The sequence below is a fragment of the Streptomyces sp. NPDC051738 genome, assembly GCF_044453205.1.
Classification (GTDB): domain Bacteria; phylum Actinomycetota; class Actinomycetes; order Streptomycetales; family Streptomycetaceae; genus Streptomyces.
In genome coordinates, this window is sequence record NZ_JBITCM010000004.1 from 1 (window position 1) to 47,797 (window position 47,797).

Consider the following 47,797-nt stretch of genomic DNA (forward strand, 5'->3'; position numbering starts at 1 on the left):
TCCGGCGTTTGAGGACGAGGCCCCTTAAGGGCCGAAACGGGGGTCTGGGGGCGGAGCCCCCAGGGACGGGACGGGTAGGGGCGGCGGGGGCGAAATCAGCTTCAGGCGGTGGTCAGCGCCTTCGGCAACCGCCCCGTGTGCAGCACCCCCAACCGCTGCGTCGCCCGAGTCAACGCCACGTACAAATCGCTCGTGCCGTACAACCCCGGCTCCACCACCAGCACCGAGTCGAACTCAAGCCCCTTCGACTGACGCGGGTCGAGGAGCACGACGCTGCGCGTCAGGTCGGGCTCCGCCCCCGCCGTCACCCCCTCCATCTGCGCCGCCAGCCTCCGGTGCAGATGACGCGGCGCGATGACTGCGAGCCGCCCCTCGGCCGGCGTGAGCTCCTCGACCGCCTTCGCCACCGCACCCGGCAGATCGTCGGTCGTGCGCACCCAGGGACGTACACCTGTGGACCGTACGGAACTCGGCGGTTCGAAGTCCGGGTTCTCCGTCCGGACGACCGCCGCCGCCAGCTCCATGATCTCGGCGGGCGTGCGGTAGTTGACGCCGAGGCGGGTGTGCTCCCACCGGTCCTCGACATACGGCTCCAGGATCCCGGCCCACGACCCGACACCCGCCGCCTCCGCCGTCTGGGCGGGGTCGCCCACCAGCGTCATCGAGCGGGTCGGGCTGCGCCGCATGAGCAGCCGCCAGGCCATCGGCGACAGCTCCTGCGCCTCGTCGACGATGATGTGCCCGAACGCCCAGGTCCGGTCGGCCGCCGCGCGCTCGGCGGCGCTGCGGTGGTCGTCCTCCTCCTGGCGTTCGGCGAAGCGCTCGGCGTCGATGATGTCGTGCGCCGACAGCACCTCCGCGTCCTCGTCCTCCTTGTCGTCGAACTCGTACGTCCGGGACGCGTACGACACGTCCAGCACGCCCTGCGCGTACGCGACCTGCGTCTCCCGCTCCCGCTCGGCCAGCGCCCGCGCCACCCGGTCGTCCTCGCCGAGCAGTTCGGCCGCCTCGTCCAGCAGCGGTACGTCCGCCACGGTCCACGCCCGCGTCACGGGCCGGCGGATGGCGGCCACGTCCTCGTCGGGGAGGTAGCCGACGGGGTCGGCGAGGAAGTCGGCGACCAGGCGCTGCGGGGTCAGGCGCGGCCACAGCTGGTCGACGGCGGCCCACACTTCGGGGTTCTCGGCGAGGTCGTCGCGGATCTGGGTGATGTCGCTCGCGTCGAGGAGACTGCCGCCGTCGTACGGGTCGGTGCCGACCCGCTCGGCGTACAGCTCGGTGAGCGTGTTGAGGATGTGCCCCTCGAAGTGCTCCCGCGCCGCGTTGTGCTGGAGCTTCGCGGCCCGGGTGCGCTCGCGGGCGACCCGCACCAGGTCGTCGTCGAGCATCAGGACCTCGCGGTCGTGCTCGATCGCGATCACCGGGTCGGGCAGCGCCTGCCAGTCGCGTACGACCTCGGCGAGCACGTCCGCCATGTCGGCCCGCCCCTTCACGGCGGCCGCCTCGCGCGTGTCGGTCGCCGTCGCCCGTACGCCGGGGAACAGCTCGCCGACCGTGGCCAGCAGCACGCCGGTCTCGCCGAGCGAGGGCAGGACCTCGCCGATGTAGCCGAGGAAGGCGGGGTTGGGGCCGACGATCAGGACCGCGCGCTTGGCGAGCAGTTCCCGGTGTTCGTAGAGGAGATACGCGGCGCGGTGCAGGGCGACCGCCGTCTTGCCGGTGCCCGGACCGCCCTCCACCACCAGCACCCCGCGGTGTGGCGCCCGGATGATCTCGTCCTGCTCGGCCTGGATGGTCTGCACGATGTCGCCCATCCGGCCGGTGCGCGCGGAGTTGAGGGCCGCGAGCAGCACGGCGTCGCCGGTCGGGTCCTCGTGGCCGGTCCGCTGCTCGTCCCCGAGGTCGAGGATCTCGTCGTGCAGCGCGGTGACGGTACGGTCGCTGGTGCTGATGTGCCGCCTGCGCCTGAGCCCCATGGGGGTGTGGCCGGTGGCCAGGTAGAAGGGGCGGGCGACGTCGGCGCGCCAGTCGACGAGGATCGGTGTGTGCTCGGCGTCGTCGGTGCGCAGTCCGATCCGGCCGATGTGGTGGGTGATGCCGGAGGCGAAGTCGATCCGCCCGAAGCACAGCGATCCGTCCACGGCGTTCAGCGCGGCCAGCAGCCCCGAGCGCTCGGCGACCAGGATGTCCCGCTCCAGGCGGGCCTGCATTGGCGTGTTGCCCTGGGCGAGCGCGTCCGTAACGGAGGCCTCGGTGTTCCCGCGCAGCGCGTCCACGCGCGCGTACAGGTCGTCGATGAATTCCTGCTCGCGGCGCATTTCACCGTCTTGCAATTCGGTGTTTGACAATTCTGCTCCCGCCCGGATATACTGTGCTCACTGAACTTCTCCGCGACCAATCCCAATTGAAGTCGCGAATCATTGAATATACCCAAAGAAATCCCCCGAGCGCAATTGCTCGGGGGATTTCTTGTGTTCCGGACAGAGTCACGGATGGAATCACAGCACGTCGGCCAGCTCCTCCAGCAGCCGCCGCTTGGCCCGCGCCCCCACCATCGACCGCACAGGCTCGCCGCCCCGGAAGACCATGAACGTCGGCATGGAGAGCACCTTGTAGGCGTTCGTGGTCAGCGGATTGGTGTCGACATCCAACTGCACCACCTTCAGCCGCTCCCCCTCCTCCGCCGCGAGAGCGCTCAGCACCGGACCCATCTGCCGGCACGGCGGGCACCAGTCGGCGGTGAACTCCACCAGCACCGGCAGTTCGGAGTCGATCACCTCCGCCTCGAAGTCCGCGTCCGACACCTCTGCCACACCCGCCGCCTTGATCACAGCTCCTGCCCTCCCAGTTCGCACAACGGTGGTTCCCCTTCGGCCATCGCCAGCCGCAGGCCGATCGTGGCTCGCACAGCCCGCAACTCGCCGATCAACGCGTCGAGCTCGTCCAGCTTGCGCCGGTAGACCGCGAGCGAGGCGGGACACGTGTCGCCCTCCGGGTGCCCGGCCCGCAGACACTCCACGAACGGCCGGGTCTCCTCCAGGTCGAACCCGAAGTCCTGCAGTGTCCTGATCTGCCGCAGCAGCTTCAGGTCGCTCTCGTCGTACGTCCGATACCCGTTGCCGCCTCGCCGCGCGGGCAGCAGCCCTCGCGACTCGTAGTAGCGCAAGGTGCGCGTCGTGGTCCCGGCCCGCGCTGCCAGCTCGCCGATTCGCATGCGTACGAACGTAATCCTTGACGCCGACGTCAGGGCAACCGTGGCAGCAGGGGCTTGGTGCGCACCGGCGAGGACAGCACGATCGACGTCGTCGTACGGCCCAGCGCCGAGGTCGCTTCGAGGATCTCCTCCAGGTGGACCGTGTCCTCGACGGCGACCTTGAGGATCCAGCAGTCCTCGCCGACGACGTGATGGACCTCGACGATCTCCGGGCGGTCGATCAGCTCCAGGGTGCGGGGGTGGCGGAGGGTGTAGCCGCCGTGCGGGTTGACCCGGATGAAGGCCTGGATGCCGTAGCCGAGCCGGGCGGGGGCGACCCGGGCGCCGTACCCGGTGATCACGCCCGCCGACTCCAGCCGCCGTACCCGCTCGGTGACGGCCGCCGGGCTGAGCCGTACCCTGCGCCCCAGCTCACTCAGCTTGATCCGGCCGTCGGTCTGGAGGAGCTCCAGGATCTGCCGGTCCAGGGCGTCGAAGGCCACCGATGTTTCGACGGCGGCCGGGCGCAGATGCCGTGGTTCTTTCGGCGCGGTGCCCGGATCTCCCATGTCTCCCCCTTCAGAGCGTGGTGCGAGGCCGGGAGAATTATGGTCATGGGAAAGGGACGAGAGGTACTGGTCATCGGCGGGAACCGCTATTTCGGCAAGCGGCTGATCGCGCGGCTGCTGGCCGCCGGGGACCGGGTGACGGTTCTCAACCGGGGTTCGGCCGCCCCTCCGCCGGGTGTGGTCCATCTTGTCGCGGACCGCGACGACGAGAAGTCCCTTACAGCGGCTCTGGGTTCACGGACGTTCGACGCCGTCGTCGACCAGGTCTGCTACACGCCGCGGCAGGCGGAGATCGCCCGCCGGGTCTTCACCGGCCGCACCCGCCGCTACGTACTGACGTCGACAGTCGAGGTGTACGAGTACGAGGACTCGATCGCCCCCGTGCGCGAGACGGACGTGGATCCGCTGGGCGTGCCCGTGGATCTCGAACTCCCTTGGCGAGATCCGGAGTTCCTCGAAGCCCACTACGGCGAGGGCAAGCGGCAGGCGGAGGCCGTGTTCGCCGCCGACCCGGACTTCCCGTACGCCGCGGTGCGCGTCGCCCATGTGCTGGGCGGGGACGACGACTTCACGGGCCGTATGGCCCATTACGCCGGCCGCATCCGGGCCGGTGAGCCGATCGCCGTTCCGGTCGTGAACCACCCGGCGACGTACATCCACGTCGAGGAGATCGCCGACTTCCTGTTCTGGGCGGTGGGCGAGGACTTCACGGGCCCGGTCAACGCCGCCTCCCACGGCCTGCTGACCACCGAGGAGCTGTGCGACGCGATCGCCGCGCACCTGCCGGACGGCCGGACCGTGTTCCGCCGCGTCGAGGTCGGCGAGGTCTCCCCGTTCGCCTTCACCCGCGCCTACGGCATGGACAACTCCCGCGCCACACGGCTCGGTTTCCGCTTCACACGCGCCCGGGAGTGGCTCCCGAAGGCCGTCGCCGAGACCCTCGGCAACGTAGTCACCCGGTAATGCCGTCAGGCGTACGGCAGATGCCGTACGCCTGAGACGGGACCAGCGAGGTCGACCGGGCGGCTGAGCGACGGGGGATCATCCCAGCCGCCCGGAGCATGTGTGACCGGACGCCCGGCCCCGGTTCAGGCGGGGCCGGGCGTCCGGAGCAGTTGGCTGCGGTGCGGGCCGGAGGTCAGGTCTTGGCGAGTTCCTTCTCGCCGCCCTGTTCCGGCGCGTCCGCGGCCGGGGCGGTGCCGTGGCCGTCGTCCAGGAGGGTCTTCTCGTCGAACGGGAGCTGCCCGGCGAGCACCTGGTCGACCCGGCCCTTGTCGATCTCCTTGGTCCAGGTTCCGATCAGGACCGTGGCGACGGCGTTGCCCGCGAAGTTCGTCAGGGCGCGGGCCTCGCTCATGAAGCGGTCGATGCCGACGATGAGGCCCATGCCGTCCACCAGGGCGGGCTTGTGCGACTGCAGACCACCGGCCAGCGTGGCCAGACCCGCGCCGGTGACACCGGCGGCGCCCTTGGAGGCGACCAGCAGGAACAGCAGCAGCGGGATCTGCTCGGCGATCGCCATCGGCGTACCCATGGCGTCGGCGATGAACAGGGACGCCATGGTCATGTAGATCATGGTGCCGTCGAGGTTGAAGGAGTAGCCGGTCGGGACGGTGATGCCGACGACCGGCTTGCTGACACCCAGGTGCTCCATCTTCGCGATGAGGCGCGGCAGCGCGGACTCGGAGGAGGAGGTCGACAGGATCAGCAGGAACTCACGGCCCAGGTACTTGAAGAGCGTGAGGATGTTGAGGCCGGCGACGAGCCGCAGCAGCACACCGAGCACGATGAAGACGAAGAGGAAACAGGTGAGGTAGAAGCCCAGCATCAGGATGGCGAGCTTCTTCAGCGCGTCGACACCCGCGGACCCGGTGACGGCGGCGATGGCACCGAAGGCACCGATCGGAGCGGCCCACATCACCATGGCAAGGATGCGGAAGACGAGCTTCTGGAGGTGCCCCACACCCCGCAGGATCGGCTCTCCGGCAGCGCCCATGCCCTGCAGCGCGAAGCCGGCGAGCAGCGCGATCAGGAGGGTCTGGAGCACCTCCTGGACGGTGAAGGCGGAGATCATCGTGGTCGGGATGATGCCGAGCAGGAACTCGGTGGTGCTCTTGGCCTCCGAGTCGACCTGTGCCTGACCCGCGTCCTTGACGGCGTCGGTGATGGCGAGGCCGGTGCCCGGCTCCAGGATGTTGCCGACGATCAGGCCGATACCGAGGGCGACCAGCGACATCGCGAGGAAATAGACCAGCGCGATACCGCCGACCTTGCCGACCTTGGCGGCCTTCCGTACCGAACCGATGCCCAGCACGATCGTGCAGAAGATGATCGGCGAGATCATCATCTTGATCAGGCTCACGAAGCCCGTCCCGATGGGCTTCAGCTCCACCGCGAAGTCGGGCGCGATGAGACCCACGGCGATACCGAGGGCGACGGCGATGATCACCGCGATGTAGAGGTAGTGCGTGCGGTCCCGTTTGGCGACGGGTGCGGCAGGTGCCGTATCGGGGGAACTGGCGGCGGCCACGGCTGCCCTCCTTGACGTCTTCGTCGGCATCACCGGCGTGCGGCTCACGTCCGGGGTGGGGGTCTCGCTGATCAGGTGCCGCGCCCCGGGGAGGGGGTCACGCCGCCTTGGGGACGGGGGATGTCTTATTCAGCGATGCGGTGACTATCTCTTGCTGTGTGAGGGCGGTCACCCTTCCGTTCATTTAGTTCACAATCAGCCATGGAGGCAGACTGACGACATGCGCATCCTCGTCCCGAGACCCCGCAGCCTGGCCGCTCAGCTCTTCGCCATGCAGGCCGTGCTGATAGCGGTGCTCGTCGCCGGGTACGCGGTGTTCACCTACGTCAGCGACACCGGCCAGGCGGAGGACGCCGCAGGGCGCCAGGCCAAGGCGGTGGCCCAGTCGATCGCCGACGCCCCGTCCGTGCGGGAGGCGATCCGCACGGCCGACCCGACGGCCGAGCTCCAGCCGTACGCACTCCGTGTCCAGCGCGACGCCGAGGTCGACTTCGTCACGATCATGAACCGTGAGGGCATTCGCTGGACGCACCCCGACGAGAAGCAGATCGGCCAGCATTTCCGCGGCCACACGGAGCGCGCCCTGCGCGGGGAGCCCTTCACCGAGACGTACACCGGCACGCTGGGCCCGTCCGTCCGTGCGGTCGTGCCGATCTACGACGGGGGCCGGGAGCCGGCCGACATCGTCGGGATGGTCAGCGCGGGGATCCGTGTCGAGGCGATCAGCAAGCGGGTGCAGGACCAGCTGACGGCGCTGATCGGGGTGGCGGCGGGCGCGCTGGCGCTGGGCGCGATCGGTACGTACGTCATCAACGCCCGGCTGCGTCGGCACACCCACGGTATGAACGCGGCCGAGTTGAGCCGGATGCACGACTACCACCAGGCCGCGTTGCACGCGGTGCGTGAGGGGCTGCTGATGCTGGACGGGCAGTTCAGGGTGGCACTGATCAACGACGGCGGTCGGGAGCTGCTCGGGGTGGCCGGCGATGTGGTCGGGCAGTCGGTCGCCGACCTCGGCCTGCCCGCGCCGCTGACCGGAGCGCTGCTGGCCTCCGAGTCGAGGGTCGACGAGGTGTATCTGACGGCGGAGCGCGTGCTGGTGGTGAACACCTCGCCGGTGTCGGGCGGCGAGCGGCGCGGCACGGTGGTGACGCTCCGGGACGTCACCGAACTCCAGTCCCTGATGGGCGAGCTGGACTCCGAGCGGGGCTTCACCCAGGCGCTGCGCTCACAGGCGCACGAGGCGGCGAACCGCCTGCACACGGTGGTCTCGCTGATCGAACTCGAACGCGCCGAGGAGGCCGTGGAGTTCGCGACGGCCGAGCTGGAACTGGCACAGGCCCTGACGGACCAGGTCGTCGCGGCGGTCAGCGAGCCGGTGCTCGCGGCGCTCCTGCTGGGCAAGACGGCGCAGGCCAACGAGCGGGGCGTGGAGCTCGTCGTATCCGACGACAGCCGGCTGGACGACAGCCTGCTCCCGGACACCCTGCCCGCCCGGGACCTCGTGACGATACTGGGCAACTTGATCGACAACGCGGTGGACGCCGCGCAGGGAAGCGTGGGGGCACGGGTGACGGTGACGGCGTACGCCGAGGACGGTGAGCTGGTACTGCGGGTGTCGGACACGGGGGCCGGGGTGGACCCGGCGCATGCCGAGGCGGTGTTCCAGCGCGGGTTCTCGACGAAGCCGGCCGGGCCGGGGGGTCGTGGGCTGGGGTTGGCGCTGGTACGGCAGGCCGTGAGCCGGCATCAGGGGGTGCTGTCGGTGACGGAGGCCGACGGGGGTGGGGCGGTGTTCGAGGTGCGGTTGCCGTTGGGGGAAGGGGCGGCGGGTTCGGGGGTGGGGGCCCGTTCAGAGGTGGGGGCCGCTTCGGGGGCGGGGACGGACGCCGAAGATGAGGGCGGCTCGGCGGTGAGGGCCGGTTCCGGGGATGAGGGCGACTCGGCGGACGGGGCCGTCTCCGAGGGCTCGGTGGCTTCGAGAGGTGACGTATGACGGCGGCGGACGAACACGCGATTCGCGTCCTGGTCGTGGAGGACGACCCGGTGGCGGCGGACGCGCACGTGATGTACGTCGGCCGGGTGCCGGGGTTCGTCGCGGTCGGCAAGGCGCACACGGGGGCGGAGGCGCGGCGCGCGCTGGAGCGGACGCCCGTGGATCTGCTGTTGCTGGACCTGCATCTGCCGGATGTGCACGGGCTGCAGCTGGCGCGGTCGTTGCGGGCGGCCGGGCATCACGCGGATGTGATCGCGGTGACGTCGGCGCGGGATCTGGCCGTGGTGCGCGAGGGGGTGTCGCTGGGCGTCGTGCAGTACGTGCTGAAGCCTTTTACGTTCGCCACGCTCCGGGATCGCCTGGTGCGGTACGCCGAGTTCCACGCGGCGGTGGGCGAGGCGAGCGGGCAGGACGAGGTGGACCGGGCGCTGGCGGCGCTGCGGGCGCCCTCGCCCGCGGCGCTGCCCAAGGGGTTGAGTGCGCCGACGCTGGAGCGGGTGACGGGGGTGCTGCGGGACGCGGACGAAGGGCTTACCGCGGCGGGGGTTGCCGAGGCGGTGGGGATTTCCCGGATCACGGCCCGGCGGTATCTGGAGCATCTGGTGGAGGCGGGGCGGGCCGAGCGGAAGCCGGTGTATGGGCAGGTGGGGAGGCCGGAGTTGGTTTATCGGTGGGTGAGAGGGGTGGAGAAGGCGCGTTAGGTGGGGTGTTGGTGAGGACGGTACGGCCGCCGGCGGTCTCGCCGGCCGACGAGTCGACTCCGCCCGCCGCCCGCCGTACCGGATCCTGTGCCGCCACGGTGAGTTCCGCAGCCGACGCACAGGCGGCCAATGCCGACAAGCACAACGCCGAGGCCTCGGGCGCGCAGCGACGCGCTGCCGCGCAGGCGGCTCCTGGTCCCGAGTTCGGTCACGTCCACATACCGGCGTGGGCCGTCGACGCCCACGCCTGCACCCGCACCCAGGTACTCGGCGAACCCTTGTGCGAACCCGGCTCGGCCTCGTCACCGGCAAGCTGTCCCGGGCCAACTGGGAGGACCTGAAGTACCACGGCCATGCCAGGCAGGACGTGAAGCTTCAGTTCAAGAAGGCCGGTACCGCCCACTACGGCACGGTCAAGACAGTGAAGACGGGCGATACGGGGCAGCTGAGCACCAAGGTCACCGCGACCTCGGCGGGAAGCTGGCGCTGGTACTTCCCCGGTACGACGACGACCGCGCGGGTCGTGTCGGTCGGTGACGCCGTGACCCTGAAGTAGAGCCCGCTCAGCCGAAGTTCTGCGCCCAGGTCACGTCGCCCTCCGACGTGACCTGCGGCCGCCCCCCCAACCCCAATCCTCCGCACACGCATTGACCTGACTAGACCACTCAACCTAGGTTCACCAGGCAGCCATCCCCGCGCCACAACGAAGTGCGTCCGCAGGAGGTCATGCCCGTGCGCCCCACCGCCTCCCTCCCCACCCGCTCCCTCCCCTCGCTCCTCGCCCTCACCCTCGCCGCCGCAGGCACACTCACCGCTTGCGGTGGCGGCTCCGGCAGCGACCCGGACACCATCAAGGTCTCCTTCAAACAGTCCACGGACAACTCCATCAAGGTGATGGACACCTACCTCGCGGACATCAAGAAGCAGTTCGAGAAGGCGAACCCCGGCAAGAAGGTCGAGTTCGTCCCCATCAAGGCCCCGGACTCGGAGTACTACACCAAGCTCCAGCAGATGCTCCGCTCCCCCAAGACCGCCCCCGACCTGGTCTACGAGGACACGTTCCTCATCAACTCGGATATCACCAGCGGGTACTTGAAACCCCTCGACCCGTACCTGGCCAAGTGGCAGGACTGGAACCAGTTCATCGACACCGCGAAGGCCGCGGCCAAGGGCGAGGACGGCAAGACGTACGGCGTCCCGGACGGCACCGACACCCGGGGCCTGTGGTTCAACAAGGACATCTTCAAGAAGGCCGGCCTGCCCACCGACTGGCAGCCGAAGACCTGGGACGACGTCCTCGACGCGGCCCGCACCATCAAGCAGAAGGCCCCCGACGCCATCCCGCTGAACGTCTACACGGGCAAACCCGTCGGCGAGGCCGCCACCATGCAGACCTTCGAGATGCTGCTCTACGGCACGAACGACGGCGCGAGCGACCCCCTCTACGACAAGTCGACCAAGAAGTGGGTCGCCGGCGGCCAGGGCTTCAAGGACTCCCTCGCCTTCGTCGAGACCGTCTACAAGGAGAAGCTCGGCCCGGACGTCTCCGACGCCCTCGACCCCAACGTCATGACCCGCGTGCGCGGCGAGTGGCTGCCGCAGGGCAAGCTCGCCATCGCCCTCGACGGTTCCTGGCTCCCGCAGGACTGGCTCCCGGGCAGCGGCCACGCATGGCCCGAGTGGTCCGACGAACTCGGCCTCGCCGCCATGCCCACGCAGCACGGCCAGGCCCCCGGCAAGGTGAGCATGTCCGGCGGCTGGACCTGGTCCATCCCGGCCAAGGCGGGCAACCCCGACCTGGCCTTCGAGTTCATCAAGACGATGCAGACGAAGGCGAACGCCCAGAAGTGGTACGTCGCCAACTCCGGCATCGCGGTACGGCAGGACGTCGCGGACGACCCCGCCTACACCGACGCCCAACCCGGCATCAAGTTCTTCACGGACCTCGTGGCCAGCACCCACTACCGCCCCGCCTACCCGGCGTACCCGAAGGTCTCCACCGCCGTGCAGGAGGCGATGGAGGGCGTGACGACGGGCGACATGTCGGTGGACGAGGCGGCGAAGGGCTACGACGAGGAGCTGAAGTCTGCGACGGACGACCAGGTGATCGAGAAGTGAGGGACGGCCAGGTGATCCAGAAGTGAAGGACGGCGAGGACGACCGCCCATGACCGCCGACCAGCCGGCCCGCCCCTCCACCCCACTCCACCGCACCCTCGCCCGAGCCCTCCCCGTCTCCCCCGCCGTCGTCCTCCTGCTCCTCTTCCTCGCCGGCCCCATCGCCTACTGCGCCTGGATCGCCTTCACCGACCTCCAACTGACCGGCCAGGCCGAGGAGTCGTTCGTCGGCTTCGACAACTTCCGTACGGCGTTCGGCGACGAGGCGTTCCTCAACGCGGTCTGGCTCACCCTCGTCTTCACCGTCATCTCGGCCCTGATCGGCCAGAACACCCTGGGCCTCGGTCTGGCCATGCTGATGCGGCGCGCCTCGAAGCCGGTCCGCACCGTCACCGGCGGCATCGTCATCGCGGCCTGGGTGCTGCCGGAGGTCGTCGCCGGGTTCCTCCTCTACGCCTTCTTCCGCCGCGAGGGCACCCTGAACGCCATCCTGGACTGGCTCCATCTCCCCGCCCAGAACTGGCTGTTCACGCTCCCGATCCTGGCGGTGTCGTTCGCGAACGTATGGCGGGGTACGGCCTTCTCGATGCTGGTCTACTCGGCCGCCCTGGGCGAGATCCCGAAGGAGGTCACCGAGGCGGCCGAGGTCGACGGCGCCGGCGGCTGGCGCCGTATGTGGCACATCACGCTCCCGATGATCCGCCGCTCCATCAGCACGAACCTCATGCTCATCACCCTCCAGACCCTGTCCGTCTTCGGACTGATCTGGGTGATGACGAGGGGCGGCCCGGGCGGCAAGAGCCAGACGCTGCCCCTGTTCATGTACGAGGAGGCGTTCCAGAAGAGCATGATCGGCTACGGCACGGCGGTCGCCCTGCTGCTCCTGGTGGTGGGCTCGTTGTTCTCGTTGGTCTATCTGCGCATGCTGCGAACGGAGGTCTGACGCCGATGCCCCGCCCTCTGACGTCCCGCAGAACGACCCACCGCCTGGCCGCCGACGCCGGCCTCCTCGTGGTGGCCGCCACGTTCGTGCTGCCGCTGGCGTGGGTGGTCCTGTCCTCACTGGACACGCAGGCGAACCTCCAGGTGAAGCTCCCGGACGGCGTCACCCTGGACAACTTCGACGCCGTCCTGACCCCGGACATCACCTTCACGCCGCTGCTCAACAGCCTGCTCCTGTGCGGCGGCGGGACGGCCCTGACGGTCGTGTGCGCGGCCCTCGCCGCCTACCCGCTGTCCCGCTTCCGCTCGCGCTTCAACCGCCCGTTCCTGCTCACGGTCCTCTTCGCGACGAGCCTGCCGATCACCGCGATCATGGTGCCGGTGTACGCCCTGTTCGTGCAGGTGAACCTGATCGACACCATGCAGGGCACGATCTTCTTCTTCGCCGCCTCTCAACTGCCGTTCGCCGTCTGGCTGATGAAGAACTTCATGGACGGCGTACCGAAGGAGCTGGAGGAGGCGGCCTGGACGGACGGGGCGTCGTCACTCCAGTCGCTGGTGCGGATCGTGCTGCCCCTCATGGGTCCCGGAGTCGCCGTCGTCACGGTCTTCTCCTTCGTGATGATGTGGGGGAACTTCTTCGTCCCGTTCATGCTGCTGCTCACGCCGGATCAGATGCCGGCGGCGGTGAGCATCAACGAGTTCTTCGGGAATCGGGGGATGGTGGCGTACGGGCAGCTGGCCGCGTTCTCGATCATCTACTCGACGCCGGTGGTGCTGCTCTATGTGCTGGTGGCTCGGCGGTTGGGTGGGGGGTTCGCTCTGGGTGGGGCGGTCAAGGGGTGACGACGGCGCCTCCGACGTCGGGATTGAGCCGCCGCTCACCCGCGCCTCGGCGGCCGGCAACCGAGGCGCCCTCCTGCGGTCAGCCAAGAGAGCGACGCCAGAACACGTCCGCGAATATGCCTCCTGACCTTGCCGTCTACCGACCGCGAACGACCAGTCGGGCCGTCCTCGCCGCCCGGCGTCGCCCCGCAGACGATCTCCCCCGCCGCCGAACCCGCCAGTAGCCGTAGCTTCCTACAATCCGTAATCCTGGCCGAACAGACCGTAGTCACCCCACTCCGTCCGTCCTACGTTGTGCCCCGTGCGCCGACCCCCAGCTCAGCCGAACCAGCCCAACCCGCCCAACCGCTCCAGCCGCCGCAACCCAGCCACTCCCCCTTTCAACGCCTCCGCCGCCCGCAGACTCCGGGCCGCCCTCAACATGGGGCCCGAGCATGTCGCCTACGGCATGCGGGCCTCGTACGGACTGCCCTATGTCACCGAGGACATGGTCATCGCCTGGGAGCGCGAGCTCACCTCCCCCAGCGGCAGCGAGCTGACCGCCCTCGCGGGCGTGTTGTGGTGCTCGCCCGGGGAGCTGCTCGGCAAGCCGCGGACGCTGCGCGAGCACCGCATCGCCCGTGGTCTGGCACCCGAGGACGTGGCCCGTACCGTCGGGCACGAGCTGCTCACGTATCGCCGTATGGAGGAGAACGACGACTGGCACGGCACCGACCGCCAGTGCGCCGCCCTCGCCGAGGTGCTCGGCCTGTCGCTGCCGGACTTCATCACCGTCACGGGCCGCGACACGAAACTCGCCGAGCTGCTGCGCAGCGCCGTGACGACGCGCTGGCAGGCGTATGTGCGCCCGGTCGGCAAGGTGGCACCCCTGGACCGGCGCATCCTGGAGGACACCCTCCAGGGGCTGCACCAGAGCTACCAGGGGCAGATGACCGCCACCCTCAGCTGGGGCGGCGGCAGCGGTGACTCCAGCGCGGCCGGCCGCGAGTTCCTTGACCGGATCGTGGAGCACTTCTGGGCGACGGTGCAGGGGAGCGGCCCCTGAGTCTGTGAGCCCACGCCTCCCGGCCCGCCGGAACCGGGAACCCGGCGTCCTAGAACACCGACTCCGCCTCGTCCATCCGGTCCTTCGGCACCGTCTTCAGCTCGGTGACGGCCTCGGCCAGCGGCACCATCACCACGTCGGTCCCCCGCAGCGCGGTCATCCTGCCGAACTCGCCCCGGTGCGCGGCCTCCACCGCGTGCCAGCCGAAGCGGGTGGCGAGGACACGGTCGTACGCCGTGGGTACGCCGCCGCGCTGGACGTGGCCGAGGATGACCGGCTTGGCCTCCTTGCCGAGGCGGCGCTCCAGCTCGAACGCCAGGGCCGTGCCGATGCCCTGGAAGCGCTCGTGGCCGAACTTGTCGATGTCGCCCTTGCCGTAGTCCATGGTGCCGTCGGCGGGGTGGGCGCCCTCGGCGACGCAGATCACCGCGAACTTCTTGCCGCGCGCGAAGCGCTCCTCGACCATCTTCACCAGGTCGGCGGGGTCGAACGGGCGCTCCGGGAGGCAGATGCCGTGCGCACCGGCCGCCATGCCGGACTCCAGCGCGATCCAGCCCGCGTGGCGGCCCATGACCTCCACGACCATCACGCGCTGGTGGGACTCCGCCGTCGTCTTCAGGCGGTCCATGGCCTCGGTGGCGACGCCGACCGCGGTGTCGAAGCCGAACGTGCGGTCCGTCGACGAGATGTCGTTGTCGATCGTCTTCGGGACGCCCACGACCGGCAGGCCCGCGTCCGACAGCATCCGCGCCGCCGTGAGGGTGCCCTCGCCGCCGATCGGGATCAGCGCGTCGATGCCGAAGTCCTCGACCATGTCGCCGGCCCGGTCGCAGGCCTCGCGCAGGCGGTCGCGCTCCAGCCGGGAGGAGCCGAGGATGGTGCCGCCGCGGGCCAGGATGCCGCTCACGCTCTCCAGGTCGAGGGCACGGTAGCGACGGTCCAGCAGGCCCGAGTACCCGTCCTCGAAGCCGATGACCTCGTCGCCGTAATTGTCGACCGCCCGGTGCACGACCGACCGGATCACGGCGTTCAGGCCGGGGCAGTCGCCGCCTGCGGTGAGAACTCCGATACGCATCGTGCTGTGTCTCCTGCTCGCTGTTGATACCGGTGAGCCAGTCCGATTGTTTCACGTCCCCGAAGGCGGTGTCGGCCCTCGATCCTGACGGGCGCCTTAACCACCGGCAAGGGTATTGTCAAGAGGGTTTCGCTCACCCCACTGGGCGATTTTGCGACCCCGACGACGGACGCCAGACGAAACGGAGAGCACGCGTGACGCGCAGCGTGTACGTGACCGGCATCGACCGCGGAGACGGCCGCCAGGTCGTCGAACTGGGGGTGATGGAGCTTCTGACCCGGCAGGTCGACCGGGTGGGGGTGTTCCGGCCGCTGGTCCACCACAGCCCCGACCGGCTGTTCGAGCTGCTGCGCGCCCGCTACCGCCTGTCCCAGGACCCGGCGACGGTCTACGGCATGGACTACCACGAGGCGTCCGCCCTCCAGGCCGAGCGCGGGACGGACGAGCTGGTGTCCACGCTCGTCGACCGGTTCCACGCCGTCGCCCGGAACTACGACGTCGTCCTCGTCCTCGGCACCGACTACGCCGACACCCAGCTCCCGGACGAGCTGTCCCTCAACGCCCGGCTCGCCAACGAGTTCGGCGCCTCCGTGATACCGGTCGTGGGCGGGCGGGGGCAGACCGCCGAGTCCGTGCTCGCCGAGACGCGCAACGCGTACCGGGCGTACGAGGGCCTCGGCTGCGATGTGCTCGCCATGGTCACCAACCGGGTCGCCCGGGAGGACCGGGACGAGATCGTCGAGCGGCTCGACTCGCGGCTGCCCGTGCCCTGTTACGTCGTCCCGGACGAGCCCGCCCTGTCCGCGCCGACCGTCGTGCAGATCGCCCAGTCCCTGGACGCCAAGGTCCTGCTCGGCGACGACTCGGGGCTCGCTCGCGACGCCCTCGGCTTCGTCTTCGGCGGCGCGATGCTGCCGAACTTCCTCAGCGCCCTGACCCCGGGCTGCCTGGTGGTCACCCCGGGCGACCGCGCCGACCTGGTCGTCGGTTCGCTGGCCGCGCACAGCGCCGGCACGCCTCCGATCGCCGGTGTGCTGCTCACCCTGAACGAGCGCCCCGGCGACGAGATCCTCACCCTGGCCGCCCGCCTCGCCCCGGGCACGCCGGTCCTGTCGGTGCCGGGCTACAGCTTCCCCACCGCCGAGCAACTCTTCTCCCTGGAGGGGAAGTTGAGCGCGGCCACCCCGCGCAAGGCGGAGACCGCGCTGGGCCTGTTCGAGCGGTACGTCGACACCGGCGACCTGCTGAAGCGGGTCTCGGCGCCGAACAGCGACCGGGTCACGCCGATGATGTTCGAGCACAAGCTGCTGGAGCGGGCCCGCTCGAACATGCGCCGCATCGTGCTGCCCGAGGGCAGTGAGCCGCGCGTGCTGCACGCCGCCGAGGTGCTGCTGCGGCGCAACGTCTGCGACCTCACGCTCCTGGGGCCGGTGGACCGGATCCGCAAGCAGGCCGCCGACCTCGGTATCGACCTGGGCGACACCCAGCTGATCGACCCGGCGACCAGCGAGCTGCGCGACGCCTTCGCCGAGCAGTACGCCCAGCTGAGGGCCCACAAGGGGGTCACGGTGGAGCTGGCGTACGACGTCGTCAGCGATGTGAACTACTTCGGGACCCTGATGGTGCAGGAGGGGCTGGCCGACGGCATGGTGTCGGGGTCCGTCCACTCCACGGCCGCGACGATCCGGCCCGCCTTCGAGATCATCAAGACGAAGCCGGACGCCGGCATCGTGTCGTCCGTCTTCTTCATGTGCCTCGCCGACAAGGTCCTGGTCTACGGCGACTGCGCCGTGAACCCCGACCCGAACGCCGAGCAGCTGGCCGACATCGCCATCCAGTCGGCGGCCACCGCCGAGCAGTTCGGCGTGGAGCCGCGGATCGCGATGCTGTCGTACTCGACGGGTACGTCGGGTTCGGGCGCCGATGTCGACAAGGTGCGCGAGGCGACGGAACTGGTGCGTGAGCGGCGGCCCGATCTGAAGATCGAGGGGCCGATCCAGTACGACGCCGCCGTGGAGCCGTCGGTCGCCCAGACCAAGTTGCCGGGTTCGGAAGTCGCCGGGCAGGCAACGGTTTTGATCTTCCCTGACCTCAATACAGGTAACAACACCTACAAGGCCGTGCAGCGTTCGGCCGGCGCGATCGCCGTCGGCCCGGTGCTGCAGGGTCTGCGCAAGCCCGTCAACGACCTGTCCCGGGGTGCCCTCGTCCAGGACATCGTCAACACGGTCGCCATCACGGCGATCCAGGCCCAGTCCCCCGCCCTGTCTCCCGCCCTGTCCCCGAGTGAGAAGGCCACCGCCCAGTGAGCTCGTCCCGCGTCCTCGTCCTCAACTCCGGCTCCTCGTCGGTGAAGTACCAGCTGCTGGACATGCGCGACAGCAGCCGGCTGGCCGTGGGCCTCGTCGAGCGCATCGGCGAGGAGTCCTCCCGGCTCAAGCACACGCCTCTCGCCGGCGGCGGCGCGAGTCGCGAGTGGACCGGGCCGATAGCCGACCACGGGGCCGCGCTGAAGGCCGTGTCGGCGGAGCTCGCCAAGGACGGGCTCGGGCTCGACTCGCCCGAGCTGGCCGCGATCGGCCACCGCGTGGTGCACGGCGGCAAGCACTTCACCGAGCCGACCGTCATCGACGACGCCGTCCTCGCCGAGATCGAGCGGCTGATCCCGGTGGCCCCGCTGCACAACCCGGCCAACCTCACCGGCATCCGTACGGCCATGGGGCTGCGCCCTGACCTGCCCCAGGTCGCCGTCTTCGACACCGCGTTCCACACCACGATGCCGGAGTCCGCCGCCCGCTACGCGATCGACGTGGAGACCGCCGACCGGCACCGGATACGCCGGTACGGCTTCCACGGCACCTCGCACGCGTACGTCTCCCGGGCCACCGCGAAGCTGCTGGGCAAGGCGCCCGAGGACGTGAACGTCATCGTGCTGCACCTCGGCAACGGCGCGTCCGCGTCGGCTGTGCGGGGCGGGAAGTGCGTGGACACCTCCATGGGGCTGACGCCTTTGGAGGGGCTCGTGATGGGTACGCGCTCCGGGGACATGGATCCGGCCGTCATCTTCCATTTGATGCGAGTTGGCGAAATGTCCACGGACGAGATCGACACTCTTCTCAACAAGAAGAGCGGCCTGATCGGACTGTGCGGTGACAACGACATGCGGGAGATCCGCCGCCGGATCGACGAGGGTGATCAGCGGGCCGCTCTCGCGTTCGACATCTACATTCACCGTCTGAAGAAGTACATCGGCGCTTATTACGCGGTGCTCGGCAAGGTGGACGCGATCGCCTTCACCGCCGGGGTCGGCGAGAACGCGGCGCCGGTGCGGGCGGCGGCCGTCGCGGGCCTGGAGGAGCTGGGCGTGGTGGTGGACGGCGAGCTGAACGCCGTACGGAGTGACGAGCCGCGGCTGATCTCGCCCGAGCACGCCCGCGTGGCCGTGGCCGTGGTCCCCACGGATGAAGAACTGGAAATCGCGACACAGACGTACGCACTGGTCGGACGCATCGAAAATGCGGCCCCCCGCGCGGGAACGCTTGAGTAACACGGCTGAGCAAAGCACAGCTCATTTGTATCTTCCACCAGACGGAATATTCCGCGGCGAAACAAACCGATAGGATCGTCCCATGCGCCGTTCGAAAATCGTTTGTACTCTCGGCCCCGCGGTCGACTCCCACGAACAGCTTGTCGCGCTGATCGAGGCCGGCATGAATGTGGCCCGCTTCAACTTCAGCCATGGCACGCACGAAGACCACCAGGGGCGCTACGAGCGCCTGAGGGCCGCCGCCGCGGAGACCGGGCGGGCCATCGGTGTGCTCGCCGACCTCCAGGGCCCGAAGATCCGTCTGGAGACCTTCGCCGAGGGCCCGGTCGAGCTGGAGCGCGGTGACGAGTTCGTCATCACGACCGAGGACGTCCCGGGCGACAAGGCCATCTGCGGGACCACGTACAAGGGCCTGCCCGGCGATGTCGCGCGCGGCGACCAGATCCTGATCAACGACGGCAACGTCGAGCTGAAGGTCCTGGACGTCGAGGGCTCGCGGGTCAGGACGATCGTCATCGAGGGCGGCGTCGTCTCCGACCACAAGGGCATCAACCTGCCGGGCGCGGCCGTGAACGTGCCGGCGCTGTCCGAGAAGGACATCGAGGACCTGCGGTTCGCGCTGCGCATGGGCTGCGACCTGGTCGCCCTGTCCTTCGTGCGGGACGCCAACGACGTGCAGGACGTGCACAAGGTCATGGACGAGGTCGGCCGCCGCGTCCCGGTCATCGCCAAGGTGGAGAAGCCGCAGGCGGTGGCGAACATGGAGGACGTCGTGATGGCGTTCGACGGCGTGATGGTCGCCCGTGGCGACCTGGCCGTCGAGTACCCGCTCGAAAAGGTCCCCATGGTGCAGAAGCGCCTCATCGAACTGTGCCGGCGCAACGCCAAGCCGGTGATCGTGGCGACCCAGATGATGGAGTCGATGATCACCAACTCCCGCCCGACCCGCGCCGAGGCCTCCGACGTGGCCAACGCGATCCTGGACGGCGCCGACGCGGTCATGCTGTCGGCGGAGTCCTCGGTCGGCGCCTACCCGATCGAGACCGTCAAGACGATGTCGAAGATCGTCACCGCCGCCGAGCAGGAGCTGCTCGCCAAGGGCCTGCAGCCGCTCGTGCCGGGCAAGAAGCCGCGCACGCAGGGTGGTTCGGTGGCCCGCGCGGCCTGCGAGATCGCCGACTTCCTCGGCGGCAAGGGCCTGGTCGCCTTCACCCAGTCCGGCGACACCGCCCGCCGCCTGAGCCGCTACCGCGCCGCCCAGCAGATCATCGCGTTCACCACGGACGAGGGCACCCGCAACCAGATGACGCTCAGCTGGGGCGTCGAGCCGCACGTGGTGCCGTTCGTCAACAGCACGGACGAGATGGTCGATCTGGTGGACCAGGAGATCGTCAAGCTCGGCCTGTTCAACGAGGGCGACATCGTGGTCATCACGGCCGGCTCGCCGCCCGGCGTTCCCGGGACGACGAACATGGTCCGGGTGCACCACCTCGGTGGCGGGGCGCGGGACTGACCGCCGGGCCGCCGCAAGGCTCTTGTACGCGCTGAGGGCGCCCCCTGCTGTACACGGCAGGGGGCGCCCTCGGTGCTTGCGGGGCCTGGGGCAGGCTGCCGGACAGCCGCTCCCACGCCTCGTACTCGCTCCACCTCGGGTGATCCCCGAGGAGCGGAGCCAAGGAACGCACGGGCGCCAGCAGCCTGGCCGTTCGCAGCGAGAGGATCTGCGGCCGCTCCAGCTCACGCCACCGCGGAGCGAGCACGGCGGCCTCCTCCGGGCTCATGGGCATGGTGTCTTCGACCTCGAAGTTGAACGGGGGCCGAACCGCGCTCTTCTCGACCGGCTCGACCCGGGCGCCCTTGCCGTCCACCCAGAAGGGTGCTCGAGGGTGGCCCGAACCGTCTCCTCGCCCATGTCCACGGACACCAGCGCGTCCGTGGTGCGCTGCATCACCCCGGCGACCGTGCGCAGCCGGCGTTCTCCCGTCTCCGGGTCCTGCGCCCAGGCCTGGTCGCCGGGGCCTTGATCGCTTCCCCGGTACTTCCCGCGCGCCGCGGCCATTCACGCTCACGGCGCGTGAGACCCGTGAAAGGGCTGTGGCCCGGCCCTCGCATGCGGAGGACCGGGCCACAGCCGGGTGTGCGGCTCCCGAACGGGCTTTGTGGGGCCCTCAGTCGGTGACGTACTGATGCAGCCCCGGAACGGTCAGCGTGCCGCCGAACTGACCGGCCTGCGTGACCTTCACGTTGGTGAAGTAGATCCACGGGATATTCAGCGGCGGCGGGTGCTCCGGGTCGAACGTGACCGGGATCAGACCGAGCAGGTTCCCGGAGATGCTCTCGGTGTACATCACCGTCTTGCCGTCGGTGATCGTGGACTTGGAGCCCTCGCGCGCCTGCACATGGTGCGTCTTACCGGACTGCTTGTCCTTGACGATCTGGTGCAGGTCGCCGATGTCGGTGCCGTCGGAAATGACGTACTTCAGCACCTTCTTGGTCTTCCCGCTGGCGGTCTTCACCTCGACGATGCCCTGGTAGTCCGCGCCCTTCAGGGTCAGCGAACTGGCCTCCAGGTACCACGGGTCGTCGGGCACGAGGATCTTGTTGTCGACCCCGCCCTCGTCCTCCGTGGCGGCCTCGCAGTCCTCGGGGAGCTTCGTGGCGCTCGCGGACGGGCTCGGGGAGGCGGTGGCCTCCTCGGCCGCTTCCTCGGCCGCCTCGGTGGCGTCCTCGGCCGCCTTGGACGCGGTGTCGGTCGCGTCCTTCGCGGTGTCCTCCACCGTGTCGGTGACCTTGTCGGTGGTCTCCTTGACGGGGTCGGACGTGTCCTCGGCGTCGCTGTCGGACGACGCCTCCTCGCTCGCGCCGGCCGACGCGGACGGCGTCGGACTCGGGCTCGCCGTGTCCTTGTCGCCGGTGAAGATCCCGCCGATCGCGTCGCCGATGTCCTCCAGCAGGTTGCCGCCGCTCTCGGACGCCGACGGCGACGGGGTGGCGGTGTCGCCCGACTGGGCCTCGCTCGACTTGCTCGCGGAGGGGCTGGGCGTGGGCTCTGCCGCGTCGTCGGAACCTGAATCCGACGACGAGGAATCGCCCGAAGAGCCGGAAGAATCCGAGGAGTTCTCGGAAGGCGACGCCGAAGGAGTCGGCTTCGCCTCGTTCTCGTCGCCGGAGTCGGCGGAGTCGGTGGACTTATCGGCGTCCGGCGTCGGCGACGCGGACGCACCGTCCGCGTCCTCGGCCAGAGCCGCCACGCACTCCTTGTACTCGTCGGCCGTCAAGCTGTTCGACGTCGACGGCGCCCCGTCGTCGGCCAGGGCCAGCGTCGGCGTGAACCCCATGCCCATCAGGACCGCCGTCGGCATCGCCGCCATGGCTATGGCCTTGCCGGCCGGCATCTGCAGCCTGGTGAACAGCGGCTTCTTGGGCGCCGCATGGCGCGGGCCCGTTCTTTCCCGTGCCGGGGCCGCAAAGCTCTTGTCGCGGGCCTCGTCAGCCGACACGGTCACCCCCGACACGGTCCTCTGCACGGAAGCCCTGCTGCCCGCCGCCATGGGTGGAGCCGCCGCCCGAGGTCCCGTACGGCGGGAACGACTGTCCGGCCTCGAAGCCGCCCTGGGCACCTGGCTGCGCGACGTCCTGGCCTGCGGGCCCGTCCTCGACGCCCTGCGGCTTGCTCTCCTCGGGCCGGTCCTTGCCCGGCATCCAGGAGATGGCGAGCGCGCCTCCGATCATGGCGAGCAGGAAGCCGATGATGAAGCCACCGATGTTGGAGACCACCAGGGACACCAGCGCGAGGATGATCGACGCTACGCCGGCGAACACCCGCGTAGCCTGCTGGAACCACATGGTCAGCCCCAGGGTGACCAGGAGCACGCCGATGATGAGGGAGCCGGCACCCGCGGTGGTCGCCATGGTGAGCGACATGGTGCCCAGCTTGAGGGTGGCGTACGGGAAGTAGGCGATCGGCACCCCGCCGAGCAGGGTGAACACGCCCGCCCAGAACGGCCGGCTGCCCCGCCAGTCACGGAATCGCAGACGCAACCGGGTGAACGTCCCGGCGCTCTGGACGGGAGTCTCGGCACTCATGGAAAACAGCTCCCTGGGTCCGGTGGAAGTACGTACCGGCTCGGCCGTAGGCGTGAAGAAGCCGGAAGTCTGAGTCTGTTGGAATGCCCGGCGCCCCGAAGGGCCGGGCCGACGGGGCGGAGAAGCGACTGCCCCTCCGCCCCCTGGGGCAGCTCAGCTACCCCAGAACGCCCCGGTGACGGAAGCCGTCAGTAGCACTCCATCTTGGGGTCCGTGCCGAGCTTCATCGACAGGCCGCTGAGCTTGAACGTGCCGGCCGTGGTTGCCCACGCCGTCTGCTTCACGCCGTAGAGGTCGGCCGACTCAGCCTGCTGGGCGAAGCCGCCCGGCAGCGTGGTCTTCGTGTCCTTCACCGCAGGACCACGGGTCTTGTCCTGAACGGCAACACCGATGTCGATGTTCGTGAACTTCGCATCGGCGTCGAGCTGGGCGACGTCGATGTAAAGCTTCTCGGCCGAGACAGGCGTGCCCTTGCCGCCCGCGTCAAGACGGAGGTAGAAGGTCTTCCCTATGAGGGGAATCTCCGTCTTGACCGACTGGCACATCTTGGTGATGGTCGCGTCGTCGAACGACGAGATCGCCACCGGAACCTGAGTCTTTTCCTTGCCATCGGTCTTGGTGTAGACGGTGTCGATACCGCCGTACTGGGCGAAGCCTTCACCGTGCAGGTGTTCGGCACTCACCTTGAACTGCTGACCGGAGACGCTGAACGACGCGGCCAGCGCACCCTGCGCAAGCCCGACACCCACCGCCGCGGCCGCGGCGACGCTGGGCACCATGACCACAGCGAACCGCTTCCATCTCGTCCCGCCACGCACCTGGGACTCCATATTTCCTCCTTCTCGGACGTACATCGCCTGGACCGACCCACCCCCAAAAAGGGGTCTCAGCCGGGCAGGGATGGGAGAAGTGCTACGTCCTCGGGAAGGAGAGCGCCCGTACTCGAAAGGCGCGAACCGCGCCCGAGTAACCGGCGATCACCCCCGAGCGACACCACTGGTCGCGCCTGACACGCATCACGCACAACCTTGCTGGACAGGCTTCGCCGGGTGGGCGAAGACCCCCCTGTCCAAGAGCCGGCTCCACTGCCGCCGGCTCTGCTCGGTGGGGACCCAGGAACTCCCGTGACCCGACCGGCTGTCGGGGTGCGGAAATGGACCGAGCGTGGCCGATCGTGGTGCATTCTCGCCGCCCGCACAAGGGGCTTCGTTACTCAGTAGTAACGGCCGGATAACCGAACAACGACCCGTTGGTCTCGGGCAGCGACTCAGGGTGGCGTCCAACGACCGGACAAATCCAGTAATCAACGGACAGAAAGTGACGGAACGAGGCCTGCGACTTACCCGAAGTAACTACGGCCGCGATTACCAAGATTTGGTAAAGCGCGGCCGCAGTGATGCGCTGTCGGCAAATCTTTCACTCGGGCAACACGTGCCGGTGCGTTTAGTGACTGGTCAGAACGGGGCCGGCGCCCCGCTCACGAACCCGGTCAGAACAGAGCACGCGCCAGTGCCCTGCGCGCCGCCGCCACCCGCGGATCATCGGCGCCCACGACCTCGAACAGCTCCAGTAGCCGAAGTCGTACGGTGTCCCGGTCGTCACCCACCGTGCGCTGCACCGTCTCGATGAGCCGTCCGAAGGCGTCCTCGACATGACCGCCGACCAGATCCAGGTCGGCGGCGGCGATCTGCGCAGCCGCGTCGGCGGGCTTGTCGGCGGCCTCCTTGCGCACCTGCTGCGGGTCCGCACCCTGCACCCGCTGGAGCAACTCGGCCTGGGCGAGCCCGAGTTTGGCCTCCGAGTTCGCCGGGTCCTCACTCAGTACGTTCTTGTACGCCTGCACGGCACCGCCCAAGTCGCCCGCGTCCAGGGCCTGTACGGCGGCTTCGAGCAGCGCGTCGTAGGGACCGGCCGGCACGGTGGGAGCGGCCGCCTGGCCGCCACCGGGCTCGGCGTCCGGGTCGACGGCGAGGCCGGTCAGACCGAACCGCTGCTCGGCTACGGTGACGAGCTGGTCGAGCGTCTCGCGGATCTGCGCCTCGCCCGCCGCCCCCTGGAAGAGCGGCAGCGCCTGCCCGGCGACGACGGCGAACACGGCGGGAATCCCCTGCACGCCGAACTGCTGCATCAGCATCTGGTTGGCGTCGACGTCGATCTTGGCGAGGAGGAACCGGCCGTTGTACTCGACGGCGAGCCGCTCCAGCACCGGGCTCAGCTGCTTGCAGGGCTGACACCACTCGGCCCAGAAGTCGATGACGACGGGCACCTCGGCGGACCGCTGGAGGACGTCCCGCTCGAACCCGGCCTCATCCACATCGATGACGAGGTCCCCGGGCGACACGGCCCCTCCCCCGCCCTGCCGGGCGGCCTCGGCACGCGCCTGCTCCGCCTTCGTCTTGGCCTCCTGGGCCGCCTTCACCGCGGCGAGGTCGACGACTCCGCTCATGGACATGTTCCGTGGCTGCATGCGTCTATCCTCCCCCGTTCGCCGCGTGCACGTGAAAAGCACGGTGAAACCCGGTCCGGCCTGGTGCTGTTCGACGCCGGGTCCCCACCCCACGCCGTGCGTGTCTGCCACTCGCGTATGACTCGCGTATCGCTCGCGTACGTCCATCGCGAGCTTTCGCTACGAGTCGTAGCGTAATGGCACCGAGTGCCTCCCCGACACCCTGCCCCGGTGATCTCCCTCACGACATCACAGAATCCGCCGATTTCACGGGGCTATGGTCGTGGGATGCAGAGCCGCACCCCCGCCGCCCGCCTCGGACGCCCACGCAGCACCGCCGCTGCCACGGCGATCCTGGCCGCGACGCGGGAGGCCCTGGTCGAGGTGGGCTGGTCCAGGCTCACCCTGGGAGACGTCGCAACGCGCGCCGGGGTTGCAAAGACGACCCTCTATCGCCGCTGGTCCGGCAAGAACGAGCTGGTGGTCGACGCGGTGGCGGAACTCTTCGACGAACTGGAGCTGCCCGACCGCGGTTCCCTCGCCGCCGACATCGAGGGCGTGGTGCTCCAGTTCGCGGCGATCCTGGCCCGGCCGGAGGCGAGGAGCGGGTTGATGGCGGTGGTGGCGGAGTCGACGCGGGACGACGCGCTGCGCGAACGCATCCGCACGTCGATCGTCGAGCGCCAGAAACGCCTGGTCGTCCAGGGCCGCTCCCGGGCCCAGAAACGCGGGGAGCTTCCTCCGGAGACGGATCCGGAAGAAGCGGCGCGCACCGTGGACCTGATCTTCGACATCGTCGCGGGCTCGGTGGTCCACCGCTGCCTGGTGAGCTCGGAGCCGGCCGACACCGCGTGGGTGCGCAGTCTGACCCGAGTGCTGCTGCTCGGCCTCGCGGGAGCGGTGGGCGAGACGGGCGGGTCCGCGTAGTCAAAACGTAATGGGGAAAGCCGTATTCCGCCGGTAAGATCCTTCCGCCAACGCTTTGTACCGTGAGAAACGTCAGGAATGAGCATGAGATTGCGAAGGGTCCTTGCAGTTGCCGCCGCGCTGCCGACTCTGCTGGTGATATCCGCGTGCAGCGGTGATTCTGACGGATCCGCCGACAAAAAGGCCTCGCCGACCGCGAAGAGCTCGCCGACGAGCGCGGCGGAGAAGGCCGAGGCGGAGGCGGAGCGTATCGGGGCGATGAACCCGAAGTCGCTGGAGAAGGCGACGCTTTCCGGAAAGAGCACGGGCTTCGAGTTCAAGCAGGTGTCCAAGGCGGATCTCGAGGCGGGCCGGGACATGAAGGCCGACAAGGCCGCGTGTCAGCCGATCGCCAGCCTCGCCGGGGGATATACCCACATCGAGGCGGTGAGCGTGGAACACCGCTCCCTGGAACCCACGAAGTCCTCCAACGCCACCATCGGCTCGATGTGGCTCGCCTCCCACTCGGAGAAGAACGCAGAGCGCGTCATGTCCGAACTGCGCACTGCTCTGAAGAAGTGCGACGGCTTCAAGACCCTCGGGCTCACCTACAAGGACGTCAAGCAGTTCAAGGACCCGTCCCTCGGGGACGACGCGGTGAGCTACCGCATCACGAACGTCATCGCCAAGCAGAGCGTGCCGATGACGTACACGGTGGCGCGCAAGGGCGGGGTGATCGCGGCGTTCTATGGGGTGAACATGCTGACGCCGGAGAAGAGCGCGATCCCGGAGACGACCATCAAGGCGCAGTTGCAGCAGCTGGGCTGACGACTACGCCACCGGATCCCACGGCGAAGGGCCGCTCCCCCCGCGGGGGGAGCGGCCCTTCGCCGTGGCGCCAGCCGGTCAGGGTGTCCAGACGAAACTCTCCCAGGCACCCCCGTCCCTCAGCCGGGCCCCGTCCGAGGCCAGCCAGCGTTCATACGCGCCCTCGCCCTGCAGACGGATTCCGAAGTGGTATCCGGGATCCACGAACAGGTACCACGATTTTTCGAGTTGGAACTCCAGACAGTGGTACTGCTCGGCGAACTCCTCGTCCAGCTTCCGTATACCGCGGATTCGGGTGATGCGGAACTCGGAGTGGGAATCAGCCAAGTAGGTCAGACCGAACGAGCCCATGGCGAACTCGTCGTCGTCATCGACCAGGGCAGGCGGAACAGCGGGTTCGGAAACCAGGTGCAGGGTCATCCGGCCTTCGTCACCGACGGTCTTGAGCTGAAGATATCCGCCGTCCAGTGCCAGATAGACGGAATCGGGAAAGGGAACGAAACGCGGACTGCCGTCGTCCCTGTCGATATAGCCCGGAACCCGGATGTCCCCGACCCGTGCCTGACGCAGCTGATCGAACAGCATTTCACGTTGCCGCATCCAGACCCTCCTTGACGAGAATGATGCTGGTGTCCATACCCTCGCCACTCTTCAGCAGCGTCCACCATTCGCCGTTGGTCTTCACGATGAGCGTGAGACCGGATCCGCGGAAGATGTGCGCCGCGTCGAAACCGACCTTGAAGGTACCCAGTCCCTGGTACTTGACCTTGCCCGAGGTCACCAGCTCGAACAGGTCGGCCAGCAGCTCGGCTCCCTCGTCGTCCTTCCACTTCGGGTACGTCTTGCCGAGGAACTTCTCCATGATGCTCTTCTTGGACTTCCAGTGGTCCTTGAAGTTCTTGCCGGCCGTGAACGCCTTGAAGCACGGCGGCTCAGCGGCGTCGGCGGTGAGGCCGACCTGGGTCGTCGTCCGCAGCGAGGCCGTGGACGCCGTGCTCGCGGCCGCGCTGACCAGGCAGAACGGCACCCTGTTGCCGGCCTTGCGCACCTGCTCGATGAGCTTACGGAGCTGGGTGAGGGTGCGCTTGCCCTTCTCGGCCGCCTGAAAGAACTTCGTGATGCCCGAGGTGACCGTGGCGATCGCCTTGGTGACCGCGGGGAGCTTGCCCACGATGAGCAGGAGGCTTCCGACGTTGACCAGGGTCCACAGGCAGCTCTCGACGTCGCCCTCACCGAAGCAGCGCTTCAGGTCGTTGACGCCGATGAGTTCGAGAAGGACGTCCGCGCCGTTGGCCTTGACCCAGTCGACGACGGTCATGGACACGGCCGCGAGGGCCGCGCGGTAGTCGTCGACGCACTGCTGGCCGCACTCCGCGAGCAGGATCTGCTCGTCCTCCGCGCTGAGCTGGCTCCAGGCACCGCTGCCACCGAGGATCGGTGTGTCACCACCGGCCATGGCGGCCTTGCGCTCCGCCTCGATCTCCTGGCGTTCCACCTCCTCCGCCTGAGCGGCGGCGTTCTCAGCCTCGTCGGCATAGCCCTCGGCGTTGGCCGCGGCCGTCTCGGCGGTGGTGGCGTCCTGTTCGGCCTTGGTCGCCGCCGACCTCGCGGTCGAGGCGTCGGCGTCCGCCGCGGTGGCCGCGGAACGTGCGCTGGCCGCGTCCTTCTCCGCCTCGGTGGCCGCGTTGTCCGCCGCCGCGGCGTCGGTCTCGGCCTCGCTCGCGGCGAACCCGGCGTAGACGGCGTCGGTTCCGGCCTGCTGGGCGTAACCGGAGGCCCGGTTCGCGGCAGCCGTCGCGGCCTTGGCGGCCTGTTCCGCCTCCTTGGCCGCCGCCTGGGCCCGCTTCACCGCCCTCGCGGCGCGTTCCGCGTCCTTGGCCGCCGCCGCCGACGCTTCGGCCGCCAGTTTGGAGTCCGCGTCGGCCTGTTCGGCCAGACGCTGTGCCTCGGCGGCGAACTCCGCCGCCTGGACCGCCTTGGCCTCGGCCGCGGCGGCCTGCTGCTCCGCCAGGGTCAGGGCGCTCTGGCCGGTGAGTGCAGCGAAGGCCGCCGAGCTGTCCGTCTCCTGGTAGGCGGTGCCGATCGCGATGGCCTCGTTGGCCGGGACCGCGGCCTGGGTGGCCGTGTCCCGGGCCGCCGCGGCGGACACCGCGGTGGCGTAGGCGTGGCCGGCCGTCTCGGCGGCCCACCTGGCCGTTTGGGCAGCTTCGCTCTTGGCCGCCGCGGCCTCCTGCTTCGCGGTGGCCGCCGCCTCGGACGCCTTCTTGGAGAACTCCTCGGCGTTCTTGGCGTTCTGCGCCGCCGCCTCGGAGGCGTCGATGGCCTCGGCCGCGGCCGCGTGGGCGTTCGCCGCCGCGCCCGCCGAGGTCAGGTATGCGGCCCAGGCGTTGTCCGAGGCCGCCCGGGAGCGTTCGGCCGCCCCATTCGCCCGGGTGGCCGCGGCACGCGCGTTCTTCGCCGCCGCCGTCGCGTCGTCGGCGGCGTCCCACGCGGCCGCGGCCGCGGCCGTCGCCTCGTTGGCCGCGGTGCGGGCGGCGGTCGCGTTCGCGCGTGCCTCCGTCGCGTAGTCGGTGCCTTCCGCCGCCGCGGCGGCCGACTCCAGTGCCGAGGCCCGAGCGAGCAGCGCGTCCTTGTCCTTCTCGGCCTGTACTGCCCTGTCGCGCGCGGCCTCCGCCGCGTGCTCGGCCTCGATCGACCCTTCCATGTCGGCGAAGGCTGCACCGCCCGCCGCGACCGCGGCGTTCTTGGCGGTACCGGCGAGCGAGCGCTGCTCCTGCGCCCGCTGCTCCGCCTCACCGGCCTTGGCGCGCTCGTTCTCGGCCGTCGTCCTGGCCGCTGCCGCGTTGGCCCGCTCCAGCTCTGCGACCGCACGCTGGCTCTGTGCCGTCGCCGCCGCCCGGCGGGCGGTTTCCTCCTCCGTCTCCGCGGTGGCCTGGGCGGCCTTCGCCTTGGCCGCGTTCGCCTCCGCCTCGTCCGCCTCCCGGTCCGCGCTGTCCGCCGCGGCCTTCGCCTGGGCGGCGGCCTCCTGGGCGGCGATGCGGCGGAACTCGGTGTTCACCGCGTGGGTCTCCGTCTTGGCCAGGGCGAGTAGCGCCTTGGAGTCGGAGACGGTGGCGTTGGCGGCATTGAGAGCCGTCTCGGTGGCCTTGGCCGCAGCCTTGGCCGCCGCTCCGGAGGCGCGGGCGACCTGGACCGACTGCTGGGCATAGCTCAGGCCGCGGCCGCGCGGCACGTCGTTCGCGTCGGCGATGTCGTACGCCTGCTGCTTCGCGGTCACCGCACTGGTGGCGGCGTCCGCGGCATCCTTGGCGTGCTGCTGGGCCGAGGTGAGCAGCGCCTGCACCTTGCCGCGGGCGCGGGCGAGGTCGCTGTTGGCCCGGTCGAACAGCGCCTGCTTGGGCTTGTGGATGCTCTTCGGATCGGCCTTCAGGGTGTCGTGCCAATACTTCTGCCAGAGCAGGATCTGCTCCGCGAGCCAAGCCTGGCCGACGGCCGCGATCATGTCGTCCGTCGCCTCACGGGTGGCCGCCGCGGCGTCCGCCTCCGCCTGAAGGATCGCGGCGCGCGGCGCGGCCTGGGCGGCGTACTCCGCGTTCCACTCTGCGGTCGCGGTGGAGACGACCACACCCAGGGCGTTGTTCGGGTCGACCGGGTCCTGGTGGTCGCAGGACGACCAGGCCTGCTTGAGGTTCTCGACCTCGTAGCGGAACTCGGTCGAGTCCGCGGCCGGGGTCTTGGTGAGGAACCCGCCGTGTCGGAGGTAGGAGGCCACGTCGGTGGCTGTGGTGCCGCCGGCGAAGCGTGTCTGGTTGACGGCTGTGTCGCGGAGCATCTGGTCCGCGGCCCAGTCGTTCCAGATGTCCTTGCCCCGGTTCTCCTCGGTGATCTGCCGTGCTCTCTCGACGGCCTCGGTGTTCGCGTTGCTGTGACCGTCCCAGCCGAGGCGTCCCGCCAGTTCCGCCTGTGTGAACAGGGTGAACTGCAGGACCTCCGCGTCGAACTTGGGCGCGTGCAGCGAGATCTCCTCGCTGAACGAGCTGAGCGCGTACGGGCGGTTGGCGTCCTCAAGGCCGGACTTGCGGGCCGCCGAGGCGTCCCGATAGGCGAAGGCCGCAGTGCGGTCCTTGTCACTGGCCTGGCCAAGGGGTTCGAGGCCGATCATGCCGCTGTCGCCGACGATGGACTGCAGTTCGGCGGCGGTGCCGGTCAGTCCCTCGATGGCCTTGGTCTTCATGTTGGCGCCACCGACGTGCAGGGCGACACCGGCGATGCACTGGTTTCGACGGGGTGTGCTGCGCTTGTCGCTGATGAGCTGGGTCAGCTCGGTCAGCTTCCCCCGGCCGTTGTAGGCGTCGGAGAATATCTGCCGGATGCCTGTGCTGACCTTCTCGATGGCCTCGGCGAGGGCGGGGATCCTGCCGACGATCACCGCCGAGGACGGGATGTCGACGAGGGACCACAGGCAGGAGTCGGTGCCCTCAAGCGCCAGGCACTGTTTGACCTTGGCGGTGCCGAACTCGTTCAGGAGGATCTGCCCGCCGTTGGCGGCGGTCCACTCGACCACGTCGACGGATACGGCGTCCAGCGCGTCCTGGTAGGCGTCGAGGCAGGTCTGCCCGCAGGAGTCGAGCAGGATCTGCTTCTCCTGCGCGCCGAGCACGGCCCAGTTGGCGCTGCCGCCCTCGATCGGCGTGTTGCCGTCCTTCAGGGCGTCCTGTCGCTCCGCCTCGTTCTGCTCGCGCTGTTCCTGTTCCGCCTGGTCAGCGGCGTCCTCGGCCGCGTTGCTGTCAGCGTCGGCGTCGGCCGCCTTCGACTCGGCGTCCTTGGCGCTCTGCTCGGCCTCGGTCGCCTTGCTCGCGGCGTCGTCGGCGGCACCGGCCGCCCGCGAGGCGACCTCCTCGGCCTGCGCGGCGCTGCGCTCGGCCTCGGTGGCCTCCCGGTCGGCCTGTGCGGCCTCGTCCTCCACCTCGCCGGCGGTGTTGCGGGCGCTGACGGCATCCGAACCGGCCTGCTGGGCGTGGCCGGAGGCAGACTCAGCCGCCTTTCGTGCGGCCTGCTGGGCGGCCTGGGCCTGCGTCGCCGACGCCTGGGCGCGGGCGACGGCCTGGGTCGCGCGCACCGAATCGGTCGCCGCCTGCGCGGCGGCCTCGGCGGCGATCTTGGCATCCCCGAGCGCCTGCTCGGCCGCCTGCTGCGCGGCCTCGGCGGCTTCCGTGGCCTCGGCCGCCTTGGCCTCCGCGGCGGCGGCCTGCTGCTCCGCCAGGGTCTTGGACGTCTGTCCGGCGAGTACGGCGAACGCGGCCGATGCGTCCTTCTCCTGGTACGGGGTGCCTATGGCCACGGCCTCGTTGGCGGCGGCGATGGCCTGGCCCGCGCTGTCGCGGGCGGCCAGCGCGGCCTGTCCGGCGGCGTAGGCCCGGCCGACCGCGGTGGCGGCCGTGCTGACGGCTGACGCGGCTTCGATGCCGGCGGAGGAGGACTCCTCGGCCGCCTTCTTCGCCGACTCAGTGGCGTTCTCCGAGGCTGTGGCCGCGTTATCGGCGCGCAGGGCGGCGTCCTGGGCGGCGTCCAGGGCCGTGGCGGCCGCGGCGTGCGCGTTCGCGGCCGCGCCGGTCGCCTTGAGGTAGGCCGACCACGCCTCGTCCGCGCTCGCCCTGGCGCGTTTGGCCGCCGCCTCCGCCTTGGTGGCGGCGGAACGGGCGGCGATCGCGGCGGCAGTGGCCTCGCCGGCGGCGGTCTGCGCGGCGGTTGCGGCGGTCGCCGCCTGGTCTGCGGCGGTGCGCGCCTGGTCGGCGGCCGTCCGGGTCTCGGCGGCGGTCTCGGTGCCCTCGGCGGCCGAGGCGGCGGCCTGGAGCGCCGCGGCACGGGCAGCGGTGGCCTGCTTCTTCTGCAGCGCTGCCACGGCGGTGGCGCGCGCCGTGGCGGCTGCCTTGGCCTTGGCGTCGGCGGCGGTCCGCTTCTCCTTGGCGGTGCCGGCGGCTGTCGTGGCGGCCGTCTTGGCCTCCTCGGCGGCGGTCTGCCGCGTGACCGCCAGGGCCTCGGATTCCTGTGCCTTGGCGCGCTCGGCGGCGGCGCTGACGCGGGAGGCGACGGCGGTGGCCTTCTCCAGTTCGGCCTTGGCGCGCTGGGTCTGCGCGGTGGCCGCGGCCTCGCGGGCCTCCTCGCCCTCCGCCTCGGCGGTGGCCTGCGCGGCCTTCGCGGCGGTGGCGCTGTCCGCGGCGGCCTTGGCCTCGGCGTCGGCGGTGTCGGCGGCGGCCTTGGCCTGCGCGGCCGCCTCCTCGGCGGCGATCCTGCGGAACTCGGTGTTCACCGCGTGCGACTGGGTCTGTGCCTTGGCCAGCAGGGTCTCGCTGTCGGCGACGGTGGCGTTGGCCGCCTCCAGGGCGGTGCGCGTTGCCTTGGCGGCGGCCTCGGCGGCCGCGCTGGAGGCACGGGCGACCTGGACCGACTGCTGGGCGTACATCAGACCGCGCCCGCGCGGCACGTCGTTCGCGTCGGCGATACCCCACGCCTCCTGCTGCGCGGTGGCCGCCTTCTGCGCAGCGGTCGCGGCCTGGGCGGCGTGCTGCTCGGCCGAGGTGACGAGCGCGGCCACGTTGTTGCGGGCCTGGGCGAGATCGGCGTCGGCCTTCTCGTAGAACGCCTGGTCGGGCGGGTCGAGCGCGTCGGGGTCGGCGGCGAGCTTGTCCTGCCAGTACTTGCGCCAGGTCAGGATCTGTTCGGCCAGCCAGGCCTGCCCGATGGCCTCGATCATGTCGTCCGTGGCTTCACGGGTGGCGGTGGCGGCGTCCGCCTCCGCCTGGATGATCGTGGCACGCGGCGTGGCCTGGGAGGCGTACTCGCTCTCCCATTCGGTCAGTGCGGATACCAGGGGGCCGTTGAGCACACGCCGGATGTCGACCGGGTTCTGGTAGTCGCAGACGGCCCAGGCCTGCTTGAGGTCCTCGACGACGATTCGGTACTGGGCGGATCCCTCGGCGGGCGCTTCCTTCGGGAAACCGCCGTGCTTGAGGTAGAGCGCGATGTCGCTGGCAGTCGTGCCGCCGGAGAACCGCGTCTGGTTGACGGCGGAGTCCTGGAGCATGTCATCGGCGGCCCAGTTCTCCGCCATCTCGTTGGTGTCCCGGTTGGCCTCGGTGATCTCCTTGGCCCGGGCGATCGCCTCGGCGCTGGCGTTGCTGTGGCCCTCCCAGCCGAGTCGGCCAGCCAGCTCCTCCTGGGTGAACAGCGTGAACTGCCTTACGTCCGCGTCGAACTCGGGCGCGTGCCACAGCATGTCGTCGCTGGTGTACGCCGATTCGACGTACGGCTTGTTGGCAACGTTCAGCGCCTCGGTACGGGCGTTGGAGGCATCCCGGTAGGCGAGCCCGGCCTCCTTGTCCGCGTCCGACGCCTGTCCCAAGGGCCCTAGCGTGATCCAGCCGATGTCACCGATGACAGCACTCAGCTGTTCGGCGGTGCCGGACAGACCCTCGATGGCCTTGGCCTTCATGCCGGCGCCGCCGTAGTGCAGCGCCACACCGGCGAGACAGCGTTCCAGCCGCCCGGTCTCGCCGATGCTGTTGCGGTAGTACCCGGTGTCTTCCTCCGGGGCGGTGTCGGCCGCGACCGGTGCGGCCTGCACCAGCCCCATCAGCACGGCGGCGGCAGTGACGAGAGCTGTCCCGCTGATGCCTCGCGTCACCGCATCGCGCACACGTCGGCGGCGTCTGCCGACGTCTCTGAACGATGGCATGTAGGTCTGCCCAACAATCTCTTCGATGTTCGGCAGCACAGCTCATGGGCATGACAGACGGAGCTGTCGCCACACCCCTGCGACTCCCCCCGCGCAGCATGCGCCGGCGCTCCGCCCCTCCCAGAACCGGCGCCACCGCTTACCCGGTCACGCTCTCATGACCCCACCTTCACGGGAAGGTCAAAGAATCTTCACCATGACCCCAGACATCGACACAAACGGACAAATGAACCCGCCAAGTGATCATTTTGTAATCGATTCAACGGAACCACATGACTCGGCCCCCGCCCAGTGACGACGGGGACCGAGCGCGAAGTACCAACCAGCACTAGAAACCCGCGGGTTCGGTGTACACCCCCCACTCCTCCCGCAAAACCCCACAGATCTCCCCCAACGTCGCCTCCGCCCGCACCGCGTCCAGCATCGGCGCGATCATGTTGGACCCCTCCCGCGCGGCGGCGAGCATCGCGTCGAGCGCCGCCCGCACCGCGCCGTCGTCCCGCGCGCCCTTCCGGCCACCCAGCGCCCGCACCTGCTCGCGCTCCACCTCGTGGCTCACCCGCAGGATCTCCAGGTCGCCGGTGACGGATCCGGTGTGGGCGTTGACGCCGACGACCCGCTTGTCGCCCTTCTCCAGTGCCCGCTGGTACTGGAAGGCCGACTCGGCGATCTCCCCGGTGAACCAGCCGTCCTCGATCCCGCGCAGGATGCCGGACGTGATCGGCCCGATCGGGTGCCGCCTGTCGGGGTGCGCCCGCAGGCCCCGCTCCTTTATCTGCTCGAAGATCTGCTCGGCGTCGGCCTCGATCCGGTCGGTCAGCTGTTCCACGTACCACGCACCGCCCAGCGGGTCGGCCACGTTGGCGACGCCGGTCTCCTCCATCAGGACCTGCTGCGTGCGCAGGGCGATCTCCGCGGCCTGCTCGGAGGGCAGCGCGAGGGTCTCGTCCAGGGCGTTGGTGTGCAGCGAGTTCGTGCCGCCGAGTACGGCGGCCAGCGCCTCCACGGCCGTACGGACGACGTTGTTGTACGGCTGCTGGGCGGTCAGCGAGACACCGGCGGTCTGGGTGTGGAAGCGCAGCCACTGGGCCTTGTCGCTCTGTGCGCCGTACACGTCCCGCATCCAGCGCGCCCAGATGCGGCGCGCGGCGCGGAACTTGGCGATCTCCTCGAAGAAGTCGACGTGCGCGTCGAAGAAGAAGGAGAGGCCGGGGGCGAAGACGTCGACGTCCAGGCCGCGGGAGAGGCCGAGTTCGACGTACCCGAAGCCGTCCGCCAGTGTGTACGCCAGCTCCTGTGCGGCCGTCGCCCCGGCCTCGCGGATGTGGTAGCCGGAGACGGACAGCGGCTTGTAGGCGGGGATGCCGGCCGCGCAGTACTCCATGAGGTCGCCGATGAGGCGCAGGTGCGGCTCGGGCTGGAAGAGCCACTCCTTCTGGGCGATGTACTCCTTGAAGATGTCGGTCTGGAGCGTGCCGTTGAGGACGGAAGGGTCCACGCCCTGCCGCTCGGCGGCCACCAGGTACATGCAGAAGACGGGGACCGCCGGGCCGCTGATCGTCATCGACGTCGTCACGTCGCCCAGCGGGATGTCCTTGAACAGGACCTCCATGTCGGCGGCCGAGTCGATGGCGACACCGCAGTGCCCGACCTCGCCGAGCGAGCGCGGGTCGTCGGAGTCGCGCCCCATGAGCGTCGGCATGTCGAAGGCGACCGAGAGCCCGCCTCCGCCGTTGCGGAGGATCATCTTGTAGCGCTCGTTGGTCTGCTCGGCGTTCCCGAACCCGGCGAACTGCCGGATCGTCCACGTCCGCCCTCGGTAGCCGGTCGGATACAGCCCGCGCGTGTAGGGGTACTCCCCGGGCCAGCCGATCCGCTCGAAGCCCTCGTACCTGTCCCCGGGTCGGGGTCCGTACACCGGCTCCACGGGATCGCCGGAGAGCGTGGTGAAATCCGCGGTGCGCTTGCGCGCGGCGTCGTACCGGGCCTGCCAGCGACGGCGGCCCTCCTCGATGGCGTCAGCGTCCATACCCTCGAATTTACTTGGACGTCCTAGTAAATGTCGATGGCAGACCGCCGTACATATGGGTACGGCGGTGTGTACGCGGTGGCGTTACGCCTTGGCAGGCGCCGGAACGGGCCCGCTGACCAGCGGTTCCACCGATCGGGTGACCTTGCGCTCCACGAAGAAGGCGGCGAGCGGAATGGTTCCCGACAGCAGCACCCACAGCAGCTTGCCGAACGACCACTTGGCCTTGGAGCCGAGGTCGAAGGCGAAGATCAGATAGATGATGTAGAGGAAGCCGTGGATCTGGGAGACGGCGAAGGTGACGTCCTCGCCCATGTCGAAGCCGTACTTGAACACCATGCAGGTGCACAGCACGAGCAGCATGACGGCGGTGACGTAGGCCATCACCCGGTAGCGGGTCAGGACGCTCTTCTTCATGCCCAAGAGCGTAACCACCGGTTCCGGGAGATCTTGCCCCGGGTCAGCTCTCCTCGAAGTCGTGTGCCGACACCCGCAGCGGGCGCAGCATCGCGAAGATCTCCGCGCACTCCTCGGCGTCGTAGACCCCGAGCCCGAAGTCCATCGCCATCAGGTCGCGGGTGGCCGCGTCGACGACGTCGCGGCCCTTGGCGGTGATGGAGGCGAGCGTGCCGCGCCCGTCGTTGGGGTTGGGCCGCTTGTCGACCAGGCCGGACTTCACCAGCCGGTCGACGGTGTTGGTCACCGACGTGGGATGCACCATGAGCCGCTCGCCGATCTTGGACATCGTCAGCTCGCCGGCCTTGGAGAAGTTGAGCAGCACCAGCGCCTCGTACCGGGCGAACGTCAGCCCGTACGGCTTGACCACCGCGTCGACCTCGGCGAGCAGGATCTGCTGGGCGCGCATGATCGACGTGATGGCGGCCATGGACGGCACATTGCCCCAACGCTGCTTCCAGAGTTCGTCGGCGCGGGCGATGGGGTCGAAGGGAAGACTGAGCGGCTTCGGCACGGACCCGACACTACCGGCCGGTCACATGCCGGTCAGCCCTGTCTCGCCTTTCGGTCCGCGCGCCCTGCTTGTCCGCCTACGCCGCCTACTTGTCCCGCCTACTTGTCCGCCGTCTCCCGCACCTGGAAGACCGCCGTCCACCGGTCGTCGTGCAGGCAGGCGTTCATCGGCTCGACCAGGGACGCGTGATCGGGGTCGGAGCGCCACCGCTTGACCGACTCCAGGCTCTCCCACTCGCTGGTCAGCAGCCATTGAGCGGGATTGTCGATCGAGCGGCACAGCTGTTCGCCGAGGTGCCCGGGGAACACCAGGGCGCGCTCCAGCACGCCCTGGTAGGACTCCACGAAGTCCGCTTCCCGTCCCTCTCGGACGTTCAGCAGACGGATGACGCGTACGCGTTCCATGGCGCCCCCGTCAGGACGGGTCGAGGATGACTGGCAGTTCCGCCAGCCCGCGGAAGGCGGGGAACGGCACGGTCATCCAGCGCGCCTCCTCCGGTGCCACGGCCAGGGCCATGTCCGGGTGCCGCCGGAACAGGGTGCCGAGGGCCAGCTGGATCTCCAGCCGGGCCAGCGGTGCGCCGGCGCAGTAGTGCGGGCCGTAGCCGAAGGCGAGATGCGCGGCCTGGACGTTCGGGCGCTGGACGTCCAGCTCGTTCGGGTCGGCGAACATCTCCGGGTCACGGTTGGCGCCGGTGATCGAGATCTGGACGAGCGCACCCTTGGGGATGAGCTGGTCGCGGAGCACGATGTCCTCCTTCGCCCAGCGGAAGGTGGAGTTCTCCACGGAGGACTCGAACCGGAAGATCTCCTCGATCGCCGCGGCCATGGCGGCGTCGTCCCGCAGTGCCAGCCGCTTCTGTTCCGGCCGGCTGAGCAGGTGGTAGATGGTGTTGCCGATCTGGTACGCCGTCGTCTTGTGGCCCGCGAAGAGGAGCACCCACGCCGTCGACACCAGTTCGCTGTCGGTGAGCGCGCCTTCCTGGTCCTTGGCCGTCACGAGCGCGCTGATCAGGCCCGAGTCCGGCTCCCTCCGCTTCCGTGCGCACAGCTCCACCAGATACTCGCGGAGATTTCCCTCGGCGATTTCCAGCGCCTTTCTCGCCTCCGGTCCGAAACCGGTCTGGGCGACGGTCGCCGACCATTCCTGGGCCTGTTCGCGCTCGTTTTCCGGGACACCCAGGAGTTCACAGATCACCTGGAGCGGCAGCGGGAAGCAGAACTCCGGGAGCAGATTGACCGGACCCGACGTCGGGCATTGGTCCAGCAGCCCGTCGACGATCTCCTGGATCCGGGTGCGCAGCGATTCCGCCCTTTTCGGAGTGAACGTACTGCCGACGATCCTGCGCAGCCGCGTGTGCTTCGGCGGGTCCGAGAACAGCATGTTGTCGTCCAGCGCGATCGACGAGTCACCGAAAATGCGGTGGTAGGCGTCGATGGCGCCGTACATGTCCTTGCTCAGCCGGGGGTCGGCCAGCGCGGCGCGTCCGTCGTCGTACCGCGTGATGAGGTACGTCTCGACACCGTGCGGCGGCGACAGCGGGCACACGGGTGCCGCTTCGCGGAGCGTGGCGTACACGGGATGCGGGTTGGCGCGGAACTCCCGACTGCACGCCGAGGCCGCGGCTGCGGCTTCTTCGGGCGACAGTGCCTCGGATTCCTCGGATGCGAACGCTTGCGTCATGGCTGTCCCCGGGTAGGCGTGGATTCCGGCGGTCGGATTCCGTCGGTCAGTGCCACCGTTTCCCGGGCGGCACCGCGCCGCAAACGGCACTGCGCCAAATGGGTCGGGTCGCCGTATGACGTGTGGACCGGAGTCCGAACTGGTAAGCATCCTCGACGTGAGTGGATACGAAGCGGAATCGGTACCAGTTCTCATTGTCGGCGGATCCCTGGTGGGCCTTTCCACTTCGGTTTTCCTGGGACGCCTTGGAATTGAGCACATGCTCGTGGAACGGCATGCCGGGACATCGAAGCATCCCCGCGGCCGTGGCAACAATCTACGCACCATGGAGATTTTCCGGACCGCCGGCCTGGAGTCCCGCATTCGGAAGGCGGCCAGTGTGCTCGCCGGGAACGACGGAATTCTTCAGGTGGACACCCTGACAGGGAAGGAGCGCCGTTGGATCATCGGGGACATCTCGGGCGGCATGGACGTCTCCCGGGTCAGTTCGTCGGACTGGTGTCTGTGCAGCCAGAACGATCTCGAACCCGTCCTGCTGAGCTATGCCGGCGAGCAGGGCGCCGACATCCGCTTCGGCTCGGAGCTGCTCTCCTTCGAGCAGACCGGGGACGGCGTACGGGCCCAGATCCTGCGCCGGGACACCGGTGAGACCTACGCCGTGAACGCCGAGTTCCTGGTGGCCGCCGACGGCCCCCGAAGCCCCATCCGCACCCAGCTGGGGATCGGGCAGTCGGGGCCGGGCGAGCTGTTCCACAACGTCAGCGTCACGTTCCGGAGCAGGGCGCTCAAGAACCATGTCGGAGAGAAGCGATTCGTCGTCTGCTACGCCACCAACCCCGAGGGCGAGGGCGCTCTGCTGCCGGTGGACAACGAGGAAAAGTGGGTGATCCACGTTCCCTGGCGTCCCGATCAGGGTGAGGCCCTGGAGGACTTCACCGACGAGCGGCTGGCGACCCACATCCGTGCCGCCGTCGGCGTGGCGGACATCGACGTCGAGATCACCGGGAAGGCGCCCTGGCACGCCTCGAAGCGGGTCGCGGACAGCTACGGCGAGGGCCGGGTCTTCCTGGCCGGCGACTCGGCCCACGAGATGCCGCCCACCGGGGCGTTCGGCTCCAACACCGGCATCCAGGACGCCCACAACCTCGCCTGGAAGCTGGCCTCGGTGCTCCGCGGCTGGGCCGGTCTGTCGCTGCTCGACTCCTACGAGCGGGAACGCCGGCCCGTCGCCCTCGCGACCGGCACGCGCGCGTGCGTCCAGGCGGAGGACGAGCAGCACCCCGGGTTCAGCCCCGCCGCGGGGCGCAACAACGACCCGGCGGACCTGATGACCGTAGCCCTCTGCTACCGGTACGCCTCGAACGCCGTGGTGGGAGCCTCGCCGGAGGATCCGATCGTCCCGGACGTCTTCCAGTTGGGCGGCGAGCCGGGGAGCCGGGCTCCCCACATGTGGGTCATGCGGGGAGCCGACCGGATCTCCACGCTCGACCTGTACGAGCGTTCCTTCGTGCTGCTCGCCGGGTCCGGCGGGCAGAAGTGGCGCAGCGCCGTGGAGAAGGCCTCCCGGAACCTGGGCTTCCCGGTCGAGGCGTATCTGGTGGGTACGGGCGCCGATCACGACCTCGTCCCCGACCTCGACGCCGACTGGGCGGAGCTGCACGGCACGGCCGAGGACGGTGCCGTCCTGGTGCGCCCGGACGGCTTCGTCGCCTGGCGCGCGGACGCCGCGATGCCGGACGCCGACCGCGTCCTGACCAACGTGCTGCAGACGGTGCTCTGCCACGAATGAACCGGCCGGGCCCTCGCCGAACCCGGCGAGGGCCTAGGTCCTGTCGTCACATTCCCGTCTGCCGCCCTTCGGGCGACGACGGGAATGTGACGACAGGACCTTGCCGTATCCCGCTGACCGACCCACCCCGAGGACGTTGTTATGAGCCTTGTCGGACGCGTCGACGTCCATCACCACTTCACCGCCCCCGCCTGGCTGGACTGGGCCGAGGCGGAAGGCGTGGTCAACCGCGAGAAGCTGCCCTGGTGGACCCGCTGGGACCTGGACTCGGCACTGGAGGTCATGGACAAGGCGGGCATCGGGACCTCCGTCATGACCGTCGCGATGCTGGGCCGGTTCCGTGAGCGGGCCCAGCGCCAGGAGAGCGCACAGCTCGCTCTGCGGGCGGCGGCCGACGTCGTCGAGAGCCACCCCGAGCGCTTCGCCTTCTTCACGCCCGTGTTCCTGGACGACCTGGAGCTCTCCTCGTGGAGCGTCGAGTACGGCCTCGACGAACTCGGTGCCGTCGGGGTGAGCACCCGAACGAGCGTGGACGGCGCGGTCCTCGGGGACGAGTCGCACGACCGCCTGCTGCGGGAGCTGAACGAGCGGTCCGCGGTCATCAGCACGCACCCCATGGAGGTGCCGGCCGCGAAGGACGGCGCGGGGCTGCCGGGCATGCCGCCCTTCGTGTGCGACTTCCTGATGGACACCACCCGTGCGGCCATCAACCTCATCAGGAACGGCACCCTGGACCGCTACCCGAACCTCAGCTTCATCCTCCCGCACGGCGGCGGCTTCCTCCCCTACATGGCCACCCGCCTCGAACTCTTCGGCGGCCGTCTCACCCCCGGGATCGAGCCCGGCCGGGTCCGTGACTACCTGCACCGGTTCTACTTCGACACGGCGGGGCCCATGTCCCCGTCGGCCACGCCCACGCTGCTCGCGACGGTGGACCCCGACCGCATCCTCTTCGGCACCGACTGGCCGCCCACCCCGGCCCATGTCATCGCCGACAGCGTGACGCCCGCGCTGGACAGCGATCCCTTCCTCTCGGAGGAGCAACTCCAGCGCATCAACCGGGAGAACGCGCTGCGATTGATGCCGGCCCTGGACCGTCGGTAGCAAGCCGCACCAGGAAGGCCGCCGCCCGCGCTCGGTGAGCGCGGGCGGCGGCCTTCTTCCGTCCTGTGTCAGCGCTGCCAGTGGTAGAAGCGGCGCGCCATCGCGTCCTTCGGACTCCGCCAGGTCTCCGGGTCGTACGGGCTGACGAACGCTTCGAGCCGCCTGCTGATGTCGACGAACTCGGGGTGCCCGGCCACCTTGGCGATGGCGGGGCCCGGGTCCTGCTCGGCCTCGATGAAGTGCATGTACACATCGCCGAACTGGAACAGGGAACGCTGGGTCACCCCGACCAGGTGCGGGAGTTCGCCGCGGTCGGAGTCCGCGAAGACGCCGGCGATGTCCTTGGCCGACTGCGGGGCCATCCTCGCGACGATCAGGGCGTGGTGCATGAGACCTCCTCGACGCGGTCACGGATGAGGGCCATCTGGATGGGTGAGTTGCGGTTGATGTTGTCCGTCATCCAGTCGTCGTCGACCGGGGCGTCGGGCTTCATGGCGAAGTCCTGCGTCCAGTGCATCCGCGTGCCGTCGGGGGTCTCCTCGTACTCCCAGACGATGTTCATGTACGCGAAGGGCCCCGTCTCGACCCTGTGGGCACGGACGATGAGCTTCTCCCGGTCGGCGGTCCGTTCCGAGACCCAGCTCCACACCTTGCCGTTCTCGTCGGGGTGCATGGTCAGTCGGAAGGTCACCGTGTCGCCCTCGCGGGACAGCACCTCGCAGGAGGCGTACTCGCTGAACAGCTGGGGCCATCTGTCCAGGTCGTTCGTCATGTCCCAGACGAGGTCGAGGGGTGCGGCGATGGTGATCTCGTTCTCGGTGTGTCCAGCCACCTCAGGCTCCTGTCATGAGTGCGCCGTTGACGAGGTCGAGGAAGTCGCGGGGGCTCTTGCAGCGCTCCGCGTCGGTGGGCAGCGCACGGCCGTGCCGGTTCTCCAGCTCGCCCACGATGCCGAGGAGGCCGAGCGAGTCCAGCCCGAACTCGGCGAAGGGGGTGTCGACCCGGCTCTGCAGGTCGCGGGGGTCGACGGTCACGCCGGCGCCCTTCTTCATCAGCGTGGCCAGTTCCTCGACGGTCACTTGGGTCACATCTGTGGTCATACCTGTTCTCCTTGATTCACTAGAGGGCCGTTCCGGGGCCGCGGCGCAGCACGAGCGCCGAGTTGGAGCCCATGAGTCCCCGGCTGAGGACCAGGGCCGTGCGGAGTTCGGCCGGGCGGGCCGTGGAGGTCACCAGGTCGATGTCGTGGCAGATGTCGAAGACACCCGGCGTCGGGGGGATCTGCCCGTGCTCCATGGCGAGCACGGCGGCCGCGATGTCCAGCAGGGGCGCCCCGCAGTAGGACCGTCCGATGCCGGTCTTGGGGGCCGTGACGGGGACCTTGGTGCCGTGCGGGCCGAGGGCGTCGGCGAGGGCGAGCGCCTCGGCGCGGTCCGCCTCCGGTACGCCCATCGCGTCGGCGAAGACGACGTCTATCTCCTCCGGCGCGCAGCCGGCCTCGTCGAGCGCGCCCCCTATGGCGTGCGCAAGCCCGTCCCGTGAGCGGTCCCAGCGCGAGGCGCCGGTGAAGGTGGCGGCGTGTCCGGCCACGGTGGCCCGGACGGTCGCGGCCCGGCGCTGTGCCCGGTCCAGGTCCTCCACGATGAGGACGGCGCCGCCCTCGGCGGGCACGAAGCCGCAGGCGGCCGAGGTGAAGGGGCGGTAGGCGCGGGTCGGGTCCTCGACGGTGCTGAGTTCGCGGTACCCGAGCTGGCAGACCCCCGAGTACGGGGCGAGCGGCGCCTCGGCCGCCCCGACCACGACCACGTCGGTACCCCGCCGCACGGCCCCGGCGGCGTGCGCGACGGCGTCAAGGCCGCCGGCCTCGTCGCTGGCCACCACCCCACAGGGCCCCTTGAAGCCCTTGCGGATGGATATCTGGCCGGTGCTGGCCGCATAGAACCAGGCGATGGACTGGTAGGGCCCGACGAACCGGGAGCCCTGCCCCCACAGCTTCTGCAGTTCCCGCTGGCCGAACTCGCCGCCCCCGGACCCGGCGGCGGTGACCACGCCGACGGAGTACGGCGAGTCGGCGGCGCTGCTGCTCAGCCCCGCGTCCAGCAGGGCGGCGTCGGCGGCGGCCAGCGCGAAGTGGGTGAACTTGTCGGTCTGGACGAGGAAGGTCTCCTCGATGAGCGCCGACGGGTCGAATCCGCGGACCTCGCCGGCGACGCGGAGCGGGAGGTGCTCGCAGCCCTCCCTGGTTATTCGGTCCAGGACGCTCGCGCCCTCCTTGACGGACTTCCAGTAGGTGTCCGCATGAAGGCCGTTGGGCGCGACCACACCGATCCCCGTGACGGCGGTCCGCCGGGTGCGTATGCCACTACCACTCATCGTTTCCTCCCAGAGGGCCCTGTCAGAAGCACCGCGGACTGGAACCCGCCGAAGCCGCTGCCCACGGAGAGCACGTTGTCGAGCCTGCGCGGGCGTGCGGTGCGCGGGACGTAGTCCAGGTCGCACTCGGGGTCCGGGGTCTCGTAGTTCGCCGTCGGCGGGACCACCTGGCGGGCCAGGGCGAGGACGCAGGCGACGACCTCGATCGCGCCGATCGCGCCGAGCGAGTGACCCACCATGGACTTGATCGAGCTCATGGGCGTGTCGTAGGCGTGGGCGCCCAGGGACTTCTTGACCGCTGCGGTCTCGTGCCGGTCGTTCTGCCGGGTGCCCGAGCCGTGCGCGTTGACGTAGTCGATGTCGGTGGGGTTCACGCGCGCGTGGTCGAGGGTGACGTCGATGGCCCGGGCCATCTCCAGGCCCTCACCGGTCAGACCGGTCATGTGGTAGGCGTTGCCGAAGGTGGCGTAGCCGCCGAGTTCGCAGTAGACGTGCGCGCCGCGGGCACGCGCGTGTTCCAGGTCTTCCAGGACGAGTACGGCGGCACCCTCGCCCATGACGAAGCCGTTGCGGTTGGCGTCGAAGGGCCTAGAGGCGTGCGCCGGGTCGTCGTTGTTGGGCGACGTGGCCTTGATGGCGTCGAAGCAGGCCATGGTGATCGGGGAGATCGGCGAGTCCGACGCCCCGGCGATGCAGATGTCGGCGCGGCCCTCCTCGATGGTGTGGAAGGCGTAGCCCACCGCGTCGAGCCCGGAGGTGCAGCCGGTGGAGACGGTCTGCACCGGCCCCTGCGCGCCGAACCGCTCGGCGACGTCCGCCGCAAGCGTGCTGGGCGAGAACGCCCGGTGCAGCTGGGGCTCCGCGGCGCGATGGTCGACGTCCCAGCGCTGTCCCCGTTCGCTGACCAGGACGTAGTCGTGCTCCAGCCGGGTCGTGCCGCCCACCGCGCTGCCCAGGGACACGGCCACGCGCCAGGGGTCCTCGGCGGCGAAGTCGACACCGCTGTCGGTCACGGCCTCCTGCGCGGCGACCAGGGCGAACTGTATGTACCGGTCGGCGCGTTCGACCTGCTCGGGGTCGAGCCCGTGGGCGAGCGGGTCGAAGTCGCACTCGGCGGCTATGCGGGAGCGCAGTCCCTCGGGGTCGAACAAGGTGATGCCGCGTGTCGCGGTACGGCCGTTCGACAGCAGGTCCCAGAACGCCGACACCCCGATCCCGCCGGGGGCGACGACGCCTATGCCGGTGACCGCCACCCGCCGGGTCATGAGAGGACCCCGGGTCGTTCGGGCTGCCCGCCCTCCTCCTGGACGAGCGGGTACGCCTGGAGGTCGTCGCTGATCTCCGGGGCCTCGGTATCGACGTGGCCGAGCTTCGGGTTCGGTGCGAGGGGGCTCAGATGGAAGACCATCCGGGCTTCCTCGTCACCGACGTTGCGGAAGCGGTGGCGCATGTCGATGGGGATCATCAGGCCCTGGTCGGAGCGGAGGGAAAACGTTTCTCCATCCAGGTCGACCTCCAGCCTGCCCTCGACGCAGTACACGAACTCCTCGGAGTACGGGTGGTAGTGCTCGCTGATGCGTTCGCCGGGCCGGATGATGGCCAGGCCCATGAACCCGCTGGTGGAGCCCACCGTGACAGGGGTGAGCAGCGTGCGCAGGTCCCCGCCGCGCTTGCGGTTGGGCTCGATCTCTTTGATGTCCACGACGCGCGGGCGCATCTTCTCCATGGTCTGTCTCCAGGTCGGTCGATGGGGTGTTGGTCCCTTGGGGCCTGGTCCGCCGGACAGGCCCCGGCGGTCAGGACTGCGCAGCCCTGCGGTCGGTGATCAGGCTCATGTCGCTGTGCGTCAGGAGGCGGGTCGCCTCCCGCTCGCCGGTGAACGGCCCCGCCACGCCGAGTGCGTCGCCGTCCAGCAGACGGGCCAGCACGGCGGGCTTCCTCGGGCCTTGGATGCCGAGCGCCATGACCGGGTCGGTCTCCGGATCACCCCGTACGTCGATGAGACGGACGACGATGTCCTCGCGCTGGAAGACGGTGCTGCGGTGCACGGGGCCGGCCGGGTCGGCCGCCGCGGACTCGTCCTGCCCGGAGAGCAGCCGGGCCAGTGCCATGCCGCAGCCCGGACGGGCCGGGTAGTACAGGGCGTGCCGCGTGATGTCGTCCGGTTCCGGGCCGCCGCGTGCCACATGGTGGACGGGCGGCATGGCGGCGCGGGCGAAGAAGGCCCGCGCGGACTCGGGGTCGGACAGATCCCGGTGCTGCTCCAGATGCGGGTTGAGGGCCTCCTCGACGGCCCGTACCTCGGGCTGGCGCGAGACATGGCGCAGGGCCGCCATCAGGTCGCCCTCCACCTCGACGGTGCGGACGACCCGGTTGCCGTGCATGAACAGGGTGGTCCTGCGCAGCCGCGTGGAGTCGTCGACGCGGGCCTGGGGCGGCGCGTATCCGGCGAGGATCTCCGCGACCTTGGACTCGGAGCCGGGCTTGACGGTGAAGGTCAGGGCATGACGCGTGACCCCGTCGCCGACCCGTGCGTCCGCCTGGAGTCCGCCCAGCCCGGGGCGGGTGCCGCCGGTCTCGCGGACGATGCCGTAGCGCATCGAGCGCAGTTCGCGGACGCAGTTCTGCAGGGGCCTGACCGTCTCGAAGTGCTCTTCACTGCTCATCCAGGCGAGGTACGGCGGGGCGGTGGCCCATTCGCTCGTGATGAGCCACTGGGACGGGTTCTCCAGGGACTGGCACAACTGGTCACCGAGGTGACCGGGGACCGATGCGACGGTGTCACGCATCTGCTCGTAGGCGGCGAGGAATTCCTGCTCGGCGCCTTCGTGGAGATCGACGAGCAGGGTGACGCGCATCCTGGAGCCGTCGAACGCCGACTGGGATGTGTAGGGCGAAGTGGTCATCCGGCAGACCCTTCCTTCGCGGGAGCAAGCGGCGGCCGTCCCTGTTCACCTGCGCGAACGCGGGTTTCGGCCCTTGAGCCTTCATCGTGGGTCAGGGCCAGGGGGTCCGCGAGCCGCGGGGGCCAATTGAGGGATCTGGCGGCCGGGCCCGCCGGAATGCGGGTACGCGAGCGGTGACTTGACTCACCCTCGGAAAGGGTCCAGGCGGCGAGGGGCGGCCGGGGAGCAGGCCGAAGTACCCGTCCGCCGACCGGAGTTGGAGACGACGACGCGGCCCGGGGGGGGGGGGGGGGGGGGGGGGGGGGCCCCCCCCCCCCCCGCCGCCGGCGCCCGGCGGGGCCGACAGGCCGAGCCTCGCGGGGAGACCGTGGCAGGGGTCGA

38 protein-coding genes and 1 pseudogene are annotated in these 47,797 nt (G+C 69.8%); 15 read left to right on the forward strand and 24 right to left on the reverse strand.

What is annotated here, in order from left to right; translation table 11 throughout:
* Positions 1-101: 101 nt before the first annotated feature.
* The 4 genes from ACIA8X_RS10640 to ACIA8X_RS10655 all read right to left on the reverse strand — a co-directional run bounded on the left by ACIA8X_RS10640 (position 102) and on the right by ACIA8X_RS10655 (position 3,762).
* Entirely contained in the window at positions 102-2,318 is a 2,217-nt protein-coding gene (locus tag ACIA8X_RS10640) for a HelD family protein (RefSeq protein WP_399458200.1), read from the reverse strand.
* 180 nt (positions 2,319-2,498) lie between these two features.
* The gene (locus ACIA8X_RS10645; RefSeq protein WP_393462137.1) at positions 2,499-2,813 is read right to left on the reverse strand and encodes a thioredoxin family protein; all 315 of its coding nucleotides are present in this window, start codon (positions 2,811-2,813) and stop codon (positions 2,499-2,501) included.
* A 14-nt stretch (positions 2,814-2,827) separates the two neighbouring features.
* Positions 2,828-3,214, reverse strand: coding sequence for a MerR family transcriptional regulator (locus ACIA8X_RS10650; protein WP_393462139.1), 387 nt, complete (start codon positions 3,212-3,214; stop codon positions 2,828-2,830).
* A gap of 29 nt (positions 3,215-3,243) precedes the next feature.
* Entirely contained in the window at positions 3,244-3,762 is a 519-nt protein-coding gene (locus ACIA8X_RS10655) for an Lrp/AsnC family transcriptional regulator (RefSeq protein ID WP_393462141.1), read from the reverse strand.
* Positions 3,763-3,807: 45 nt separating this feature from the next.
* Between ACIA8X_RS10655 and ACIA8X_RS10660 the strand changes: the two genes are divergently transcribed.
* Positions 3,808-4,725, forward strand: a complete 918-nt coding sequence (locus ACIA8X_RS10660; protein WP_399458201.1) for an NAD-dependent epimerase/dehydratase family protein — start codon at positions 3,808-3,810, stop codon at positions 4,723-4,725.
* Between the two features lie 175 nt (positions 4,726-4,900).
* Here ACIA8X_RS10660 and ACIA8X_RS10665 read toward each other — a convergent pair whose 3' ends face one another.
* Entirely contained in the window at positions 4,901-6,322 is a 1,422-nt protein-coding gene (locus ACIA8X_RS10665; protein ID WP_393462207.1) for a cation:dicarboxylate symporter family transporter, read from the reverse strand.
* Positions 6,323-6,512: 190 nt separating this feature from the next.
* Here ACIA8X_RS10665 and ACIA8X_RS10670 point away from each other — a divergent pair, with 190 nt between their 5' ends.
* The 7 genes and pseudogenes from ACIA8X_RS10670 (at position 6,513) to ACIA8X_RS10700 (ending at position 13,939) form a co-directional block, all read left to right on the forward strand.
* On the forward strand, positions 6,513-8,288 hold the full coding sequence (locus ACIA8X_RS10670; protein WP_399458202.1) for an ATP-binding protein: 1,776 nt from the start codon (positions 6,513-6,515) through the stop codon (positions 8,286-8,288).
* Positions 8,285-8,989 (forward strand): response regulator, encoded by a 705-nt coding sequence (locus tag ACIA8X_RS10675; RefSeq protein ID WP_393462147.1) that lies wholly within the window; start codon positions 8,285-8,287, stop codon positions 8,987-8,989. The genes ACIA8X_RS10670 and ACIA8X_RS10675 overlap by 4 nt, the downstream gene beginning before the upstream one ends.
* Positions 8,990-9,290: 301 nt before the next feature.
* Positions 9,291-9,545, forward strand: a pseudogene (locus ACIA8X_RS10680) (hypothetical protein); the annotation flags it as partial.
* A 170-nt stretch (positions 9,546-9,715) separates the two neighbouring features.
* Positions 9,716-11,107: an extracellular solute-binding protein gene (locus ACIA8X_RS10685; protein WP_399458203.1), complete on the forward strand. Its 1,392-nt coding sequence runs from the start codon at positions 9,716-9,718 to the stop codon at positions 11,105-11,107.
* Between the two features lie 48 nt (positions 11,108-11,155).
* A complete protein-coding gene (locus ACIA8X_RS10690) occupies positions 11,156-12,049 on the forward strand; it encodes a carbohydrate ABC transporter permease (protein WP_399458204.1) in 894 nt (297 codons plus the stop codon).
* Positions 12,050-12,054: 5 nt separating this feature from the next.
* A complete protein-coding gene (locus tag ACIA8X_RS10695) occupies positions 12,055-12,894 on the forward strand; it encodes a carbohydrate ABC transporter permease (RefSeq protein WP_399458205.1) in 840 nt (279 codons plus the stop codon).
* A gap of 301 nt (positions 12,895-13,195) precedes the next feature.
* Positions 13,196-13,939 (forward strand): XRE family transcriptional regulator, encoded by a 744-nt coding sequence (locus ACIA8X_RS10700; protein ID WP_393462155.1) that lies wholly within the window; start codon positions 13,196-13,198, stop codon positions 13,937-13,939.
* Positions 13,940-13,988: 49 nt separating this feature from the next.
* On the opposite strand, the gene ACIA8X_RS10705 is transcribed toward ACIA8X_RS10700, so the two are convergent.
* Positions 13,989-15,014 (reverse strand): ATP-dependent 6-phosphofructokinase, encoded by a 1,026-nt coding sequence (locus tag ACIA8X_RS10705; protein ID WP_393462157.1) that lies wholly within the window; start codon positions 15,012-15,014, stop codon positions 13,989-13,991.
* Positions 15,015-15,208: 194 nt separating this feature from the next.
* Between ACIA8X_RS10705 and pta the strand changes: the two genes are divergently transcribed.
* The 3 genes from pta (at position 15,209) to pyk (ending at position 20,074) form a co-directional block, all read left to right on the forward strand.
* On the forward strand, positions 15,209-17,323 hold the full coding sequence (gene pta / locus ACIA8X_RS10710; protein WP_393462159.1) for a phosphate acetyltransferase: 2,115 nt from the start codon (positions 15,209-15,211) through the stop codon (positions 17,321-17,323).
* Entirely contained in the window at positions 17,320-18,561 is a 1,242-nt protein-coding gene (locus ACIA8X_RS10715; RefSeq protein WP_393462161.1) for an acetate kinase, read from the forward strand. The genes pta and ACIA8X_RS10715 overlap by 4 nt, the downstream gene beginning before the upstream one ends.
* Before the next feature lie 82 nt (positions 18,562-18,643).
* Positions 18,644-20,074 (forward strand): pyruvate kinase, encoded by a 1,431-nt coding sequence (gene pyk, locus ACIA8X_RS10720; protein ID WP_399458206.1) that lies wholly within the window; start codon positions 18,644-18,646, stop codon positions 20,072-20,074.
* A 655-nt stretch (positions 20,075-20,729) separates the two neighbouring features.
* On the opposite strand, the gene ACIA8X_RS10725 is transcribed toward pyk, so the two are convergent.
* The 4 genes from ACIA8X_RS10725 to ACIA8X_RS10740 all read right to left on the reverse strand — a co-directional run bounded on the left by ACIA8X_RS10725 (position 20,730) and on the right by ACIA8X_RS10740 (position 25,114).
* The gene (locus ACIA8X_RS10725) at positions 20,730-22,061 is read right to left on the reverse strand and encodes a hypothetical protein (RefSeq protein ID WP_393462209.1); all 1,332 of its coding nucleotides are present in this window, start codon (positions 22,059-22,061) and stop codon (positions 20,730-20,732) included.
* Positions 22,051-22,647 carry a DUF6114 domain-containing protein gene (locus ACIA8X_RS10730; RefSeq protein WP_393462167.1) on the reverse strand — a complete coding sequence of 199 codons (597 nt, stop codon included), beginning with the start codon at positions 22,645-22,647 and terminating at the stop codon, positions 22,051-22,053. The genes ACIA8X_RS10725 and ACIA8X_RS10730 overlap by 11 nt, the downstream gene beginning before the upstream one ends.
* A gap of 188 nt (positions 22,648-22,835) precedes the next feature.
* Positions 22,836-23,477, reverse strand: a complete 642-nt coding sequence (locus ACIA8X_RS10735) for a DUF6230 family protein (RefSeq protein ID WP_393462169.1) — start codon at positions 23,475-23,477, stop codon at positions 22,836-22,838.
* 659 nt (positions 23,478-24,136) lie between these two features.
* Entirely contained in the window at positions 24,137-25,114 is a 978-nt protein-coding gene (locus tag ACIA8X_RS10740; protein ID WP_393462171.1) for a tetratricopeptide repeat protein, read from the reverse strand.
* A 267-nt stretch (positions 25,115-25,381) separates the two neighbouring features.
* On the opposite strand from ACIA8X_RS10740, the gene ACIA8X_RS10745 reads away from it, so the two are divergent.
* Both ACIA8X_RS10745 and ACIA8X_RS10750 read left to right on the forward strand, forming a co-directional pair.
* Positions 25,382-26,020: a TetR/AcrR family transcriptional regulator gene (locus tag ACIA8X_RS10745; protein WP_393462173.1), complete on the forward strand. Its 639-nt coding sequence runs from the start codon at positions 25,382-25,384 to the stop codon at positions 26,018-26,020.
* Between the two features lie 84 nt (positions 26,021-26,104).
* Positions 26,105-26,827, forward strand: a complete 723-nt coding sequence (locus tag ACIA8X_RS10750) for a hypothetical protein (protein ID WP_393462175.1) — start codon at positions 26,105-26,107, stop codon at positions 26,825-26,827.
* Between the two features lie 78 nt (positions 26,828-26,905).
* Here the strand turns inward: ACIA8X_RS10750 and ACIA8X_RS10755 are convergent, their stop codons facing one another.
* The 7 genes from ACIA8X_RS10755 to ACIA8X_RS10785 form a co-directional block, all read right to left on the reverse strand.
* Positions 26,906-27,427 carry a hypothetical protein gene (locus ACIA8X_RS10755; RefSeq protein ID WP_393462177.1) on the reverse strand — a complete coding sequence of 174 codons (522 nt, stop codon included), beginning with the start codon at positions 27,425-27,427 and terminating at the stop codon, positions 26,906-26,908.
* Positions 27,414-34,562, reverse strand: coding sequence for a hypothetical protein (locus tag ACIA8X_RS10760; protein WP_399458207.1), 7,149 nt, complete (start codon positions 34,560-34,562; stop codon positions 27,414-27,416). The genes ACIA8X_RS10755 and ACIA8X_RS10760 overlap by 14 nt, the downstream gene beginning before the upstream one ends.
* Positions 34,563-34,890: 328 nt before the next feature.
* On the reverse strand, positions 34,891-36,591 hold the full coding sequence (locus ACIA8X_RS10765) for a methylmalonyl-CoA mutase (protein WP_399458208.1): 1,701 nt from the start codon (positions 36,589-36,591) through the stop codon (positions 34,891-34,893).
* 84 nt (positions 36,592-36,675) lie between these two features.
* Entirely contained in the window at positions 36,676-37,008 is a 333-nt protein-coding gene (locus ACIA8X_RS10770) for a DUF3817 domain-containing protein (RefSeq protein WP_399458209.1), read from the reverse strand.
* A 43-nt stretch (positions 37,009-37,051) separates the two neighbouring features.
* On the reverse strand, positions 37,052-37,561 hold the full coding sequence (locus ACIA8X_RS10775) for a MarR family winged helix-turn-helix transcriptional regulator (protein WP_399458210.1): 510 nt from the start codon (positions 37,559-37,561) through the stop codon (positions 37,052-37,054).
* A gap of 98 nt (positions 37,562-37,659) precedes the next feature.
* Positions 37,660-37,965 (reverse strand): antibiotic biosynthesis monooxygenase family protein, encoded by a 306-nt coding sequence (locus tag ACIA8X_RS10780; RefSeq protein ID WP_393462187.1) that lies wholly within the window; start codon positions 37,963-37,965, stop codon positions 37,660-37,662.
* Between the two features lie 10 nt (positions 37,966-37,975).
* Entirely contained in the window at positions 37,976-39,244 is a 1,269-nt protein-coding gene (locus ACIA8X_RS10785) for a cytochrome P450 (RefSeq protein WP_393462189.1), read from the reverse strand.
* A gap of 115 nt (positions 39,245-39,359) precedes the next feature.
* Between ACIA8X_RS10785 and ACIA8X_RS10790 the strand changes: the two genes are divergently transcribed.
* Both ACIA8X_RS10790 and ACIA8X_RS10795 read left to right on the forward strand, forming a co-directional pair.
* Positions 39,360-41,033 (forward strand): FAD-dependent monooxygenase, encoded by a 1,674-nt coding sequence (locus ACIA8X_RS10790; RefSeq protein ID WP_393462191.1) that lies wholly within the window; start codon positions 39,360-39,362, stop codon positions 41,031-41,033.
* 141 nt (positions 41,034-41,174) lie between these two features.
* On the forward strand, positions 41,175-42,137 hold the full coding sequence (locus ACIA8X_RS10795; protein ID WP_393462193.1) for an amidohydrolase family protein: 963 nt from the start codon (positions 41,175-41,177) through the stop codon (positions 42,135-42,137).
* A 68-nt stretch (positions 42,138-42,205) separates the two neighbouring features.
* On the opposite strand, the gene ACIA8X_RS10800 is transcribed toward ACIA8X_RS10795, so the two are convergent.
* The 7 genes from ACIA8X_RS10800 to ACIA8X_RS10830 all read right to left on the reverse strand — a co-directional run bounded on the left by ACIA8X_RS10800 (position 42,206) and on the right by ACIA8X_RS10830 (position 47,416).
* The gene (locus ACIA8X_RS10800; RefSeq protein ID WP_093906545.1) at positions 42,206-42,526 is read right to left on the reverse strand and encodes a TcmI family type II polyketide cyclase; all 321 of its coding nucleotides are present in this window, start codon (positions 42,524-42,526) and stop codon (positions 42,206-42,208) included.
* Positions 42,511-42,969: an SRPBCC family protein gene (locus tag ACIA8X_RS10805; RefSeq protein ID WP_393462195.1), complete on the reverse strand. Its 459-nt coding sequence runs from the start codon at positions 42,967-42,969 to the stop codon at positions 42,511-42,513. The genes ACIA8X_RS10800 and ACIA8X_RS10805 overlap by 16 nt, the downstream gene beginning before the upstream one ends.
* A gap of 1 nt (position 42,970) precedes the next feature.
* A complete protein-coding gene (locus ACIA8X_RS10810; protein ID WP_393462197.1) occupies positions 42,971-43,237 on the reverse strand; it encodes an acyl carrier protein in 267 nt (88 codons plus the stop codon).
* A 19-nt stretch (positions 43,238-43,256) separates the two neighbouring features.
* Positions 43,257-44,510 (reverse strand): ketosynthase chain-length factor, encoded by a 1,254-nt coding sequence (locus tag ACIA8X_RS10815; RefSeq protein WP_393462199.1) that lies wholly within the window; start codon positions 44,508-44,510, stop codon positions 43,257-43,259.
* Positions 44,507-45,775, reverse strand: a complete 1,269-nt coding sequence (locus ACIA8X_RS10820; protein WP_393462201.1) for a beta-ketoacyl-[acyl-carrier-protein] synthase family protein — start codon at positions 45,773-45,775, stop codon at positions 44,507-44,509. Before ACIA8X_RS10820 ends, ACIA8X_RS10815 begins: the two co-directional genes overlap by 4 nt.
* A complete protein-coding gene (locus tag ACIA8X_RS10825) occupies positions 45,772-46,236 on the reverse strand; it encodes a cupin domain-containing protein (RefSeq protein ID WP_393462203.1) in 465 nt (154 codons plus the stop codon). The genes ACIA8X_RS10820 and ACIA8X_RS10825 overlap by 4 nt, the downstream gene beginning before the upstream one ends.
* Positions 46,237-46,306: 70 nt before the next feature.
* Entirely contained in the window at positions 46,307-47,416 is a 1,110-nt protein-coding gene (locus tag ACIA8X_RS10830) for a SchA/CurD-like domain-containing protein (RefSeq protein WP_393462205.1), read from the reverse strand.
* Positions 47,417-47,797: the final 381 nt, after the last annotated feature.

Excerpts from the sequence above, each read along its gene's own strand:
- ACIA8X_RS10785 (WP_393462189.1), bottom strand. The coding sequence starts at position 39,244 with ATGACGCAAGCGTTCGCATCCGAGGAATCCGAGGCACTGTCGCCCGAA.
- ACIA8X_RS10730 (WP_393462167.1), bottom strand. The coding sequence starts at position 22,647 with ATGAGTGCCGAGACTCCCGTCCAGAGCGCCGGGACGTTCACCCGGTTG.
- ACIA8X_RS10705 (WP_393462157.1), bottom strand. The coding sequence starts at position 15,014 with ATGCGTATCGGAGTTCTCACCGCAGGCGGCGACTGCCCCGGCCTGAAC.
- ACIA8X_RS10770 (WP_399458209.1), bottom strand. The coding sequence starts at position 37,008 with ATGAAGAAGAGCGTCCTGACCCGCTACCGGGTGATGGCCTACGTCACC.
- ACIA8X_RS10750 (WP_393462175.1), top strand. The coding sequence starts at position 26,105 with ATGAGATTGCGAAGGGTCCTTGCAGTTGCCGCCGCGCTGCCGACTCTG.
- pyk (WP_399458206.1), top strand. The coding sequence starts at position 18,644 with ATGCGCCGTTCGAAAATCGTTTGTACTCTCGGCCCCGCGGTCGACTCC.
- ACIA8X_RS10690 (WP_399458204.1), top strand. The coding sequence starts at position 11,156 with ATGACCGCCGACCAGCCGGCCCGCCCCTCCACCCCACTCCACCGCACC.
- ACIA8X_RS10665 (WP_393462207.1), bottom strand. The coding sequence starts at position 6,322 with ATGCCGACGAAGACGTCAAGGAGGGCAGCCGTGGCCGCCGCCAGTTCC.
- ACIA8X_RS10745 (WP_393462173.1), top strand. The coding sequence starts at position 25,382 with ATGCAGAGCCGCACCCCCGCCGCCCGCCTCGGACGCCCACGCAGCACC.
- ACIA8X_RS10780 (WP_393462187.1), bottom strand. The coding sequence starts at position 37,965 with ATGGAACGCGTACGCGTCATCCGTCTGCTGAACGTCCGAGAGGGACGG.
- ACIA8X_RS10765 (WP_399458208.1), bottom strand. The coding sequence starts at position 36,591 with ATGGACGCTGACGCCATCGAGGAGGGCCGCCGTCGCTGGCAGGCCCGG.
- ACIA8X_RS10740 (WP_393462171.1), bottom strand. The coding sequence starts at position 25,114 with ATGCAGCCACGGAACATGTCCATGAGCGGAGTCGTCGACCTCGCCGCG.
- ACIA8X_RS10815 (WP_393462199.1), bottom strand. The coding sequence starts at position 44,510 with ATGAGTGGTAGTGGCATACGCACCCGGCGGACCGCCGTCACGGGGATC.
- ACIA8X_RS10735 (WP_393462169.1), bottom strand. The coding sequence starts at position 23,477 with ATGGAGTCCCAGGTGCGTGGCGGGACGAGATGGAAGCGGTTCGCTGTG.
- ACIA8X_RS10830 (WP_393462205.1), bottom strand. The coding sequence starts at position 47,416 with ATGACCACTTCGCCCTACACATCCCAGTCGGCGTTCGACGGCTCCAGG.
- ACIA8X_RS10760 (WP_399458207.1), bottom strand. The coding sequence starts at position 34,562 with ATGCCATCGTTCAGAGACGTCGGCAGACGCCGCCGACGTGTGCGCGAT.
- ACIA8X_RS10810 (WP_393462197.1), bottom strand. The coding sequence starts at position 43,237 with ATGACCACAGATGTGACCCAAGTGACCGTCGAGGAACTGGCCACGCTG.
- ACIA8X_RS10655 (WP_393462141.1), bottom strand. The coding sequence starts at position 3,762 with ATGGGAGATCCGGGCACCGCGCCGAAAGAACCACGGCATCTGCGCCCG.
- ACIA8X_RS10795 (WP_393462193.1), top strand. The coding sequence starts at position 41,175 with ATGAGCCTTGTCGGACGCGTCGACGTCCATCACCACTTCACCGCCCCC.
- ACIA8X_RS10670 (WP_399458202.1), top strand. The coding sequence starts at position 6,513 with ATGCGCATCCTCGTCCCGAGACCCCGCAGCCTGGCCGCTCAGCTCTTC.
- ACIA8X_RS10660 (WP_399458201.1), top strand. The coding sequence starts at position 3,808 with ATGGGAAAGGGACGAGAGGTACTGGTCATCGGCGGGAACCGCTATTTC.
- ACIA8X_RS10685 (WP_399458203.1), top strand. The coding sequence starts at position 9,716 with ATGCCCGTGCGCCCCACCGCCTCCCTCCCCACCCGCTCCCTCCCCTCG.
- ACIA8X_RS10820 (WP_393462201.1), bottom strand. The coding sequence starts at position 45,775 with ATGACCCGGCGGGTGGCGGTCACCGGCATAGGCGTCGTCGCCCCCGGC.
- ACIA8X_RS10755 (WP_393462177.1), bottom strand. The coding sequence starts at position 27,427 with ATGCGGCAACGTGAAATGCTGTTCGATCAGCTGCGTCAGGCACGGGTC.
- ACIA8X_RS10650 (WP_393462139.1), bottom strand. The coding sequence starts at position 3,214 with ATGCGAATCGGCGAGCTGGCAGCGCGGGCCGGGACCACGACGCGCACC.
- ACIA8X_RS10790 (WP_393462191.1), top strand. The coding sequence starts at position 39,360 with ATGACGTGTGGACCGGAGTCCGAACTGGTAAGCATCCTCGACGTGAGT.
- ACIA8X_RS10800 (WP_093906545.1), bottom strand. The coding sequence starts at position 42,526 with ATGCACCACGCCCTGATCGTCGCGAGGATGGCCCCGCAGTCGGCCAAG.
- ACIA8X_RS10640 (WP_399458200.1), bottom strand. The coding sequence starts at position 2,318 with ATGCGCCGCGAGCAGGAATTCATCGACGACCTGTACGCGCGCGTGGAC.
- ACIA8X_RS10675 (WP_393462147.1), top strand. The coding sequence starts at position 8,285 with ATGACGGCGGCGGACGAACACGCGATTCGCGTCCTGGTCGTGGAGGAC.
- ACIA8X_RS10825 (WP_393462203.1), bottom strand. The coding sequence starts at position 46,236 with ATGGAGAAGATGCGCCCGCGCGTCGTGGACATCAAAGAGATCGAGCCC.
- ACIA8X_RS10695 (WP_399458205.1), top strand. The coding sequence starts at position 12,055 with ATGCCCCGCCCTCTGACGTCCCGCAGAACGACCCACCGCCTGGCCGCC.